The 57313-nt window shown below is 58.6% G+C and carries 53 protein-coding genes and 1 pseudogene (1 of these 54 only partly in view); 24 read left to right on the forward strand and 30 right to left on the reverse strand.

Going from position 1 to position 57313, the window contains the following annotated elements; translation table 11 throughout:
- The 6 genes in view from BM116_RS03035 to BM116_RS03060 are tightly spaced (at most 56 nt apart) and all read right to left on the reverse strand, a layout consistent with a single transcriptional unit that may run on beyond the window.
- Positions 1-1418: the 5' end (the start) of a type I restriction endonuclease subunit R gene (locus BM116_RS03035; protein ID WP_083728501.1), read on the reverse strand. The gene continues 1690 nt to the left of window position 1, outside the view; the window shows 1418 of its 3108 coding nt (coding positions 1-1418); it begins with the start codon at positions 1416-1418; its stop codon lies off the left edge, out of view.
- 28 nt (positions 1419-1446) lie between these two features.
- Positions 1447-2946, reverse strand: a complete 1500-nt coding sequence (locus tag BM116_RS03040) for an AAA family ATPase (RefSeq protein ID WP_083728502.1) — start codon at positions 2944-2946, stop codon at positions 1447-1449.
- A 40-nt stretch (positions 2947-2986) separates the two neighbouring features.
- On the reverse strand, positions 2987-4234 hold the full coding sequence (locus BM116_RS03045; protein ID WP_090474975.1) for a restriction endonuclease subunit S: 1248 nt from the start codon (positions 4232-4234) through the stop codon (positions 2987-2989).
- A complete protein-coding gene (locus tag BM116_RS03050; RefSeq protein ID WP_083728282.1) occupies positions 4231-6630 on the reverse strand; it encodes a type I restriction-modification system subunit M in 2400 nt (799 codons plus the stop codon). The genes BM116_RS03045 and BM116_RS03050 overlap by 4 nt, the downstream gene beginning before the upstream one ends.
- Positions 6631-6686: 56 nt before the next feature.
- A complete protein-coding gene (locus BM116_RS03055) occupies positions 6687-8450 on the reverse strand; it encodes a type I restriction-modification system subunit M/S (protein WP_083728283.1) in 1764 nt (587 codons plus the stop codon).
- Positions 8451-8482: 32 nt separating this feature from the next.
- Entirely contained in the window at positions 8483-8737 is a 255-nt protein-coding gene (locus BM116_RS03060; RefSeq protein WP_083728284.1) for a DUF4258 domain-containing protein, read from the reverse strand.
- A 259-nt stretch (positions 8738-8996) separates the two neighbouring features.
- Between BM116_RS03060 and BM116_RS03065 the strand changes: the two genes are divergently transcribed.
- From BM116_RS03065 to BM116_RS18625, 4 genes are all read left to right on the forward strand, one after another.
- Positions 8997-9398, forward strand: a complete 402-nt coding sequence (locus tag BM116_RS03065) for a DUF6957 family protein (protein WP_083728285.1) — start codon at positions 8997-8999, stop codon at positions 9396-9398.
- An 85-nt stretch (positions 9399-9483) separates the two neighbouring features.
- Complete coding sequence (locus BM116_RS18785; RefSeq protein ID WP_169847292.1) at positions 9484-9627, forward strand: hypothetical protein; 144 nt, start codon at positions 9484-9486, stop codon at positions 9625-9627.
- 49 nt (positions 9628-9676) lie between these two features.
- Positions 9677-10660 carry a tetratricopeptide repeat protein gene (locus BM116_RS03070; RefSeq protein ID WP_083728286.1) on the forward strand — a complete coding sequence of 328 codons (984 nt, stop codon included), beginning with the start codon at positions 9677-9679 and terminating at the stop codon, positions 10658-10660.
- 144 nt (positions 10661-10804) lie between these two features.
- Positions 10805-11059, forward strand: coding sequence for a helix-turn-helix domain-containing protein (locus BM116_RS18625; protein WP_139056994.1), 255 nt, complete (start codon positions 10805-10807; stop codon positions 11057-11059).
- A 62-nt stretch (positions 11060-11121) separates the two neighbouring features.
- Here BM116_RS18625 and istB read toward each other — a convergent pair whose 3' ends face one another.
- The 5 genes from istB to BM116_RS03095 form a co-directional block, all read right to left on the reverse strand.
- Positions 11122-11856, reverse strand: a complete 735-nt coding sequence (gene istB, locus BM116_RS03075; protein ID WP_083728287.1) for an IS21-like element helper ATPase IstB — start codon at positions 11854-11856, stop codon at positions 11122-11124.
- Entirely contained in the window at positions 11850-13145 is a 1296-nt protein-coding gene (gene istA / locus BM116_RS03080; protein ID WP_169847293.1) for an IS21 family transposase, read from the reverse strand. Before istA ends, istB begins: the two co-directional genes overlap by 7 nt.
- Before the next feature lie 78 nt (positions 13146-13223).
- Positions 13224-13439, reverse strand: coding sequence for a rhodanese-like domain-containing protein (locus BM116_RS03085; protein ID WP_235846679.1), 216 nt, complete (start codon positions 13437-13439; stop codon positions 13224-13226).
- A gap of 61 nt (positions 13440-13500) precedes the next feature.
- On the reverse strand, positions 13501-14832 hold the full coding sequence (gene chrA, locus BM116_RS03090; protein WP_235846685.1) for a chromate efflux transporter: 1332 nt from the start codon (positions 14830-14832) through the stop codon (positions 13501-13503).
- A gap of 29 nt (positions 14833-14861) precedes the next feature.
- Positions 14862-15800 (reverse strand): chromate resistance protein ChrB domain-containing protein, encoded by a 939-nt coding sequence (locus BM116_RS03095; RefSeq protein WP_023100535.1) that lies wholly within the window; start codon positions 15798-15800, stop codon positions 14862-14864.
- Between the two features lie 274 nt (positions 15801-16074).
- On the opposite strand from BM116_RS03095, the gene BM116_RS03100 reads away from it, so the two are divergent.
- Entirely contained in the window at positions 16075-17040 is a 966-nt protein-coding gene (locus BM116_RS03100) for a hypothetical protein (protein ID WP_139056995.1), read from the forward strand.
- Positions 17041-17074: 34 nt separating this feature from the next.
- Here BM116_RS03100 and BM116_RS03105 read toward each other — a convergent pair whose 3' ends face one another.
- The gene (locus tag BM116_RS03105; protein WP_083728291.1) at positions 17075-18145 is read right to left on the reverse strand and encodes a hypothetical protein; all 1071 of its coding nucleotides are present in this window, start codon (positions 18143-18145) and stop codon (positions 17075-17077) included.
- Positions 18146-18253: 108 nt separating this feature from the next.
- Between BM116_RS03105 and BM116_RS03110 the strand changes: the two genes are divergently transcribed.
- The 5 genes from BM116_RS03110 (at position 18254) to BM116_RS03130 (ending at position 24879) form a co-directional block, all read left to right on the forward strand.
- Positions 18254-18949: a hypothetical protein gene (locus BM116_RS03110; RefSeq protein WP_139056996.1), complete on the forward strand. Its 696-nt coding sequence runs from the start codon at positions 18254-18256 to the stop codon at positions 18947-18949.
- Positions 18939-20846 (forward strand): TnsB C-terminal domain-containing protein, encoded by a 1908-nt coding sequence (locus BM116_RS03115; RefSeq protein WP_083728293.1) that lies wholly within the window; start codon positions 18939-18941, stop codon positions 20844-20846. Before BM116_RS03110 ends, BM116_RS03115 begins: the two co-directional genes overlap by 11 nt.
- Complete coding sequence (locus tag BM116_RS03120) at positions 20843-21778, forward strand: TniB family NTP-binding protein (protein ID WP_083728294.1); 936 nt, start codon at positions 20843-20845, stop codon at positions 21776-21778. Before BM116_RS03115 ends, BM116_RS03120 begins: the two co-directional genes overlap by 4 nt.
- On the forward strand, positions 21729-23573 hold the full coding sequence (locus BM116_RS03125) for a TniQ family protein (RefSeq protein ID WP_083728295.1): 1845 nt from the start codon (positions 21729-21731) through the stop codon (positions 23571-23573). The genes BM116_RS03120 and BM116_RS03125 overlap by 50 nt, the downstream gene beginning before the upstream one ends.
- A 223-nt stretch (positions 23574-23796) precedes the next feature.
- Positions 23797-24879, forward strand: coding sequence for a hypothetical protein (locus BM116_RS03130; protein ID WP_083728296.1), 1083 nt, complete (start codon positions 23797-23799; stop codon positions 24877-24879).
- 85 nt (positions 24880-24964) lie between these two features.
- On the opposite strand, the gene BM116_RS03135 is transcribed toward BM116_RS03130, so the two are convergent.
- Positions 24965-25891, reverse strand: a complete 927-nt coding sequence (locus tag BM116_RS03135) for a hypothetical protein (protein WP_083728297.1) — start codon at positions 25889-25891, stop codon at positions 24965-24967.
- A 126-nt stretch (positions 25892-26017) separates the two neighbouring features.
- On the opposite strand from BM116_RS03135, the gene BM116_RS03140 reads away from it, so the two are divergent.
- Entirely contained in the window at positions 26018-26881 is an 864-nt protein-coding gene (locus BM116_RS03140; protein WP_139056997.1) for a competence protein CoiA family protein, read from the forward strand.
- Positions 26882-27309: 428 nt separating this feature from the next.
- On the opposite strand, the gene BM116_RS03145 is transcribed toward BM116_RS03140, so the two are convergent.
- The 8 genes and pseudogenes from BM116_RS03145 to BM116_RS03180 all read right to left on the reverse strand — a co-directional run bounded on the left by BM116_RS03145 (position 27310) and on the right by BM116_RS03180 (position 35700).
- The gene (locus BM116_RS03145; RefSeq protein ID WP_083728299.1) at positions 27310-28497 is read right to left on the reverse strand and encodes a PilT/PilU family type 4a pilus ATPase; all 1188 of its coding nucleotides are present in this window, start codon (positions 28495-28497) and stop codon (positions 27310-27312) included.
- 60 nt (positions 28498-28557) lie between these two features.
- On the reverse strand, positions 28558-29292 hold the full coding sequence (locus tag BM116_RS03150) for a lysophospholipid acyltransferase family protein (protein ID WP_083728300.1): 735 nt from the start codon (positions 29290-29292) through the stop codon (positions 28558-28560).
- Between the two features lie 3 nt (positions 29293-29295).
- On the reverse strand, positions 29296-29829 hold the full coding sequence (gene gmhB / locus BM116_RS03155; protein ID WP_083728301.1) for a D-glycero-beta-D-manno-heptose 1,7-bisphosphate 7-phosphatase: 534 nt from the start codon (positions 29827-29829) through the stop codon (positions 29296-29298).
- Positions 29830-29906: 77 nt separating this feature from the next.
- Positions 29907-31961 (reverse strand): glycine--tRNA ligase subunit beta, encoded by a 2055-nt coding sequence (gene glyS, locus BM116_RS03160; protein WP_083728302.1) that lies wholly within the window; start codon positions 31959-31961, stop codon positions 29907-29909.
- Positions 31961-32908, reverse strand: coding sequence for a glycine--tRNA ligase subunit alpha (gene glyQ / locus BM116_RS03165; RefSeq protein ID WP_083728303.1), 948 nt, complete (start codon positions 32906-32908; stop codon positions 31961-31963). Before glyQ ends, glyS begins: the two co-directional genes overlap by 1 nt.
- Positions 32909-33062: 154 nt before the next feature.
- Positions 33063-34022, reverse strand: a pseudogene (gene ilvA, locus BM116_RS03170) (threonine ammonia-lyase, biosynthetic); the annotation flags it as partial.
- A 288-nt stretch (positions 34023-34310) separates the two neighbouring features.
- Positions 34311-35324 (reverse strand): mechanosensitive ion channel family protein, encoded by a 1014-nt coding sequence (locus BM116_RS03175; RefSeq protein WP_083728305.1) that lies wholly within the window; start codon positions 35322-35324, stop codon positions 34311-34313.
- Positions 35325-35358: 34 nt separating this feature from the next.
- Entirely contained in the window at positions 35359-35700 is a 342-nt protein-coding gene (locus BM116_RS03180) for an FKBP-type peptidyl-prolyl cis-trans isomerase (protein WP_083728306.1), read from the reverse strand.
- 79 nt (positions 35701-35779) lie between these two features.
- On the opposite strand from BM116_RS03180, the gene BM116_RS03185 reads away from it, so the two are divergent.
- The 3 genes from BM116_RS03185 (at position 35780) to BM116_RS03195 (ending at position 37672) form a co-directional block, all read left to right on the forward strand.
- Positions 35780-36349 (forward strand): DNA-3-methyladenine glycosylase I, encoded by a 570-nt coding sequence (locus BM116_RS03185; RefSeq protein WP_083728315.1) that lies wholly within the window; start codon positions 35780-35782, stop codon positions 36347-36349.
- A gap of 68 nt (positions 36350-36417) precedes the next feature.
- Positions 36418-37305, forward strand: coding sequence for a lysophospholipid acyltransferase (locus tag BM116_RS03190; RefSeq protein ID WP_083728307.1), 888 nt, complete (start codon positions 36418-36420; stop codon positions 37303-37305).
- Positions 37306-37402: 97 nt separating this feature from the next.
- Positions 37403-37672: a PilZ domain-containing protein gene (locus BM116_RS03195; RefSeq protein ID WP_083728308.1), complete on the forward strand. Its 270-nt coding sequence runs from the start codon at positions 37403-37405 to the stop codon at positions 37670-37672.
- 25 nt (positions 37673-37697) lie between these two features.
- On the opposite strand, the gene BM116_RS03200 is transcribed toward BM116_RS03195, so the two are convergent.
- From BM116_RS03200 to def, 5 genes are read right to left on the reverse strand one after another with little or no spacing between them, the layout of a single operon-like run.
- The gene (locus BM116_RS03200) at positions 37698-39146 is read right to left on the reverse strand and encodes a TrkH family potassium uptake protein (RefSeq protein ID WP_083728309.1); all 1449 of its coding nucleotides are present in this window, start codon (positions 39144-39146) and stop codon (positions 37698-37700) included.
- 11 nt (positions 39147-39157) lie between these two features.
- Positions 39158-40531, reverse strand: a complete 1374-nt coding sequence (gene trkA / locus BM116_RS03205) for a Trk system potassium transporter TrkA (protein WP_083728310.1) — start codon at positions 40529-40531, stop codon at positions 39158-39160.
- Positions 40528-41862: a 16S rRNA (cytosine(967)-C(5))-methyltransferase RsmB gene (rsmB, locus tag BM116_RS03210; RefSeq protein WP_083728311.1), complete on the reverse strand. Its 1335-nt coding sequence runs from the start codon at positions 41860-41862 to the stop codon at positions 40528-40530. Before rsmB ends, trkA begins: the two co-directional genes overlap by 4 nt.
- Entirely contained in the window at positions 41859-42812 is a 954-nt protein-coding gene (gene fmt, locus BM116_RS03215) for a methionyl-tRNA formyltransferase (RefSeq protein ID WP_083728312.1), read from the reverse strand. The genes rsmB and fmt overlap by 4 nt, the downstream gene beginning before the upstream one ends.
- A gap of 54 nt (positions 42813-42866) precedes the next feature.
- Complete coding sequence (gene def, locus BM116_RS03220) at positions 42867-43379, reverse strand: peptide deformylase (RefSeq protein WP_083728313.1); 513 nt, start codon at positions 43377-43379, stop codon at positions 42867-42869.
- A gap of 140 nt (positions 43380-43519) precedes the next feature.
- Between def and BM116_RS03225 the strand changes: the two genes are divergently transcribed.
- From BM116_RS03225 to aroE, 5 genes are all read left to right on the forward strand, one after another.
- On the forward strand, positions 43520-44545 hold the full coding sequence (locus tag BM116_RS03225; RefSeq protein ID WP_083728314.1) for a LysM peptidoglycan-binding domain-containing protein: 1026 nt from the start codon (positions 43520-43522) through the stop codon (positions 44543-44545).
- Positions 44546-44625: 80 nt separating this feature from the next.
- Positions 44626-45738 carry a DNA-processing protein DprA gene (gene dprA / locus BM116_RS03230; protein ID WP_090474979.1) on the forward strand — a complete coding sequence of 371 codons (1113 nt, stop codon included), beginning with the start codon at positions 44626-44628 and terminating at the stop codon, positions 45736-45738.
- A gap of 54 nt (positions 45739-45792) precedes the next feature.
- Positions 45793-46350 (forward strand): L-threonylcarbamoyladenylate synthase type 1 TsaC, encoded by a 558-nt coding sequence (locus BM116_RS03235; RefSeq protein WP_083728804.1) that lies wholly within the window; start codon positions 45793-45795, stop codon positions 46348-46350.
- Between the two features lie 21 nt (positions 46351-46371).
- The gene (hemF, locus tag BM116_RS03240) at positions 46372-47307 is read left to right on the forward strand and encodes an oxygen-dependent coproporphyrinogen oxidase (RefSeq protein WP_268874562.1); all 936 of its coding nucleotides are present in this window, start codon (positions 46372-46374) and stop codon (positions 47305-47307) included.
- Positions 47307-48119, forward strand: coding sequence for a shikimate dehydrogenase (gene aroE / locus BM116_RS03245; RefSeq protein WP_083728802.1), 813 nt, complete (start codon positions 47307-47309; stop codon positions 48117-48119). The genes hemF and aroE overlap by 1 nt, the downstream gene beginning before the upstream one ends.
- Here aroE and trpA read toward each other — a convergent pair.
- A complete protein-coding gene (trpA, locus tag BM116_RS03250; protein WP_083728800.1) occupies positions 48110-48901 on the reverse strand; it encodes a tryptophan synthase subunit alpha in 792 nt (263 codons plus the stop codon). The genes aroE and trpA overlap by 10 nt on opposite strands.
- 151 nt (positions 48902-49052) lie before the next feature.
- A complete protein-coding gene (trpB, locus tag BM116_RS03255) occupies positions 49053-50252 on the reverse strand; it encodes a tryptophan synthase subunit beta (RefSeq protein WP_083728798.1) in 1200 nt (399 codons plus the stop codon).
- A 97-nt stretch (positions 50253-50349) separates the two neighbouring features.
- On the opposite strand from trpB, the gene BM116_RS03260 reads away from it, so the two are divergent.
- Both BM116_RS03260 and BM116_RS03265 read left to right on the forward strand, forming a co-directional pair.
- Positions 50350-51246 (forward strand): LysR family transcriptional regulator, encoded by an 897-nt coding sequence (locus tag BM116_RS03260; protein ID WP_139057025.1) that lies wholly within the window; start codon positions 50350-50352, stop codon positions 51244-51246.
- Positions 51243-52283 (forward strand): aminopeptidase, encoded by a 1041-nt coding sequence (locus tag BM116_RS03265; RefSeq protein WP_083728796.1) that lies wholly within the window; start codon positions 51243-51245, stop codon positions 52281-52283. The genes BM116_RS03260 and BM116_RS03265 overlap by 4 nt, the downstream gene beginning before the upstream one ends.
- A 7-nt stretch (positions 52284-52290) precedes the next feature.
- Here the strand turns inward: BM116_RS03265 and BM116_RS03270 are convergent, their stop codons facing one another.
- The gene (locus BM116_RS03270; protein ID WP_090474981.1) at positions 52291-53187 is read right to left on the reverse strand and encodes a LysR family transcriptional regulator; all 897 of its coding nucleotides are present in this window, start codon (positions 53185-53187) and stop codon (positions 52291-52293) included.
- A gap of 98 nt (positions 53188-53285) precedes the next feature.
- On the opposite strand from BM116_RS03270, the gene BM116_RS03275 reads away from it, so the two are divergent.
- The 3 genes from BM116_RS03275 (at position 53286) to BM116_RS03280 (ending at position 55887) form a co-directional block, all read left to right on the forward strand.
- Complete coding sequence (locus BM116_RS03275) at positions 53286-54296, forward strand: zinc-binding alcohol dehydrogenase family protein (RefSeq protein ID WP_083728794.1); 1011 nt, start codon at positions 53286-53288, stop codon at positions 54294-54296.
- Positions 54297-54801: 505 nt separating this feature from the next.
- The gene (locus tag BM116_RS18790) at positions 54802-54951 is read left to right on the forward strand and encodes a hypothetical protein (RefSeq protein ID WP_160003172.1); all 150 of its coding nucleotides are present in this window, start codon (positions 54802-54804) and stop codon (positions 54949-54951) included.
- A gap of 81 nt (positions 54952-55032) precedes the next feature.
- Entirely contained in the window at positions 55033-55887 is an 855-nt protein-coding gene (locus tag BM116_RS03280) for a DMT family transporter (protein ID WP_083728792.1), read from the forward strand.
- A gap of 1042 nt (positions 55888-56929) precedes the next feature.
- On the opposite strand, the gene BM116_RS18635 is transcribed toward BM116_RS03280, so the two are convergent.
- On the reverse strand, positions 56930-57274 hold the full coding sequence (locus BM116_RS18635; protein ID WP_139057024.1) for a hypothetical protein: 345 nt from the start codon (positions 57272-57274) through the stop codon (positions 56930-56932).
- Positions 57275-57313 lie beyond the last annotated feature (39 nt).

The raw sequence follows: 57313 nt of genomic DNA on the forward strand, positions 1-57313 counted from the left end.
TTCTGCTGCGAGGTGATGTTCTGATCGATGTCGCGGGCTTCGTAGCGCAGGTCGAGTACCACACCATCTGCAACGGCTTCATTGAATTTGTAGGTGTGGATGTAGCGGCCAAACACCTCGATGCTCTTCTGCTTGTCGGCCTTGAGCAGCGGCGTGCCGGTGAAACCGATAAACACGGCATTGGGCAGGATGGCCTTCATCGCCTTGTGAAGCTCGCCGGACTGGGTGCGGTGGCACTCGTCGACGAACACATAGAGATCGCCCTTGGCGCGGAAGTCCGGCGGCAGGCTCTTGCGCAGCTCCTCAACAAAGTCTTCGACATCGGCATCCTCGCGGGCCCCGAATTTGTGGATCAGCGAGCACAGCAACCAGGGCGATGGTTGGTTGAGCTTGTCGATCAAGTCGGCACCGCTGGTGGTGCGCACGATCTGCTCATTGACGCCGGTAAACACCTTCTCGATCTGCTCATCCAACTCGGTACGGTCGGTGATGATCAGCACACGCGAGTCCTGGATGTTTTCCCGAATCCACTTGGTCAGCCAGACCATGGTCAGGGATTTTCCCGAACCCTGAGTGTGCCAGATGATTCCGCCCTCGCGCCGACGCAGATAGCGCTGCGCCTCGCGGATGCCGAAGTATTGATTGTGCCGGCAGAGCTTTTTCACCCCGCTATCGAACACGATGTAGTCGTGAATCAGCTCCAGAAAGCGTGCCTTGTTGCACAGCTGAAGCAGATGCCGATCCAGCAGATTGTCGGCAGCTGCGCTGTCCGCGTTTTCCTCTTTCCAGGTGAGGTAGTACTTCTCGCCGGTCTGGATAGTGCCGTAGCGCAGGCCCTGGGAATCGTTGCCGGCCATCACATACTGCATGGTGGAGAAGAATGGCTGGATAAACTCGGCCTTCTGGTTATCCAAGTTCTGCCGGATGCCTTCGTTCACCGCCACCTTGGAGCGCTTGAGCTCCAACACGCCCAGCGCAATGCCATTTACATAGAGCACGATATCCGGGCGCTTGGTATGGGCCTTGGCATCAGCGCCCTTGATGGTGACTTCCTCGGCAATCGCGAAGTGGTTGCGCTCAAGATGCTTCCAGTCGATCAGCCACACAGTCTGGGTGTTTTCACCGACCTCGGGCTTGATCTTCACCCCGTAGCGCAGCAGCTCGTACACCGCCTTGTTGCGGTCATACAGGCCCTTGCTGGCGTCATTGGCGGCCTTGTTCAGCTCGAAGATGGCCCGGCTTGCCAGATTAGTCTCTACGCCTTGGTCAATCAGCCAGCCACGCAGCAGTTCCGCTTCGATATTGGCGTTGTTAAGGCGCTCAGCCCAATCGCCCAGGTACTCATAGCCCAGTGCCTGCTGAAACAGCTTGGCCACGCGTTGCTGGGTCTTTTTTTCGATCTGGCCGACTGTAGTCATTAACATCGTTCCTTGAAAACTCGTGGCGTTATTTAGCAGCTTCGTGTTCTTGAGTAGCTAGAATTTTTTCTTCCATCCACTCCCGAATATCGGATATGTAGTCATCCCATGCGGCTGACTTTGATGCGAGATCTACTATTTTTGAAAGACCGGTATTTCTCTCTAGGCCAATCCGAAAGATAATATCGTTCAAAAAACCATGATCATTGTCTACTGCAAAAATATCTTTAGCTGCATCAATTATTTCGTTAAAGTCTTCATGCTCGCCATGTGGAATTTTGATAATTAATTGATGAATGAACCTCTCCGGGCTAACTGCATTTGGAAGCCTGAATTGAAAAATCTTAGATAGAGCTTTTGTTCTGTTGCCTTCTGCGACGGGGTCATCCCCAGCAATAACTTTTCTTAACCTGTCTTCTTTTTCTTGAGTTTCGCGATAAACGTCGCCATCCAATAGGAAAGCAGAGTTTTCACAATTATTTCCACAGGTCAGCAGCCCTCCAACAACAGTAAAGCAGTTTATAGCAGCGCCGTATCTCTGTATTGAGACATGTCTCGCCCCTCTATAGCTAGACGCAATTTTCTTAACTATCGCAGATGCCAAATCATCCTCAACGAACACCTCGATAGGCTTTGGCTGAGAGCCGGTAAGCCGATTTATTGCATCAGGTTTCGTTTCATTGAAGCATAATGATTTTTCAGCGACTCGCACTATGTGCCGTATATTAATTACCCCTTCAAGCTCCAGTACACTTTCCCTGTGTGTTGTAAATATTACCTGTAGATTTTTATCTTTTGCACGCTCATTTATGACACTGATAAGTTTTTTCATGGCTGAGTCATGCAAAAGGAGATCTAGCTCATCAATAAGAAGTAGCGAGTTCTTCGGCGCTCTATATAAACGTTCAAGTATGTAAAATATTTTTTGCTCGCCAGCACTCATGCTTATAGCTGAATATCTTAATGCATCTACTTCAACGCCAATAAAGGTTTTCCCAGAAGCCGTGTGTATGTTGTATTTTGAATATTCACGATTGAGAATCGTCGACGCTTTACTCAGTATTGTCTCAATTACTTCCTCGGTAACCGCTTTGGTTGAGTAATTTATTTTTGCGTTCTTTTTCTCGGACTCAATCATTGGTACGCACTTATCTATTCCAATATAGAATACGTCGCGTTTTGGACGATTTGCATATCTAGGAGTCCAGCGTACATTGGTTTTCTTGTAAGCTCTTACCGCACGGTCATGCATAGTCGCGTCGTCGCGATAACTGTGGACTATTTCGAGTTTACTTCCATTCCATAGTGCGTCTGTATTGGGCAGAAAAAAAGAGCTGAACTTATAATCTTCACCTTGTCCGTTCGGCTCAAATGCACATGCTAGCGCATGCAAAATAGTTGATTTCCCATTACCGTTCGGCCCAAGAATCGCAGTGACAGGCGCGCCATCAAATGATATTTCGAGATCATTGAGGTTCTTAAGATTTTGTACAACCAGTTTATGTATTACTTGTTGCGATATGGCCACGTGAATTCTCTTTTATAACTTTACCGATCAATGAGGCTCGCTAAGCAAGTCTTATACGACCTGACAATAGCTCCTGCATCATGCCCTGCTTAAGCTGGCGAGCCTTATCGCGGCGGGATTCGAGGGCAGCGAGTTCGGCGTCCATATCGGAGAGGGTAGAGGCGACGGCGATTTGCTCACCCACATCAGGGATTGTTAACTCCAAGGCTCTCAATTCTTTTGTGTTGATACTGGCTTGGCTCACAGCTTGTTTTGCTAAAGTTCTAGCAATGCGTCTTATAGTTTCGGAGCTGAGCAGAAAGAACAGGAAATCACTATCAATATTTGAATTGGGTCTAAGCAGAATAAGGTTCATTCCGTGATAAAGCGGTTTGCAGTCGGAGTAGCGTGCGACTTTTCCAATATGATCAATGCTATTAATATGGCTATATAAAATGTCGCCGTGCTGAATTTTATACGACTCGATTTCTGGGCTTGGTTTGGCATGGCCAATACGATTCCAGTTAATAGTGCCATCTGAGATAGTTTCAATTCTGGTAATGGGTACGCCGTTTTTTTCGTCAGGCGTATAAACACAACCATTTGCCATGCGCGAAACTAAATCCCCCAGCCGCGCCACCCCCCACCCCCCACTAAACCCCGGCAGGCGGCGTTGGCCGGTGAGGAGTTGTTGCATGGCGGCTTGCTGGATGTCGCGTTTTTTTGCGATGAGCCGATCAATCTCAGTGAGTAGCACATCGACGTCCGAGAGGGCGCTGGCGATGGCGCGTTGTTCCTCCAGCATTGGTAAGGGAAACTTTATCTGGGAAAGTACGTTTCCACTGAGAGATGGAAGAGCTGTGGTACTGACAAGATCGCTGAGGCGAGTATGTATCAGTCGATGATGCACGTAACGATAATCTGCTTTTTTATCGTCCAGCTCAAACGCCGTCATGTTGTTATCCAGACAGCTCGGCTGAGCAAGAATCCGCTTGCGCTCCAAAAATATTGCCGCACCGACTTTCGCGAAAACGATGCTGTTTTCTGCAAAAATGGTAGCTCCAAGCGTCTTTCTGGTGATGTCACTGATGTAGTTATTGGCGACGAACATCCTGGTCTCGTTGCCCTCGTTGTTCATATCGGAAACTTTGAAGAATGGGTAGGTGCCCGTTACCTCCCCTTGGAATTTCAGTGGAAATCCATTCCCCCCACGAAATCGACCAATCTGTCCCGCAGTGACTAGATCCCACTCATCCGGAATCACCCCGACCTCGGTCATCTTGTAACCCGGTTTTATTTCCATGCTCATACCGCAAACCCCATCTTCATCAGATGCGCATTCACCTTGACCGCCAGCGCCTCCACCTCGGCATTTAGCGCCGGTAGTGGCGTGGCATAGCGCTCGGCTAGTTGGCGGATACGACCAGTGAGGGCCTGGGAAACCCGATCCAGTTCGGTTTGCACATCGGCTTGCAGGGTGGCCAGCCATTTGTTGTCCACTACCAGATTTTTCAATTCGGCCTCACTGAGCTGGGCGTAGTGGGCCAGCACTTTGGCATCCAGCATCTTCTGCGCGGCTTTGACCTTTTTGCTGGCTTCGGCCTCGCGCTGGATCAGTTCCAAGCATTGCTCCAGTGCCTGGCGTTCTTCGTCGGCGTCACGCTCGTGCTTGATGGCCTTGAGGCGCGCCTTGACGCTGGCAGCAGTGAGCTTGCCCTTGTCGGTCTTGCCTTCAGCCAGTGGGCCATCTTCACCGCCCTGCTCCTCGTCCAGCTCTTCCAGCTCGCGGCTGATGGCATCACGTTTGGCTTCCAGCTCGGTGATGGCGGCGGCTTCGGCGGCGTAGTAGCGGCGCACAATCAATTCGGGCGGCAGCAGATCGGTATTGGGGTCGCCCTGGCTAGAGCCGCTGGCAATTAGCGGCTTCCATCCATCGATCACCAGTTGGTAGACATCATCCTGCAAGGTGGCATACCAATAGTCCTGAAGGTGCTGGTAGACGTCGTAGGCATTCAGCAGCGGCGCGGCCTCGAAGCGGTGCAGCAAGTCTTCAGCCAGTTGCTTGAGCAGCGCCTTGGGCTGGTCGCCAATGGCGATGCCGGTTAGGTTCGGGCGGTGTTCGTCACGCCAGGCCTCGAACAAACCCGCCACAGTATGGCGGAAGGCGTCGAACTCGGGATGGCCGAAGATGGTTGGCTTGATCTCGCTAATGGAGACCCTCAGGCTGAGGTATCCAGGGCGCAGTGGCTCGAACAGCGCGCCGCGCAGGTTCGGCATTACCCCCCAGTAGGCCTGAAGGGCGTCGATATCTCGCTCGGGAATGCCGCCATGCAGGTGGGCTTCAATGTCCTGAAGATCCTCAGCTTCGCTGGTGTCGATATAGCGCGGGATATTCAGGTTGAAGTCGTTGGCCTCGATCTCGGCCATGGGCACCAGTCGTGCGAATTTCTCCACTTCAAGCTGCTGGGTGAAGGTATCGACGATCTTGTGGATGTCTTGTTCACGCAGGCGGTTTTTGTTGCCGTCCTTGATAAAGCCCTTGCTGGCATCGATCAGGAACAGGCCCTTGCGCCCGGCACTGCCTTCCTTGTCCAGCACGATGATGCAGGCAGGAATTCCGGTGCCGTAGAACAGGTTGGCTGGCAGGCCGATGATGCCCTGGATGTAACCCTGCTGGAGGATGCGCTTGCGGATTGCGGCCTCGGCACCGCCCCGGAAAAGTACACCGTGGGGCAGAATCACCGCCGCCTTGCCGGTGCTCTTCAGCGAGGTGAGCATGTGCAAGAGGAAGGCATAGTCGCCGTTCTTCTCGGGCGGAATTCCGTAGCTGAAACGGTTGTACTCATCCTCCGCCGGGTTGAAGCCATTGCTCCAAGCCTTGGTGGAGAACGGAGGGTTGGCGACGATAAAGTCGAACAGCTTGAGGTAGCCCAGCCGGTCTTTGAAATGGGGTGCGGACAGGGTGTTGTCCTTCCAGATCTCCGCCGTAGGGCAGTCGTGCAGGATCATGTTCATCTTGGCTAGGGCGCTGGTCGCGTTGTCCATTTCCTGCCCGTAGATGGCCAGATCCAGCCCTGTGGCGCTCTTTGCTTCGTCGTGGGCCTTGAGCAGCAGCGATCCTGAACCGCAGGTCGGGTCATAGATGCTCTGCTTGCTGTCGGTAGCGCCTGCCAGGCCGATGACCTGGGCAATGATCCGCGACACTTCTGCGGGGGTGTAGAACTGCCCCTTGCTCTTACCGGACTCAGTGGCGAAGTGGCGCATCAGGTATTCGTAGGCATCGCCAAGGATGTCGTCGCCCTGGGCACGGTTGCCTTTGAAGTTGAGTGCCGGGGTGTTGAAGATGCTGACCAGGTTGGACAGACGGTCTACCATCTCCTTGCCCTTACCGAGTTTCTCCTGGTCGTTGAAGTCGGCTACGTCGATGACGCCGGTGAGGTTGTTCGCCTCGGCTAGACGGGAGATGATCTGGTTGATCTTGTCGCCGATCTCCTTGTCGCCCTTGAGCGCCACCATGTCAGCAAAGCTGCCGCCGGGGGGTACTTCGATCAGGGAATGGGGGTTGCCGGCGTACTTATCCGAAACGTACTTCACGAACAGCAGCACCAGAACGTAGTCCTTGTACTGCGAGGCATCCATCCCGCCACGCAGCTCGTCGCAGGATTTCCAGAGGGAGGAATAGAGTTCGGATTTTTTTATGGCCATGTGTTTCTTAGTGTCCTTTACGTATGCCGCTAGTTTAGTGAGGTTTGATTCGGCTTTTAAAGCGGCCAGAATGCTTTGGTGAGCTCTGCTTGTTGAAAGCGCAAGCTCTCAATTTCCGCTTCGATGCGGGCCTCGTTATCGAATGCCTGAACCATGGCGTGCATGGTCTGCAAAGGAGGCACTGGAATATCAATGTTCTTAAGGGTCGAAAGCTGAATGGAGGGGATGCTTGCCCCCACTGCTGCTTGACTCAGCAGGCCCTGTCCAACGGCGGATCGCAGGAATATCAGCAGCGCTTTGGGAGGGTATTGATCGGGGAATCTGCTGCGCAAGACCACTAATGATTGCCCTGCGATCCAGCGGTTCTGGCCAGGCGGCGGGACGTCGCTAGCTATGCCTGCCTTGCCTACGACACCTTTGAAAGTCATTAGAATGTCGTCAGGCTTGATGAAGTAACTGTCTGCCTTGGGCGATTGCAGGTCGAACAACGCTTCTTTGCTGGCACTGCGGATATAGCCGAACGATGGAATGTCTTGGGCCAGTACCTCGTTGACCTCTGCACCCTCTGAGGCAGTGTTGTGTTGCCTGGGACGAAGGATTTCAAAGAAGTCCCCCAGCTTGCGCAGTGGGTAGCGCTTCAGGGCGTTGCTAAGCTTCTGTGCAGACTCATCCTGGACGTAGCGACTCGCCTCAAGGCTGTAGTCGCTTGCTTCAATCTCTTTAGCCGCCACATTCCTGGCAAATGGGGAGGCATCTTCGCTCGCTACTAGTTGAAGCAGTGCATCGATGTCCTTCAGATCCACACGCCGTTTGCCAGATGTCTCCTTGAACGCTTCATGGTTGGCATTTACAAAACGGATCGACTGGCTGCGACTCTTGCCGTCCAAGACCAGGATACTTACAGGGATTGATGTACCGCTGCACAGCCCACCTGGTAGCGCGATCACTGCGCGGACATGGCCAAGACTGACCAGATCTTCGCGCAGCTGCCGCTCGACCCCCTTTCCGAATAGCACAGAGCCTTGAACTGTCATAACAACTAGGCCTTGTGTTTGGGCGAGCAGGTGACGGATTTGCAGCACGTTGCCGACCTGGGTCTTTTCGGTGAAACGCTCCCAAAGATCGTCATTGCAGATTTCGTTTGGGTACTTCACGCCCATCGGCGGGAAGCACATGGCCGTATCGAACTGAACCAGTTTGCCTTGTTTGATAGCTCTTGGAGACTTCACCGGGTCGGTTACATGCAGCTCCCAGTTCGTCCCCCCCACCAGGTTGAGCATCTGAGCGCAGGTATGTGGCACTTGCGACTCAACCCAGAGGTTTGCTCCGGTGCGAGCAACGCGGGCAGCCAATTGGCCAGAGGTTTCCCATGGTATGTAGATTTTTTGGGTTTGGTCGACATGGGCAAGAGACACCATCAGCTCACAAAGGCTAGGTGAGTAGCTGACGGACTCACCGCGCGACTCGATACTCCAATGCGCTGCGTCGTCTAGCAGCAGCGTGTCGATTAAGCCTTGAGTGCCTAGCAAGCGGATTTTCTGGATTAAAGCAGAAAGGTCGCTGGCCCCGTGAAGCCCTTGCCATGCACCTTCATCTAAGAATGGGTGGCGAGTGTATTGCTGTGCGCTCCGGAGAGCCTCCAGCTGTGCTGAGGTGCTCTGCTCGCACAGCGCCTCGAAATGCAGATGTTCTGGTAGAACCAGCTCTTTGGAGAGCTTCCACCAACACAGCAGTTGTAGGACTAGGGACAGAGCATTGGAGGGGGCTGCGCCAGTTCCTCGAATGGTGTCGAGCAGTTGCCAGAGGACTTTATCGTTCATGGTTTTTCCGTGTTGTCCGAGGGCGTATTCGTTCAGTGACGCTGGGAGCAGTTGTAGGTTGTGATCAGAGCATCACCGTCGGCGACTACTACCACTCCACCTTTATCGCTAATTTTCATCAGCAAACGGCGCTCGTTATCCAGAGCCGCTATGCGCTGTTTCGCTTCCTTCTTGCCGAACACGACTTTGTCCTTCTCCTGAGAGCCATGTGCCAGAACGTATTCGACCATATCGAGTGAGATCCCGCGCTGGGATTGGCGTGCCTTGCAGTGATGTGTGGTGTGCATGGCGTTCTGCTCCATGGAGTGATGAACATGGGGCTACATTAGGCGAAAGCTTTTCATGCGTCAAGTAAGTAATTAATGCTTAAAATACGCATGAGCTCTGTTTTTGGTTGGGTCGACTGCTTGAGGCGCTTGCAGGCCGGGTGCATGCGCAGCTCCGTTAACAGCTACTCAGAATTTGACTACTCCAGGAACGCCATCTATAACAATTTCCTAGCCTAATCTCGGATTAGGCAAAAACTCTAGCTAATGGAGCATGACGATGGATGAACTGAACAAGTTGGGAGAGCTGCTGTACGGCCCTGGAGAAGCAATGCAGGGAACGGAAATGAGCGTCGAAGACGCGATTGAGTTTGTGCAGGAGCGATATCCCTCGCGACCTTTTTGCTTAGTGCGGGATTGGATATGGATCGACCTGGAGCTACCAGACAGGTTGATTCAGGAGGTGCAGAATGATCAACAACAGCCGGTTCTGCTTTATGCACACAATGTCGTACATGACTATGCTGAGCGTTTTCCAGCACCAGGAAGCTATGTTCGCACGACTCTGCTTGTGTCATTTTCGGAGGGGTTTATCTTTCAGACGCGTAACACTGTGTATGTGTTGCTTGGAACCGGTAAGCGCAAGCGAGCCAAGCCTGAGGTGTTGAGGGGGCTGTTTTGATACAGGGAGGTGCTTTCACGAAAGTGCTTTTCTGCACCCAGTGCATTTTTATGCTGGTATCTCCAACCAATGAAGGAGCTATACCATGAGCAATCGCAACCATCACGCAAACCAATCCAACCCGAACAACCCTGCGCACCAAGCAGCGCGGGACAACCGGAGTAACCAACTCAACCCGAATAACCCCGCCTATCGCAGCAGCCGTCAAGGCGGAAAACAAGGACGTTGATACGCTAGTGTGGCTGGGGCTACGCACCCCGGCCACTAAGGAGATTTGAATGGCCAGAAAAGCTCTGCCTGATGGCGTGATTGGGACGCTGCAGCGTCTGTTCGGGCATGACGATGACAGGAGCTTGCTTACTAAGCTGGCCGGCACGCTTCCCCTTAAACGCCATGTTCTCGAGCCTGGATCCAACGTTTCTAAGCGCTCCATGCACTGTGACAACCTGATCAAGAACATGCTTGCGCTAGACACCGTTTTTAACAGCCAGGAGTTTGTCTGCAAGCTTGCGAATGGAGAGGCCAAGCCAGCTGAGATCAGTGAAAAAATTCAGGCGGCCAAGGCGAGATTAGAGAAAAAGATGCAAGCCTATGCCTATTGGGTAGACCGCATTGACTCGCTGGAAGAAGTCCTTACAAGCGCCACTGGCTTCGAAGAGTTTGCTTTGGAGGATCGTCTAAGCATAGACGTTCGAGGTCGTTCGCTTGATACCGGAAGCCCCTACGCCTTGAGGGCTGTCCGCTTGCTAGAGCAGGTGGAGGAGCGTGGCCGCAATTCGTTGCTGAATGCCGATCAGCTAAACGAAAAGGCATGGGCGCTCTACCGTTTGGGTGTGCATGAGCAGGCCGTTGAGCTAGTTCAGCAAGCCGTTGAGATAGAACCTGCGCACGCTGAGGCTTGGCTTTTACAAGCTCTACATAGTCTCACGCAGAAGCGCTCTGCGCAGAGAGAGAGGGCGCTATACGAGTTTGAGAAAGAGCAAGCAGAACCGCTATCAGGTCATGAGTATTGGGCCGATGAAATGCGTGATGCGGCTGAAGATCGTATGGGGGCAGCGCTAGAACGGCACCGTCATGTTGTCTTTCATGCACTAAAAAACTGGCCGATGACACAAGATAGTGGCACCAAGCGATATCGGTATCGCGATCAGTACGAGGAGGTTCGGGCTTCTTGTATTGACTGGCTGTTTGCACTGACCGCGCCGAATACGCGCTGTTTATCCACAGTGCCTGACTGGATGTGTGGGCGCTTGCGGTTCTGACACTTTATTCCAGTGGATCTGATCCGCTCGCGCTGGAGGTTCTGATCCACCCATTCCAGTGATTGTGATCCATCATGCTGATGATTCTGACCCACCCCTCAAGCGCTAAACTATCCACTCCCCCTTTCTCGTAGGTCGCCGCAATTGATTGAAGAAGGCAGCCAGAATATTTATACCGATCTCGGCTGCGCCGATGCTGACGCAATGCAACGCAAAGCCAAGCTCGTCGTGCGTATCGGTGATGCTATTTCTGCCAGGGCTCTGGGACTGGATCAGGCGTCGGTAGTGACGGGCACTGAGGTATATTGCCTGGAGGCCTGGCTAAAGGGGAATTTCAGACATGCCGATGAGGCCGTACTGCATGCCTGCTTACGCCACCTTGATATGCATCCTCACTGACTCGGTGTTTTTCGCGTGCGCGAAAATAACGAAGAGGGCATCGCCCCCTTCGTTGTTGATCATCACGCCTTGGCAGCCTGCTTACGCAAGGACTCGCCTTTGAGCCCGATACGGTGCGAGCGGTGGACGATGCGATCCAGGATGGCCTCGGCCAGCGTGGCGTCGTTGAACATGCTGTGCCAGTGCTCCGTGGGGAACTGGCTGGTGATGATCAGCGAGCCGGTCTGCATGCGCTGATCGACAATATCCAGCAAGGTATACCCCACCGTGGGCTCCACCGGAGCCAGCCCGAAGTCATCGAGGATCAACAAGTGGACTTTGCTCAAGGCCGTTCGGTACTTGGGCAGGGAGCCGTCGCCAATGGCGATTTGCATCTCTTCATAGAGTTTTGAGGCGCTTTTGTAGATCACCGAGTAGCCCTGTCGGCACGCCTGGCTGCCAAATGCGCAGGCGAGCCAACTCTTGCCTGTGCCGGTGGCTCCGGTCAGCAGCAGGTTCTGTTGCTGACCAATCCAGGAGCATCCTGTCAGACCTGCGATCACTTGCTTATCCAGACCGCGACTGCTGCGGTAATCCACATCCTCCAGGTGCGCGGCATAGCGCAGCTTCGCCTGCTTCAGTAGGCGAGACAGCTTGCGGTTCTCGCGTTCGCTGAGTTCACGATCCACCATCAGGCCCAAGCGGTCATCAAAAGGCAATTCCTGCATGCGTGGTTGTTCAAGCTGGTCGCGGTAGGCCTTGGCCATACCGGACAGTTGCAGTTGCTGGAGCTTGCTTTGGGTCTGCTGGTTCAGCATGTCGAATGATCCTTTTCATCGGCAAAGTAATGGGCACCGCGCAGGTTTTCGTGAGCGGCTGTCGAGCTGGGTAGGGATTTCAGGCCAGGACGTTTGTCGGGCAGCTCGCGCAAGATGGATTGCAGGCTTTTCAGGGCGAAGGTCTTGATGGTCAGCGCATAGGCACAGGCCTCCTCCAGTCGTGCATCGCCATGTATACGGGCTTCCTTGCGCAAGGCGTTGGCGGCCTTATGTCCATTGGCCACATCGGTTCGCTCGGTCAGGTGATAGTGCAGATGGCGCAGTAGTGCAGGCCCGACCCGCTCACCCCAGGCGAGCAATGCGGCGGGCTCACTGTCAGCGTAATACTGGTGGTTCGGCGGCCTGTGCTCCGGCTGCACGCTGATGCCGGAAACATACTGCCGGGCATGACTGCTGACGCGCAGATGATTGTGAAAGACCTCCACGATCTCGCCCGTAGCGCGTACATCCACTTGCTGCTGTATCAATCGGCTCGGCACGGAATAGTGGTGGTTGTCGTACTCCACCAGGTAGTCGCTGCGCACTCGCACCTTGAAGCGCCAATCGGCATGCTCGTAGGCGTGGATCGGCAGCGGCTGGAGCGCGGGCTGCTCCACCTCGACGAATAGGCTATGCCGACTGCTGCCAGGCTGGCGTTTGAACGGGCGTTGATTGAATGCCGGCAGCAACTCCAGGATGGCCTGATTGAGTTCTGCCAAGCTGAAGAAACGGCGGTGGCGTAGGGCTGCCAGCAGCCAGCGTTGAACCAGCTTCACCCCGGCCTCCACTTTGCCTTTGTCTTTGGGTCTACGCGGGCGGGCCGGCAGGATAATGGCCTGGTAATGGTGGGCCAGTTGCTGATAGATCAGGTTGAGCTGGACTTCATCCTTGCCGTGCTTGATCACCGCTGCCTTGAGGTTGTCGGGAACCAGTAGGCGGGGCACCCCCGCGAAGAAGTTGAAGGCCTGCACGTGGCAGTGCATCCAGTCTTCAATCCGCTGACTCCACACGGCACAGGCGAAGGTGTAGCTGGAGTAGCCCAGCACGCCGACAAAGATTTGTGCCAGACGAGGTTCCGATTGGCCGTCCAGATAGATCGGCATGGTCTTGCCGGAGAAGTCCAAGAACAGCTTGTCGCCAGGTTGATGCAGCTGACGCATTGCCAATGGTTGCTGCTGCACAAAGCTGCGATAGCTGGCCGTGAACTGTGAATAGGCGATGCCGTCTGGCTCGGTAGTCCGCCACTCACGCCATACCGGTCGATCTTCGGGCGTTCGCGGGTGATCCACTTCATGCAGCACCTCCTGCCTATCGGGATAGGCTCCGGGTGGGCTGGCGAGCGCTGTGCCAGCCAGAAAAACCATCGATCAAGTAGCGCGCATCCAGACCCATGGCCTCCAGTGTGGCGGCGTGCCCTGGCTGATTTCATGCCCCTTGGCGCAATAGAGAATCACTGGCCTGTCCCGTGGAACCTGATCCTTCCAGGTGAATACTTCCTCGGGATCGCGCCAGTGTGCACCGGGGATTTCTGTGGCATCGGCAAGTCGCACGCTGGTGCGACGCACATCCAACAGAGTGAACATCCGATCTGCTGCCTGCCATTCCGCCAGTTCGCATATCGAGATTCGGCTCATTTCCCACCTCTCAGTTTTGCAGCAGGTGCACAGCCAGACCTACCAGCGCACAGGCCGCCAGCACCTGGATGACGCCGCGCTTGAAGCGGAACAAAGCGATGGCCGCTGCCAACGCGATCAGCGCCGATGGCCAATCGAAATGACCGTTGAAGCCTTGCGGCCAGAGCACGTGGTAACCGAAGAACAGTGCCAGGTTGAGGATCACCCCGACCACGGCGGCGGTGATGGCCGTCAGCGGTGCGGTGAACTTAAGTTCGTTGTGAGTCGACTCCACCAACGGGCCGCCTGCGAGAATGAAAAGGAAGGACGGTAAGAAGGTGAACCAAGTGACCAGGCTGGCCGCCACGGCTCCAGCCAGGAAGGCCTGATCGGCACCGAATACCTGTTGCACATACCCACCGACGAAACCGACAAAGGCCACCACCATGATCAGCGGCCCCGGCGTGGTCTCGCCCAAGGCCAAGCCATCGATCATCTGCGTCGGGCTCAGCCAGCCGTAGTGGCCGACTGCACCTTGGTAGACATAGGGCAGCACTGCATAGGCACCGCCAAAGGTCAGCAACGCGGCCTTGGTGAAGAACCAGCCCATCTGGGTCAACGTGCCTTCCCAACCGAACAGGGCGGTCAACAAGCCCATGGGCAAGGCCCACAGTGCCGCACCAATGACGGCCAGCACGAGCAGGCGCGGCCAGCGAAAGCGCGCATGTTCCGGTGTCGGGGTGTCGTCATCGATCAGCGCAGAGCCGAAGGATTGCTTGGCCGCACCGTGGCCGCCACCGACACTGAATTTCTGCGGGGCAAATCGCCCGCCGAAATAGCCGATCACGGCGGCACCCAACACGATCAGCGGGAACGGTAGGTTCAACGCGAAAATGGCGACGAAGGAGGCGGCGGCAATCGCCCACAACCAGTTGTTCTTCAATGCACGGGAGCCGATGCGGTGGGCGGCCTGCACCACGATGGCGGTCACTGCGGGTTTGATCCCGTAGAACAACCCAGCCACCACCGGCACTTCGCCGAAGGCGATATAGACCCACGACAGCGCGATCAGGATGAATAGCGAGGGCAGTACGAACACTACCCCGGCAATCACCCCGCCCCAGGTACGGTGCATCAGCCAGCCGATATAGGTGGCCAACTGCTGTGCCTCCGGGCCGGGCAACAGCATGCAGTAGTTCAGGGCATGCAGAAAACGCCGTTCGGAGATCCAGCGCCGGCGCTCTACCAGCTCCTGGTGCATGATCGAAATCTGCCCGGCCGGGCCACCGAAACTGATGAAGCCAAGCTTCAGCCAGAAAGCGAAGGCCTGCCAGAAGCTGACCGGCTGCGGTGCGTGCGTCAGTGTTTCCGCGTTCTGCGCGGCTGTTTGCGTCACGTCGAGGGTACTCCTTTGTCGAAACTGGCCAGCAATCCGTCAAAAATGGCGGAAGCGGCGGTCAGCAATTGATCGTCTTGAGTCAGGGTTTCGCGCAGTCCGGCTAGCACGCTCTCGATACCGGCGGCCTCGGGCGGCTGCACGCCGCCCACGTCGAGGTAATGCACAAGTAAACCCAGCCGTGCGATAGCGGGCTGCTCCAGGCCGAAGCTTGCCGCCAACACCTCGAAGGTGACGCGACTGCCGACATGACTGAAGGTCGCGCCGTCGAAGTCGAAACCCAGCGCATCGGCCGGACAATCCCCGGGACTGGCCAGCCACAGAATCCTGGCCTGTGGGTCGATAAAACGGCGGATTAGCCAGGCACTGGCCAAGCGATCCACCCATGGCCGCTGGCGGGTCGCCCAGGTGCGCTCCTGGTAGTCGGATGAATGCAGCCGCGCGATGACACCGGCCATGGCGTGCGGCTCATCCGGGGACAGGGCCCGGGCGCAGGCTAGCTCCAGCTCCTGCAAGGCTTTATCCGTTTGCTGTTGTGCCTCATCAGGGAAAAAGTCGATTTCGACCAGGCTGGCGAAAGCTTTGCGGAGCTTGCGTACCTGCTTGAGCGTGTCCTGCACGGTATCGGCAGTCAGCACATTCCGCACTTGTACGACTTCACCCAGCACGGCCGCATAGTCTTCGCCGCGATCAAACAGGTCGGTAAAGTTCGCTCCCTCAGGCTCTTCGACGCGCAGCACATGGGCTGCCCCACCAGCGTCCCGTACATCTGAGGCCAAACCATCCAGGGTGGCGCGACAGTCCTCGCGCTCAGGCATCAGATAGACACCATCACGCAGCACTGCCGCCCCGGAGGCTTTCAGCGAGCGCCAAGCCCGTTGCCGAGCAGTAGCATTCTCGGTGGGCAAGGAAAGGATGAGTGCTAGCAGCTTCATATTGTAGAGATATATTCATTTATGAATGAGTCTCTACATATTAATCTGAGACGAAAGAGACCGCAAGCGTTTGCGGCGCACCTACCGGCTTTCGGGGCGGGTCAGAATCATCAGCGGTGTGGATCACAACCACTGGAATGGGTGGGATAGAACCTCCAGCATGGACGGGTCACAATCGCTGGAACTGGGTGTCAGCATCACTGGAATACACAGGATGCGGGCAAACGAAGACTCAGGCAGGTCGCCCATACCATCATGGCGAGACGATTCTGAGGTGCACTACGTTAGATGGATGGGAGAGCGAGGCAGCCCATCGGGCCTATCGGATCTGGAGATCGAAGTAGCGAAAGCCATTGCTGCAGAGTGGGATGCAGTAGCCCATAAACATCCGTTCTCCCCGGAAATCTATTTTTACTCCATGGGAAATTGGCTCTCGCCTTCACGAGACTACCAGCTGTTGAAATTGCTGCATGTTTGCTCTGTGCTGAAGCTGCAGGGCTACGGGGCAATGCGCGAGCACGTTCTCCGGTGTATTAGTGAGTCTATTTCAGATGAACGCCCGTCAACCATGATCCATCAGCCGTGGCTGCTTCAGGCTCTAATACTTCATGGTTCTGCGGATGGGGTTGCCAGCCTGGAGCAACTGCTCATCTCCATGACGCAAAAGGTTGTAGATAAAGAAAAGGCGCACTTGGTCTGGCTGAAAGCAAACGTATTCAGGAAGCTCTATCACCTTGCATTTGCTAAAGCAGATTTTACGTGCTGCCTACGTGTCGCACGCGATGGGCATAGACTGGTAGACGATGTTAGCGGCGCGGCGCCTAACGAAGTCGGATTAGGTGAGATGCAGAGTAACCTGCTGACTTGTAAGCACTGGAAGTATTTGGAGCTCAGAGCCGCAATAGAGATTGCTAGTGAGTCGGATTCTGCACGCCAGTCGCTGTTGTCCGTCGAGGCCCCCGCGACCTACTTTTCCGACGAACACGATTACTGCATCCGAGAGGTAATTGACTTCGATTTTGGGGACGAATGCTACGTGACGCCATACGGTCACTCGATTATCAAGGGTGGGGATTGGATGAAGACGCTATCGGCTATTCTCGAGGCTGAAGGAGGATTTTCGAGCCAACAGGAGATTGAGGTCGCGCAACGGATAATTGCGGAGCTGGTGCCCCTAATGGAAGACCTCTCTGATCAAGAAAACGCCTTTGCAGCGTGGTCTTTGTCTGATTTCGAATAATCGGGCAGTGCCGGGCGTTGCCGTGCTCGTAGGCTCAAATTGAAAAGTCGTGAGCGATCCGAAATTTTTTGTCCCAAGCAGTGGCAGTACCTTCGTTAACGCGGTTTTGAATTTGCTCGATGATGAGGTCGTCAAAAGCACGTGCTTTCTTCAGAGACGGTTTCACAGGGCTAAACCGAAGCGGTAAAGGCAGTTGGTACGACCCGCCAGATCGCTTTGACTTCAGCTTCGGAGATAGGTGTTCTTTGGTAACCCGCCCCTGCCCTTGGACGATTCTGTTATATACCTCTAAATATTCACGCTCAAACAATGTGTGGAGCCGCAGCCCTGCTGAATCTTTGGCCAAGTAGCCAAGGTACAGCCAGTCTTGTCCGAAAACACAGGCCTGATCCTGAACTGCTATCTCTGCCAAGAGTGCCATTACCTCGGAGAGCGCCGGGAGAATGATCCATACTTTGGCCTCAATCGCGTCCGCACGGCGGGCTTTTGCGAGGTCGTATAAATCCATAGCCATCCTGAGAGGGTCTTTGGATTGACCAGCTCGTTTGCATAGAATCTGGGCATAGACCTTGCGGCCTTTGTCTAAGATCACATATCTGGGGGCTTCGTAAAGCGCTGGGTTCTGGAGTGGGAGGACGACTCCATCGTGGATGCCAAACATGTCTGAGGGATTGGAAAGCAAGCACCTATCGAGATCACCGTAAAAGCTTAGAGCCTCACGGCGGTTCTGAGCTCTGGCAATCTGCAGAGGCGAAGCGCTAGGGTTTTCTTGGCGAAGCGATTCGAGAGTTTTTGTTAAATCAGCAATCGATACGGTGTTGCTGAGAGCTTTTTCGGCTAACGAACTCGCGACGTCTGGCGATATGCGTGAAATCTTCTCAAGCGTCTCGAAGTGCACATAGCTGCAGCGTACTTGCGCTGCTGTGGCGTTTGGCAACGTCCTTCTGAGAAACCTCCCTGCCGCGACCATCCTGCCGAGTAGCTTGGGCTTCACTCCAAGCTCTGCGCCAATGCTCGTTGTGGTGGAGTCGGAACCCCGCGCGCTAAAAAGCTGTTCTGCTTTGAGGTACGTGCTGAACCAGGATGTGCTTATCGGGCGTGCCATAACTGAACCGTCGAGATGTTTAGAGTGATGCTACACTGTGAAAGCTTGACAGCGCACTAGTGATTTCCACTAATAACATAGCTGATTCTTGGAAATGGTGTCGTGGTTATGAAAACAGACAAACACAGCCCGATTTTTGCCCGAAATGTGGCGCGGCGAACCAGGAGAGCCGGTCGCGCGTATGTGATGTGCTCGCCTTTAAACGGCTCAACAGACGTGCGTTTTGAGTCGCGTCTGGAGCTGGCAGTCGCTCAGCTATTGGAGCTCGATCCACGAGTGAATGGGTACCGAGCTCAGCCCTACACGCTCTCCTTTGAGATGGAGCTGGATGGCGTTGTGAAGCGTCGATTGTATACACCTGACTTCGAGCTAGAGGTTGGTGGAATAACGGTCGTGATTGAGGTCAAGCCACAACGTTGGGTTGATGAGCATGCTGCGCTTTTTGCTAGGGCTCAGAGCGAGCTTTTGAAGTCAGGGAAGCGTTTCCTCGTTGTCACCGAGCAGAGCTTTACAGGCCACGTGCAACGCAATGTTGAGGTACTTCTGGGGTTTTATACCCAAGCAAGGGCGTGCTTGCAGGACTGGGCTGCACCGCTGCTGCTGAAAGGTGCTGATGAGCTAAGCGGACACGTGTCTCGTGTCACTCACTGCGACCTGCCAAGCAACTATGTTGCCGCTGCAGGTGTGTTGCTGGGCATCTTGCGATTTGACATGACCAATGACCTGTTCGAAACCATGGACTTTGATGTCTGGCCGACGCAAGGAGCCCTGTGCGGCTTCGAGGTGCTCTCCTATGAACAATGAGCTGAAGGTCGGTACCACTCTGTCGTGGGAAGAAGTCACTTACCGGATTAGTGCTATCAAATTGGATCTGGGTGACATCCGATTAGAGGCAAAAGGCGGGCTCGAGAAAACGCTGGATCGGCACGACTTTTTTAACAAGATTGCCTCAGGTGAAATTCAGATAGATGGATATAGACCAGTCGCTATCGAGCGGCAGTGGTCTGATCGAGAGCGCGCAGAGGCCGATATCCGTCAGGAGCTGGTGACCTATTTCAATGGCTTGCCTCGTGACAAGCCGTGGCCAGAAAAAGAGGTGTTGCTACAACGTTTTTGCGAGGCGCGTGGGCACCGATGCCCGAGCAGGAGAACGTTAAATGGCTACGTCGCTCGTTATGCGCAGCAAGGGTTTGCTGGACTAGTACCCTCGTTTAGTAGGCGTGGTGGTAGCGGTTGGAGCTCAAAGGTTGAAGCTAAAGAAGCTGCACGCGAAGCGCTGACAGAGCTTTATATGCGTGATGACAAGATCAACCTAACTCAGGCCTCGTACGCGGTTGCTGATCAACTCAAGGAGAAAGGCATCACTGATGGTAGTCGCTGCATAGGCAGAAGCACGGTGCGACGGGTGTTGCTCTCGATGCCGAAAGACCTGGTAAAGGGAGCCCGTTTAGACTCGCGGACATACAATTTGTGGAGCCGCCAAGCAGTCAAGAGCTATGAGGTAAAGCAACCTTTTGAGCGTATGGAAATCGATGCAAAAACGCTGGATTTGTATTACCTAGATGCGGAGGGAAACCGATGCACTGGCGCGACGCTTTACGCGATGGTTTGTGCACGTACCTCTTATCCTGTCGCGATTTATGTGACGCCAGGCAAGCCGAGCGAATACGGATTGCTCCAACTGCTGCAGTTTTTCTTCAGGCCAAAAGGCGAAGATTTTAAACAAGAGTTCGGCATTAAGACGGAATGGGTTCCTCCCTGTGCCGTGCGCACGATTGTGCTTGATAACGCCACTGAAAACGCGTCGGATTTGGCGCTGAACGTGGTACGTCAGCTTGGCATTCAGATTGAGTATGCGCGTATAGCCAGAGGCGATGACAAACCGCATGTTGAGTCGTTTTTTGGCGCATTGGATAAGCGCCTCATCAACCTGATGCCGGGCGCGACGCGCAGCCAGGACGCCAGAGTTGCTAACCGGCATAGTAAAGCTGAGTCAGAGGCCCGCTATACCATTGAGGACATTTATCGGTACGTCGTGCAGTACGTTGCCGACACTTATATTCATGAGCCTCGAGTGAAGCAGGGGTTTCTGTACGGTGAGCCAATGTCGATCAAAGCGGCCATGGACAGGTCGCTTGCTGCGTTCATGCCGCCTCCGCCGCCTGCCAAAGACTTGCTAGAACGGTTGGCTCTAGTACCGGGCGGCGTGCAACGGAAAGTCCAACACTACGGTATCGATTTCAAAGGCTTTCAGTTCCACAGCCATGACTTGGCGGTTCTGCTGAGAGAGCGAAGCATCAGCGAGCTGTGTATTTTGCATAACCCCGAGGATTGCCGAGAAGTCTTTGCCGTTGATCCGGACGATAAGACGTTGATCAGATTAAAAAATAAAACCGTGAACATGCCCGCCATATCGTTCGACGAGGCGGCTCGCTTGAAAGCGTCCTACAGCAGGCCCGTCGTCGATATGACCGGCCACGATTACCAAGCGGCGTACGCGAAGATGAGAGCCGCGTTTGCCTCTGATAGCCGAAAGCGTTCAATCGCAGCCAATAACCGCGCGCAGCGTCGGAAAGAAAAGGACTCGCGCCATGCTGAGCTAGCAGGGCGGGTTAGGCCAGCGAGAGTGGATGCGCTAGTTGAGGGCTTTGATGATGATGTCCCGATCAAGCCCTCCCCGCGACGGGGGAAAAAGACATGACGGGCATCGATAAACTAGACATCGAGCATGCTCGGTTTGTTGAAGCTCGGGACGCACTTCACGAAGCGCTGCTGCAATCGCAAGCGGGCAGCCCCTGGATCGTGTCTGTTTGTGGGCCGTCGCGGGTCGGGAAAACCCGAGTTATTGATTCGTGTGTTGAAGTCTATGGTGAGTGTGGAGGGCTCTCGGGGAAAGAGATTCTGCGAGTCGTTAGTCCAAAATATTTGACTGGGAGAGCACTCCCTGACGCGTGTTTGGAGAGCCTTGGCCTCAGAGCGGCTTTCTATAAAAATCAACTCCAAGCGACTCAGGCACTGGTTAAAGCCCTAGCCAGGGCTGAAACGAAGTTGATCATCTTCGACGAAACGCAGCACATGATTGAGCGAAGTGGGAGCACTTCAGTCAGGGCTGCGGGGGATTTTTTGAAGACGCTTTTCGACGAGGCACGTACAAGCATTGCTTTGGTTGGCCTCCCTGAGCTGCTACGGCTATTCGATGTCAACGAGCAGCTGCGGAACCGAGCCAGGACGCCACTCCGCTACTACCCATACAGCTATCAAGGTAAGGAGTACGTTGAGTTCCGTAGGGCCTTGGCCGGGGCGATGAGCTATTTCCTCGACATGGGCTGGGACACGTATGAGGTTGATGATCCGTGCTTTGCAAAGCGCATGTATGTGGCTTCTGCAGGCAGGTTTGGCATGGTTATCAAGATTCTTGCAGAGGTTGAACGTACCTGTTCCACAACCAAGAAGGCAACGCAGAAGCATTTTGCAAAGGCGTTCGCAGATACAGCTGGATTCGACCGACAACCTGGCAATCCATTTTCTGCAGTGGAGCCTATATCGGTTGAGCAGTTGGCCAAGGTCTACTCCTCAGTAATGCATGAAGCCGGACTGGCCGTGGGAGGTGCGAGCTTTGCTGATTTTGCCTAAACAAAACTACTCGGATGAGAGCTTGCTGGGTTATCTGGCTAGGGCCGCAGATGAGAATTATTTGGCCAGTGTCGGAGCGTTGTTAGCTCCCGTAAAACTTCGAGTAAAAGGGCACTACTCGTCCGAAGAACTCCTAGAGATGAGTCAGGGCCTAGGTCTGTCGTTGGAGCACTTACAACAGTTGGCCAAGCCTGGCTGCGTTGAGAGCACCGGGGCTGATTGGAGTCGCCTTCGCAAACAGACAGTAGCGGTATGCCCTCATTGCCTAAACGAAGAGCCCTACGTACGGAAACTTTGGCACCATGAGCTCGTGACGGCGTGTCCTGTGCATTCATCGCTGCTGGTGCACTGCTGTCCTGAGTGCGACCAGCCGATACCTATCGGAAGCGCCGGCATGATGGTCTGTCGTTGTGGCTTTGACTATAGGACGGCTGAGGTTCGCGATGCGGGTAAAGGGGATCTAGCTGTAGCAACCTTGCTTCAGGCGAATGACGAAAAAAGAAAACAGCTTCTTGGCCTTGATGCGGGCAAAAGCGTCTTGGCTGACTTTGACGGTTTTTTGATTTATCTGGGGCTTCTAGATTCTGGGATTGTGCAGAGACGTAACGCTTCGATTAGCTTCGCGATGGCACAACAGCTGAATGCCGCTGCTTACCCGTTTATTAGCGACCTTGTGGGGCATTTTGAAAAATTTGTCACTAGGAGAGTTGAGCAGGCAAATCAGCAGCAGACTACCCGCTTCATCAGCGCGTTGGGGGCTTGGTACAAACAGCTTGCCGTTCAGTTTGGGGGAGATGCTTACGCCCCGTTTCGAAAGGTCGCCTACCGAGTCGTGGTGCTAAATGCGCAAGCACCAATTAATCGAAAGTTAAAGCAGATATCCGCTGAACTGTGGGGTTTGAAGTCTGTGTATACCGTGGCCGAAGCGGCCCGCGTGCTGAACTCATGTACAGATCGCATCGTGCCTTTTGTGAAAAGTGGGTTACTGGAAGGACGCGTCGTATCTGGAGGAGCAAACGAGTTTTGTATTGTAAGCCGCGTGCAGGTTGAGCAAGAGCGGCATGCAGCTCAAGCGTTCACAGACGGCAAGGCAATCATGTCGTTGCTAGGGATATCACGGCGTGTTCTTGATCGGTTGATAGAGGCTGGCGTTATTCGTCAACTGAGCCGCGATGATAGACCTCTTTTTGCCAAAGGCGGCTATCGGATTGACGAGGTGAAGAGGTCGGTGGCCCTGGCGCTGGAAACTAACGAGCCCGCACCACCTGATGCAGAAATGTTGAGTCTAGAGGACATCAATGAGCGGCGTTACTTAAAAAAACAGGTGATAGAGCTGTATCAGCTGATCTTCCGTGGAGATCTGAAACCTGCTGCTTTGGTGACGGGCGAGCCTGGATTGCAGGCTTATCGTTTCAACAAAGCGCAGTTGGACGCCTTAGCAAAGGTCTCTCCCAGACAATTTGAGTTTTCCATTGCTGACCTTACTCGCTTGACGCCGTGGAAGCATGAAACCATCAACTCCTGGATCAAGCATGGGCACCTGAAGTGTCAGAAGCACAATGGTGGGGGTAGGCAGAGCGTATCCGTCTCTTTGTCTGATCTAATCGAATTTCTGTCGACGCATGTGGTGGTGGCCGACGCAGCCAGGCGGAAAGGTACGAAAAGCGTGTGGCTCTCGAAGTCACTAGCTGCGCGACAGGTATCGGCTATCTCTGTGCACCAAACAGCGGGCGGAGCCCAGAGGGGAGTGCTGTTCTGCACTGATGCATTGATTGATCAAGCGCTAGGTGACTAGGATGCCATCAAATTTGAAGTGCGGGCGGAATAGCTGAATTTGGACTGTCGACTTTATGGCTGCGGTCTTGGTAGCATTAGCCGAGGCGCCCGCCTAACTTGCACACGAGTTAAAAAAGGCTGATTTACCCTCCTTCGTGTATTTGAAACCTTCTAAGGCCTGGTTGTATGGGGCTTAAACGTGTGCCATCTGCTCCGTTCGGTCAGGCATCGAGGATGGTTTCATGTCTATTAAAGAAATTGCTTACGCCGCAAAGCAGCAGCTTGAACTAGAGACGCTGCAATCGTTCAGCCACAGCCATGTTCACGAGCTCTTAGCTGCTTGTTTCGGTTATAAGTCCAAAGCAGCGTTGCATTCTAGTTGCGTATTCGTGGTGATGTCCGAGCCGATGACGATATCTACGGAACACGCTCTGGTACTGAGGCGTCGCTTAGTAGAGCTTGGTTACAAGAGTGTCGATGAAAGAGCGGGGGCCGCTCTGCTGCAGATAGTTGAGATGCATAGGCTTGGGGTGATTGAGGTCGACGCTATTCTATCTGTGTTTGATCCGCTTCGGGACGAGGATACGGAATGGGAGGCTGAGAGCTGGGATGCTGAAGACTTGAGTGACGACAGCAACCAAGCATGGGCTGCTGGTGAGCATGGTCTAGATCTTAGCTCAATGGGGTTGCTGATCTCTGAGCTAGAAGATGTGGCAAGAAAGAATCACCTGAAAGCGCACCAAGCACTCGTCTTTATCTATAGAAGCATGATGCATGAAGTCGGGAGTGGTTCGGAGCACTGGTATTCTGCGCTTCTGCAGGGAGCTAGCCTGACTGGTGTTCAACTCGAATGGGCACATGCATACGGGCAAAGTCAGCTTTTTGCTGAGCGAGAGGCGTATCACTTGCAAGAGGCGGCGCGCCTTGGCTGTTCGCACTGCCGCTTGGAGCTTGTCCATGCCGCTGCGTTGGAAGCGGAAGAAAAAATGGATTTTGAGGGCGCCAAGCGTTGTTATTTGGACGCCGCAACCTTGGGTGATACACAGGCTATGCGTGTTTTAATTCATAACTATGACTCAGAAAATGTCTTTCAGAACTGGGTTTGGATTCACCTTTCTCGCCTACTGGGCGACGATTTACGGCAGAGCTCACTAAGAGCCTATCACGACGGCGGGCTGTACCATGGACAGGAATATGATGACGACCAAGGTGGCCCTCTTTATGTGGCGGGAGATGAGGGGGTCGAGCTTCCTGACATGAGTGCGGACAAGCAGCTAGAGGCTAGTCGCATTGCTGAAGAGATGTTTAAGAAGCTTGTGTCGTAACCCAGAATGAATAGCCCCGGCAGGTGATGGCCGGGGCGATTCATTCTAGCACTCAGCCTACCAGGGCTTATAAACGGATGGTTAGTTAGGGGCCGATGTACTTGCCTCTTAGGGTCATGCGATCAAAGCTGTAAACATGGGCATGAGGGCTTTCAATACATCGCCCGACCAGTGGTAATGTGTGATCTGGCTTGCCCTGCCTTAGCTCAATATTGCTGCCGCATAGGGGGCAGTCAGCACTGAATCTGACCAAGCGTGTCCAGCGAGAGCGCTCATGTCGGAACATTTCTATCTCGCAACTATCTTCGAAAATTGCTGTTACGCCAAGAGGTGCTTTGACGACACAGTCATCAATCACTTTGAACCATGGCGCCAGCGATTGCCTCCAAATAAACAGGAAGCCAATTACCGCGATTAACAGGTGAAGCAGACTTCCCATGTTTATCGATTCGTCACGTAATACAAGGCTCAGAATGACTAGGCTGAGCATCGCAATCCAAGTGAGGCTTGCCAGCATGATCGAGGTTAGAAATGCCGTGCCAACGACGCTACGATTTTTAATCTCCCCTTTCTTGAAGAAAAAACGTGCCGTTATAGATGGCTTAATCGAGCCTGGGGCGGATCTCCGGTAAGTGACTTCATCAGGTTGTACTTCTCTACCAGACTGGTTCTCGGCTTCTTCTGGTGCGAGCTCAAGCCAATAGAGACTGACATTGCCTCTTCCACCTCCCGGAGAGTACCCAAATCTAAGGCGCCTCGCCTCTGAGGTTTGGGTTAGATTCAGTGCTCTTTGCAAGACAGAGATGCTAGGCATCCACTTCTGAGGATCCATCTCCCGCTCGGCGGCGGTACCACAGCAATGCAGTAGGGTCGCCGCCTCAAAAGTTAGCTTTTCATAGACATCGTCACGCTGGAGGCATTCGTCAACTATGTACGAGATGATCTCGTAGGATCGTCCCCGCGTAGGTTTGGCCTCTAGGTTCGATTTCAGCTGCTGCAGGGCATCGATCATGCATTTCCCTATGCTTTTGATTAATAAGAATATTTAACCACAAAAACCGGAAGATGCGGGTTAGTGGAGGTTTTTTCCATTTGAGATTTTCAGTCTTGGGGCTTCTTAACTCCAGAGGGAATTCTCATGAGCATGACCATAGCTGAAGACTTTCAAGGGCATGTGGTTACGGTCGGCGAAGTAGTAAGCGGCTTGGGGTGTAACTGCCGATGCCTCGAGTGTGGCGAGACGCTCATCGCGCGCAAGGGTCGACAGAGAACGCACCATTTCTCACACGCATCGTCCAAAAGAGCATGTCGAATCAGTCTAGAAAGCTTTGTGCATAAATACGCCAAGCAGCTAGTGAAGGAAAGTCTAGGTCTGCAATTGCCAGTGATGCCGGGCCACCATTCTGAGGCGGCTGATAGCAGTGCTTGGTGGGATTTCGTGTCTGTTGAAGAAGAGGTTTGGATGGGCGACTTCAGGCCTGATCTGGTAGCGGAGCTGCCTGATGGGCCGCTAGCTGTGGAGTTTGCTTATACGTCTTTTGTGGATGACGAAAAGCAAAGCAAGATCACAAAAAGGGGGCTGCGCGCGATCGAGGTGAACCTCAGTGGGTTAGTTGTAGCGCCGACCATTGACGGCCTGATAGAGCTCAGGCGGGTGATATTGCATGATCCGTCTTTGAAGGTCTGGCTTCATCCGCGTGAGGAGTTAGTGGCAGAGGATGAGGGTAACGACGAAGTGATCGAGAGCGACGTGAACTGCACTGCAGTATTGCCTCTTGCAGTGCGCTATACGATTCAGGGCTTGTGGGTAGACGTTCGAGTTCTGCCGTTTGGTGAAATTGTTGTTCGTTCGGTTTCATATAGTCCGGTCGTCGTCGACCTTCTCAGACAGCTAGCGAGACGTTATGGCGGCAGTTATATAAAAAAATATAGAAACTGGCGATTTGCTAGCTGGACACACGCATTGCTTCTGAATGAGCTGGAAGCGTTAGCTGGCGGTTAAGCTCTCCCAAACAGCTCTCATGAGGCTTGGGTCGAAAGTATGAACTTATGAAGTTGTATATGCGGAAGCCATACGGTGGTGTTAATTCGTATAAATTGACAAGTCGTCAATTTTTCTGATAGATTTTTACCATCTAGCTTCTGGCCAAGTTGTGTGGTTTGTTAACTTTTTCCGATGTTGGGTCTTTGCAGATTAACTTTGGCCGGTAGTGAAAATAACTTTTCTCGTTCTGTCGTGTATAACTGATGTTTCGGATACGTCAATGACGAGTAACTTTGAACGCCTACATCTGCCCAGGCCTGGACAACAAAAACCCCTTTAACTGTATGGTTAAAGGGGTTTTTGTTTGGCTGCCGGGAGACCGGACGTCAGGTAAGGGACTTAATTGTTAATGCGGGTGTCCTTACCCCAGATAGCCCGGCTACCTCTCAACGAAAATCGTCGGTCAGGTCGGACTCAGAAAAGCCACCGCCGGAGGATTTGAAGGACAGCTCCGTTTCCTGCTGCGCTGCGTTGTCGGCTTTTTGCTGCGGCATGGTCAGCGGCGACTCGCTGCGCGTATCGCTGAACTTGGCCTTGAGCTTCAAATCGGTTGGCGAATCAGCGTACCGCAGGGCCATATCCAGGGTGATGCTGCCCTTGCCCACCAGCTCATACAGGTGCTGATCAAAGCTCTGCAGGCCCGGCTCCTGGCCCCGGTTCATTGAATCCTTGATCTCGTGTAGCTCGTCGCGGGCGATCAGGTTGCGGATGTAGGGCGTGCGCAGCAATACCTCGACCGCAGCCACTCGCTTTTGCTCCACCGCAGGTACCAGGCGCTGGGCGATGATGCCGGCCAGGTTCATCGAGATGTCGCCCAAGGTCTGCTTACGCTCCCCTTCCGGGAACAGGTTGACGATGCGCTCAATCGCCTGGACGCTGTTGGTCGCGTGCAAGGTAGCGACGACCAGATGGCCGGTTTCGCTGTAGTGCAGGGCGTGCTGCATGGTGGCCTTGTCGCGGATCTCACCGATCATGATCACGTCCGGCGACTCGCGCAGCACGTTGCGCAGGGCGTGAGCAAAGCTCTGGGTATCCAGGCCGACTTCACGCTGATCGACGATGGATTTCTTGTGCTTGTGCAGAAACTCGATCGGGTCTTCGATACAAACGATATGGCCGGCGCGGTTGGTGTTGCGGTAGTCGAGCATGGCCGCCAGTGTGGTCGACTTGCCGGAGCCGGTGGCGCCTACCACCAGAATCAGCCCGCGATCCTTGAGTGCGAGCTTTTCCAGCTGGACTGGCAGGCCCAGTTCGGCAAAGGCGGGGATCTTATGGCTGATATGGCGCACGACCATACCCACTTCGCCGCGCTGGTAGTACACGTTGATGCGGAAGCGACCACAATTGGGCAGCCCGACCGCCAGGTTCATCTCCTGCTCGCGCTCAAACTCCTCGATCTGCTTTTCGGTCATAACCTGCCAGGCGAGTTCTTTTACCGCGCCGGAGGCCAGGGGCTGATTGCCGAAGGCAAAGAAGTCGCCCTCGCGCTTTAGCGTGACGGGGGCGCCGACGCTGAAAAACAAGTCTGATCCTTCCTTCTCGACCAGGGCTTTGAGATAGCGATTAATATCCATATCAAGACACCGAGCAGACAGTTGTTGTGGGGCGAACCCTCATTATGGACCAGACCGCGCTCAGGCGTCGCGCAGGCTCTGTAACTGCGCGTTGATCCAGCTTTCGGCCTGCTTGTTAGCGGCGACAATGGAGCGCGGATCAGCGCCGGCCGGGTAGATCGCCGGGCCAATCATGACCTTGATGGTGCCGGGCTTCTTGCCCCAGCCGTGACGCGGCCAGTATTCGCCGGCATTGTGCGCAACGGGGATGATGGGGGCATTGTTGGCGCAGGCCAGTGCCGCGCCACCACGGGAGAATTTGACCGTCTCACCGGGGGCAATGCGCGTACCCTCGGGGAAGACCAGAATCCACATGCCGTCCTTCAGGCGTTCACCACCGGTGCGGGTGAGTTGTTGCAGCGAGTCGCGCGCTTTGCTGCGGTCGATGGCGATGGGCTTGGCCAGCGCAAAGGCCCAGCCAAAGAAGGGCACCAGCAGCAGCTCGCGCTTGATCAGCTGGGTCTGCGGTCGAAACAGCCGCGGCAGGAAAAAGGTTTCCCATGTGCTCTGGTGGTTGGCCAGAATCACACCGGGCTGATTCGGAATGTTCTCCCGGCCGATGACCTCGTAGTTGATGCCGACAATGTGCTTGGTCAGCCACACGGCGACGCGTGTCCACCACTCGATGATCACCTTGACCCGCCAGCGAACATTGAGAAACAGCGCAACCGGAATGATCAGGACGCACCAGATCGCGGCGCTGGTCGACAGCAGCAGGTAGAACAGCGCGATGCGCAGGGACATCAACAGGGCCATGGCTCAGGGTTCCAAAAGGTGATCGACAACGGCGGACAGGTCATCAAAGACCCGGGTGCCGGTGGGCAGCGTCTTGTGCTCGCTGCGAGCGCCCTTGCCGGTGCGTACCAGATAGGGTGTACAACCGACGGCGCAGCCGGCTTCGAGGTCACGCGGACTGTCGCCCACGGTGGGCACGCCCTGCAGTGGCTGGTTAAAGTGCTCGGCTATCTGAATGAACAGGCCCGGCAGCGGCTTGCGGCAGTCGCAGCCGGCCTCCGGGGCATGCGGACAGTAGCGGATCAGATCCACCTGACCACCCTGCTCCGCCACCAGTTGGCAGAGGCGCTCGTGCATGCTCTGCAGAGTGGCTTCGCTGTAATAGCCGCGGCCGATGCCGGACTGGTTGGTCGCCACGGCGACCGTCCAGCCCGCCTTGCTCAGCCGCGCAATGGCAGCAATCGAGCCGGGCAGCGGAATCCATTCCTCAAGCGATTTGATGTAAGCGTCGGAGTCGTAATTAATAACCCCGTCGCGGTCGAGAATAATCAGCTTCATAGCGGCAAGCTCCAAGCGGCAAGCTACAAGTCAACGCGGACGGCTTGCCGCTTACAGCTTGTAGCTTGCGGCTGCTTTTAACCCAGCAACGAAATATCCGCTACACCGAGGAACAGGCCGCGCAGGCGCGCCAGCAGCGCGTAGCGGTTGGCTTTTACGGCGGGGTCGTCGGCGTTGACCAGTACCTGCTCGAAGAAGGCGTCAACCGGCTCGCGCAGGGCGGCCAGACGCTCCAGAGTGGGTTGGTACTGGCGCTGGGCTGCCAGCGGCGCTACGCCCTGCTCTGCGGCCGCTACGGCGCTGGCCAGGGCCTGCTCGGCGCTTTCTTGCAGCAGCGCGCTGTTGATCTCGGTTGCGACCACACCTTCCGCCTTGGACAGGATATTGGACACCCGCTTGTTGGCGGCGGCCAGCGTCTCTGCCTCGGGCAGGCGACGGAACGCTTGCACGGCCTGTACGCGCTGATCAAAGTCCAGCGGCGAGGTCGGGCTGACGGCGCGGACCGACTGGTACACGGCAACGTCGATGCCTTCGTCTTCGTAGCGCGCGCGCAGCCGGTCGAAGATAAAGTCCTGCACCTGGGCGACCAGACCATCGGCCTTCACGCGGCTGCCGTACTGCTCGACAGCGGCTTGCAGCGCGGTGTTCAGGTCCAGTTCCAGCTGCTTCTCGATCAGAATCCGCAGTACGCCAAGGGCGGCGCGTCGCAGGGCGTACGGGTCCTTGGAGCCGGTGGGCAGCATGCCGATACCGAAGATACCGACCAGCGTGTCGATCTTGTCGGCCAGCGCAACGGCGGCGCCGGTCAGCGTGCTCGGCAGTTCGGCACCAGCACCGCGCGGCATGTACTGCTCGTTCAGCGCCAGGGCCACGTCGTCAGCTTCGCCGTCGTGCTTGGCGTAGTAGTAACCGGCGATGCCCTGCAGCTCCGGGAACTCGCCGACCATTTCGGTCGCCAGGTCGCACTTGGACAGCAGGCCTGCGCGAGCGGCGCGCTCGGCGTCGCCGCCGATCTTCGCAGCGATCACGCCGGCCAGACTGGATACGCGCTGGGCTTTCTCAAACACGCTGCCCAGGTCAGCCTGGAACACCACATTGGCCAGGCGCTCGTTACGGGTTTCCAGCGGCTGCTTCTTGTCCTGCTTGAAGAAGAACTCGGCGTCGGTCAGGCGTGGGCGAACGACTTTCTCGTTGCCCTCGACGATCTGCGCCGGGTCCTTGCTTTCCAGGTTGGAGACGGTGATAAAGCGCGGCAGCAGTCTGCCATTGGCATCCAGCAGGCAGAAGTACTTCTGGTTGTCCTGCATGGTCGAGATCAGGGCTTCCTGCGGTACTTCGAGGAAACGCTCCTCGAAGCTGCAGACCAGCGGTACCGGCCACTCGACCAGTGCGGTCACTTCGTCCAGCAGGTCGGCCGGGACAATAGCCGTACCCTGCTGCTCTGCTGCCAGCGCGTCGACGCGGGTCTTGATGATTTCGCGGCGCTCGGCAAAGTCCGCAATCACGTGGGCGCTGCGCAGGGTCTCGGCGTAGCTGGCAGGACTGGCGATGGTGACCTGATCCGGGTGATGGAAGCGGTGACCGCGGGACAGGTTGCCGGCCTGCTGGGAGAGAATCTCGCAGGGCACGACCTGATCACCCAGCAGCATCACCAGCCATTGGGTCGGACGCACGAATTCGGTCTTGCGGGCACCCCAGCGCATGCGCTTGGGAATCGGCAGTGCGGCCAGTGCGGCATCGACGATGCCGGGCAGCAGGTCGGTCGCGGGCTGACCCGGAATGTTCTGCACAAAGCGCAGTTTCGGGCCGCTCTGGTCGATCTCGGCCAGGCTCACGCCGCACTTGCGGGCAAAGCCTTCGGCGGCCTTGGTCGGGTTGCCGTCGGCGTCGAATGCGGCCTGCAGTGGCGGGCCATCCAGCTGGGTGGTGCGGTCAGGCTGCTGGGTTGCCAGCGCCTCGACCAGCACAGCCAGACGGCGCGGTGCGGCGTAGTAACGGGCCTTGGCGTAGCCCAGACCAGCGTCTTTCAGGCCGCTCTCAACCCCGGCCAGAAAGGCCTCAGCCAGTTTCTTCAGGGCCTTGGGAGGCAGCTCTTCGGTGCCCAGTTCAACGAGAAAATCCTGCGCCTGCATTATTCGGCCTCCTTCAGCTTGGCCAGTACTTCGTCACGCAATTCGGGGGTGGCCATCGGGAAGCCGAGGCGGGCGCGGGCCAGCAGGTAGCTCTGGGCAATCGCGCGGGACAGGGTGCGAACACGGAGAATGTAACGCTGACGCTCGGTTACCGAGATGGCGCGGCGGGCGTCCAGCAGGTTGAAGGTGTGCGATGCCTTGATGACCATCTCGTAGGCTGGCAGCGGCAGCTCCAGTTCCATCAGACGGTTGGCTTCACCTTCGTAGAAGTCGAACAGTTCGAACAGCTTGTCGACGTTGGCGTGCTCGAAGTTGTAGGTCGACTGCTCCACCTCGTTCTGGTGGAACACGTCGCCGTAGCTGACCTTGCCGAACGGGCCGTCGGAGTAGACCAGGTCGTAGACCGAGTCGACGCCCTGCAGGTACATCGCCAGACGCTCCAGACCGTAGGTGATCTCACCGGTGACCGGATAGCACTCGACGCCACCAACCTGCTGGAAGTAGGTGAACTGGGTGACTTCCATGCCGTTGAGCCAAACTTCCCAGCCCAGACCCCAGGCGCCCAGGGTCGGCGATTCCCAGTTGTCTTCAACAAAGCGAATGTCGTGCACCAGCGGGTCGATACCGATGTGGCGCAGCGAATCCAGGTACAGCTCCTGGATGTTGTCCGGGTTCGGCTTGAGTACTACCTGAAACTGGTAGTAATGCTGCAGGCGGTTCGGGTTTTCGCCGTAGCGGCCGTCCGCCGGGCGGCGGCTGGGCTGTACGTAGGCGGCGTTCCAGGTTTCCGGGCCAATGGCGCGCAGGAAGGTAGCAGTGTGGAAGGTGCCGGCACCCATTTCCATGTCGTAGGGCTGCAAAACCACACAACCCCGCTCTGCCCAGTAGCTTTGCAGGGCAAGGATCAGTCCTTGAAAGGTGTGGACGGCTGGATTGGTCTGAGTCACGTGTTTCACCAGGTCGGGCTGTGAAATTGAGAAAGCCCGAAGTATACAGTCAGAACGCCTGTGACATACAGGAAAGCGGCGGATTTACTGGTCTGCGCCGCTGCACAGGGCGTACCTGGTCAATGCGTGCGCGTGCTCAGGGATTCTCCCTGCCCGCCCGTTCGATGACCTGTCCGAGCCGGTCGAAATCGATGTTGGCGCCGGAGTTGATGGCAATCAGGGTCTTGTCGCAGATGCCCTCGCGGCGCACATACTCGCGCAGCCCGGCGACGGCCAGGGCGCCAGAGGGCTCGGTGATGGAGCGGGTAGCGTTATAGATATCGCGCACGGCGGTGCAGATGTCGTCGTTGCCGACGGTGACCACAGCATCCACGTAGTGACGACAGAACTCGAAATTGAGTTTGCCGATCTGCGCCACCGCTACACCATCGGCAAAGCCCCCGACTTCGGGCAGCACCACGCGGCTGTTGGCTGCCAGTGCCGCCTGCAGGCAGGCGGACTCCTTCGACTCAACGCCGATCACCTTCACCTCCGGGCGCAGGTACTTGATGTAGGCCGCGACCCCGGCGATCAGCCCGCCACCTCCGACCGGCACAAATACCGCGTGCAGTGCGCCCTGGTGCTGACGCAGCAGTTCAACCGCGACGGTACCCTGTCCGGCGATCACGTCTGGGTCGTCAAAGGGGGGCACGAAGGTATAGCCGTGCCGGTCGGCCAACTGCAGCGCGTGCGCCAGCGCCTCGGGAAAGCTAGCCCCGTGTAGCAACGCGGTGGCACCGCGGGCGCAGACGCCTTCTACCTTGAGCCGGGGCGTGGTGGTGGGCATGACGATCAAGGCGCGAACGCCGAGCTTTTGAGCGGCCAGCGCCAGGCCCTGGGCGTGGTTGCCGGCCGAGGCGGTGATCACCCCACGCGCCCGCTCGCTCGGTGACAGGCGGGCTACGCGGGTGTACGCGCCGCGGATCTTGAATGAATAAACCGGCTGCAGGTCTTCGCGTTTGAGCAGCACCTGATTGCCCAGTTGAGCCGAGAGACGCTGTGCCGGTTGCAGCGGGGTTTCGATGGCGACGTCGTAAACCGGTGCCGACAGGATGCTGGCAACCTGCTGTTTCAGTCGGGCTTGTCGGTCGGCGGGGCAATAAGCCGAGGTGTCGCGCTCGGATGGCTGGTTGCCGTCTGCGCCTTGGGCGCTGTCGAGAGTGGATGCTGCGGTGGTCATACTGTCTCCTGATGCCTTTTTTGCCTCGGAGACAGAACAAAAAACCCGCCTCAGAGGCGGGTTTGGGTGCGCACGATGCTAGCCCGCCGTTATGGGAATGGCGGTAATAATCATTCGAGTGGTCAGTGCGCGTGTGCTGTTCATGCCGTCGAATCTAGCGGCTGTGCTGGTGACGGTCAACCACTATTCTTTTGGCGCCCTGGGGTCGAGCAGGTCTTCGCTGGCCCGCGTGCGCTGGTCTGCCGCAATCTGTTCATCCAGATCGGCCTGAACGCGGGTGTCTATTGCGCTGGTTGGCGTCTCACCCTTGGGCGCCTTTGGCGCTGCGTTGGCTGGGCTGGCAGCGGCGCTGCGCTCGCTAAGCTGAACCCGATAGATGGGCTCGGGCATGTCCATCTCGGCGGCTTCCAGAGCGAGTTTGACCAGCCGGATACCCTCACTCTTGACGCTGGCAAAGTCGTGACTGCGCTGGTCTACCCAGGCTTGATAGCGGATCTGTACGTTGGAGTCACCCAGCGCGGTAATGTAGGCGCGCGGTGGTGGCGTGTCCTGTACGCCGTCCAGGGTACGGAGTACATCGACGCCAATCTGCTGGGCTCTTACCAGATCCTCGCTGACACCAATGCCGACATCGAAGTCAAAGCGGCGACTGGGGTTGCGGGTGTAGTTGAGCATGACGCTGCTGAACACCAGGGCGTTGGGGAGACGCAGGTGGTTACCGTCGAGGGTCATGAGGATGGTTGCCCGCGAGGTCAGCGCGACAACAATGCCTTCATTGCCGTCAATGGTCACATGGTCCTTGGGCGAAAAAGGCTGGCGCAGGCTCATCAGAATGCCAGCGAGATAGTTTTCCATGGTGCTCTTGAAGGCGAACCCGAGCGCCACCCCCAGCACCCCGGCGGTGCCGAGCACGGCGCCTACGAGGGCCGTCGCGTCCATGATCTCCAGGGCAATCAGGACGCCGATCAGGCTGACCACCCAGCGCACGGTAGTACGTGTGAGTTCACGCAGGAAAGGATTGCGCTGGGCGACCAGGTCGAGCAGTTGGCGGCGCGCCAGCCAGCTGCCGATAAGCCAGAACACGGCAATCACGGCGAGCGCGAGCACAAGCAGCGGCAGCGCCGCGATCAGGCTGTAGCACTCCTCCAGCAGGCGTTGCAGCACGGCGTCCATGTTGAATGTCAGGCTGTCTGGCATGATCCCTTCCTCTGCGGTGTATGGCCAGCGCTGATCAGTCGTCGCGGGTCAGCACTTCCAGCAACTCGATCCCGAAACGCAGGTTGCTGCCAGGTTTGATGTGCTCGCCGACGCTTCGTTCACCGTAGGCCAGTTCTGCCGGCACAAACAGCTGACGGCGGCCGCCAACGCGCATGCCCATCAGGCCCTGATCCCAGCCCTTGATGACCCGGCCGGTGCCGATCACGCACTGGAACGGGCGACCGCGCTGGTGGGAAGAATCAAACACGGTGCCGTCTTCCAGGGTGCCGGTGTAATGGGTGGTGATCAGCGCGCCTTTGACGCACTCCTTGCCCTCGCCCAGGGTCAGGTCGGTAATTTGTAGCTGGTCGCTCATGTCGGTCTCCTTGGGCGGATGTAAGATGCATAGCAGCGGGCGAGTATAACCTTCAGATCGGAGCAACGGCATGAACCAGATGGACCCGGTACGCTGCGCATGGTGCAGTGATGATCCCTTGTATCAGCGTTACCACGATGAAGAGTGGGGCGTGCCCTGTCGCGACGCCGACAGCCTGTTCGAGATGCTGATGCTGGAGGGCTTTCAGGCGGGCTTGTCGTGGATTACCGTGCTGCGCAAGCGTGAGCACTACCGTCAGGTGTACCGGGGCTTTGATATTGCCTTTATGGCCAATCAGAGCGATGAGGAGCTGCAGGCGCTGTTGCAGGATGCGGGCATCATTCGCAACCGGCTCAAGGTGTATGGCGCGCGGCGTAACGCCCGTGCCTGGCAGCGCCTGTGCGCCGAGCATGATCCGGTCGAATGGCTCTGGCAGTTTGTTGGCGGGCAGCCGTTGATTCGTCATGCCGCCACCCTGGGCGAGATTCCGGCGCAGACGGCAGAGGCCAAGGCCATGAGTAGGGCGCTGCAAAAGGCGGACTTTACCTTTGTCGGGCCAACCATTTGCTACGCCTTCATGCAGGCCACCGGCATGGCGATGGATCACACCACCGACTGCCATTGTTACCCGGCCCTGGCTGGCGGCTGATCCGGGTTCTCGCCCTGCCCGTCCGGGCGGCTTACAATGGCTGCTGATTTCTTGTTCGGAGCATTACCGTGGAGCGGTTGAAAGGCGCCATCATCGTTGGATTTCTCAAGCTGTTTTCCATGCTGCCTTTCAGCGTGGCGCAGCGCCTCGGTGCGCTGGTTGGCTGGTTGATGTGGAAGCTGCCCAACCGTTCACGTGACGTGGTGCGGATCAATCTCAGTCACTGCATGCCGGAGCTGACCGAGGCCGAGCTGAACGATCTGGTGCGCCGCACCCTGCTCGATACCGGCCGCAGCTTTGCCGAGAGCGCCTGTGCCTGGATGTGGTCGCCGCAAAAGACGGTTGGCCTGATCAAGGAAGTAGAAGGTGAAGAGGTGCTGGCCAAGGCGCTTGAGGCCGGCAAGGGCGTGGTCGGCATCACCAGCCACCTGGGCAACTGGGAGGTGCTGAATCACTGGTATTGCCTGCGCGCCAAGCCGATCATCTTCTATCGTCCGCCCAAGCAAAAAGCGGTGGACGAGCTGCTGCAACGCCAGCGCACCCAGCTGGGCAACAAGGTGGCTGCGTCCACCCGCGAGGGCATTATCAGCGTGATGCGCGAAGTGCGCCGTGGCGGTGCGGTCGGTATTCCAGCCGACCCGGAGCCGGCGCTCAAGAGCGGCCTGTTTGTGCCCTTCTTTGCCACCCAGGCGCTGACCAGCAAGTTTGTACCCAACCTGCTCAAGGGTGGGCAGGCCCAGGCTATCTTCTTTCATTGCGTGCGGCTGCCGGACAACAGCGGCTTCAAGGTGATCCTGGAGGCGGCGCCCGAGGCGCTGTACAGCGAGGACGAATACGAGGCAGTGGCTTGCATGAGCTCGGTGATCGAGAGCTACGTGCGGCGTTGGCCGAGCCAGTACATGTGGAGCATGAAGCGCTTCAAGAAGCGGCCTGAGGGCGAGAAGCGCTGGTATTAAAGTTGTGAAGCCGAGCTGTGGTAGTGTTCGCAGACCGGCGGCAAGAAAGCGCTCAGACTTGGGGCTCTGAGTGCACAGACAAGGTGGGGGGAACGGATTGGCCAACCAACGACAGCATCCGCGCACGCCGATGAAGGCACAGATCAAGATTGCGCATCCGAGTTTTGGCGAAGTGATCGGCCACACCCGTGACCTGTCCGACGGTGGCGTTTTTGTCGAGCACCCCACCCTGGGTACCTTGCAGGTCGGTGACGAGGTCACCGGTCAGGTACAAGGCATGCCGTTTGAGGCGCCCGTTTTGCGCATGGTGGTGCAGCGGGTGATTCCCGGCGACGGTGCCGGTCTGGCGTTTCTCGGCGAAGCCTGAGCGCCCCGCAGGGCGCATACAGTGATTAGCGCCGCCAGAACATCGGTGACAGCAGCACCAGCAGGGTAAACACCTCAAGACGGCCTAGCAGCATGGCAAAGCTGAGTACCCATTTAACCCCCGCATCCAGATTGCCGTAGTGCACGGCCACCTCGCCCAGACCCGGGCCGAGGTTGTTGATGCAGGCGGTCAGCGCCGAAAAGGCGGTGACAAAGTCCAGCCCGGTGCCCAGCAGAATCAAAAACAGCATCGCGAAGGTAAACACGTAGACCGCGCAGAAGCCCCAGACGGTCTCGACTACCCGGTCCGGTACCGGGCTGTTGCCCAGCTTGACTGGAAACACCCCGCGTGGATGCAACAAGCGCTTGATCTCCCGCTCGCCCTGCTTGTACAGCAGCAGCACGCGAATCACCTTCATGCCGCCGCCAGTCGAGCCGGCGCAGGCGCCGATGAAGCTGGCATACAGCAGCAGATAGGGCAGCAGGGTCGGCCAGGTTGAAAAGTCGGTGACGCCGAAACCGGTGGTGGTGGCGATGGAGACGGTCTCGAAGGCGGCATAGCGCACCGAGGTCCAGACGTCGTGATGCTGGTAGTGCACCAGCACCGCAAAGCAGATGATGAACAGCGCCAGAATCACCAGCACGTAGGCGCGGCACTCCGGGTCTTGCCAGTAGTTTTTCAGCGAGCGAAAGCGCCAGGCCAGAAAGTGCAGCGCAAAGTTGATGCCCGATATCAGCATGAACAGGATGCAGATCGCCTCAATCAGCGGACTGTTGTAGTAGCCGATACTGGCGTCGTGGGTCGAGAAGCCGCCAATGGCAACGGTGGAGAAGCTGTGGCCGATAGCGTTGAACAGATCCATGCCGGCGGCCCAGTAGGCCAGCGCGCAGGCGACGGTCAGGCCGGCGTAGATGTACCAGAGCACCTTGGCGGTTTCGGCGATACGTGGGGTGAGCTTATTTTCCTTCAGCGGGCCCGGCATCTCGGCGCGGTACAGCTGCATGCCGCCCACGCCCAGCATCGGCAGAATGGCTACCGCCAGTACGATGATCCCCATGCCGCCAAACCACTGCAGCTGCTGGCGGTAATACAGCAGCGCGCGTGGCAGGGTATCCAGCCCGGTGATCACCGTGGCGCCGGTGGTGGTCAGCCCGGAAAAGGACTCGAACACCGCGTCGGCCACGCTCAGGTCAGGCATCTCCAGCAGCCACAGCGGCACGGCACCGAACAGACCGAGAACCAGCCAGAACAGGACGGTAATCAGGTAGCCGTCGCGGGTGCGCAGCTCCGCCCGTTGGCCGCGCACCGGCAGCCAGATGCAGGCGCCGGCGATCATGGTGATGACAAAGGCGCTGAGGAAGGCGTTCATCGCCTCCTCGTGGTAGAACAGGCCTACCGCTGCGGCCGGCAGCATGCTGGTGGAAAAAAGCATCAGCAAGATGCCGATGATGCGCTGTATCTGCGGATACTGCATTCCGGGGCGCCTTAGAGAAAGGTCAGTCCGACCTGGAACAGACGCTCCACATCGCGAACATGTTTTTTGTCGATGACGAAGAGGATGACGTGGTCATCCGATTCGATCACGGTGGAATCGTGGGCAATCAGTACCTCGTCATCACGCACGATGGCGCCGATGGTGGTGCCCGGCGGCAGATCAATCTGGCCGACCGACTTGCCGACCACCTTGGACGAGCGCCCGTCGCCGTGGGCCACTACCTCGATGGCCTCGGCGGCGCCACGGCGCAGGGAGTAGACGTTGACGATATCGCCACGGCGCACGTGGGTCAGCAGGGTGCCGATGGTGGCCTGCGACGGGGAAATCGCGATATCGATCTCGCCGCCCTGCACCAGATCGACGTAGGCCGGGTTGTTGATCAGCGTCATCACCTTGCGCGCGCCAAGACGCTTGGCCAGCATCGAGGACATGATGTTGGCTTCGTCGTCGTTGGTCACGGCGCAGAAAATGTCGACGTCCTCGATATTCTCCTCGATCAGCAGTTCGCGATCCGAGGCGCTGCCGTGCAGCACCACCGAGCGGTCGAGGTTTTTGGACAGGTAGTCGGCGCGGGCCTTGCTGGCCTCGATGATCTTGACCTGGTAGCGGCTCTCGATGGCCTCGGCCAGACGCTCGCCGATATTGCCGCCGCCGGCGATGACCACGCGCTTGTGGGTCTTCTCGACGCGGCGCAGCTCGCTCATCACCGCACGAATGTCGCGGGTCGCGGCGATGAAGAACACCTCGTCATCGGCTTCGATGATGGTGTCACCCTTGGGAATGATCGGCCGGTCCTTGCGGAAAATGGCCGCCACCCGGGTATCGACGCCCGGCATGTGCTGGCGCAGAAAGCGCAGCTCCTGACCCACCAGTGGGCCGCCGTAATAGGCGCGTACCGCCACCAGCTGGGCCTTGCCCTCGGCAAAGTCCAGCACCTGCAGGGCGCCGGGGTTCTCGATCAGGCGTTTGACGTAATTGGTGACCACCTGCTCGGGGCTGATCAGCACGTCGATCGGCACCGCCTCGTTGTGGAACAGGCCGCCGCGGGTGAGATAGGCCGACTCGCGCACGCGAGCGATCTTGGTCGGGGTGCGGAACAGGGTGTAGGCCACCTGGCAGGCGATCATGTTGGTTTCGTCGCTGCTGGTGACAGCGATCAGCATGTCGGCATCGTCGGCACCGGCCTGGCGCAGAATGGTCGGGAAGGACCCTTTGCCCTGAACGGTACGAATATCCAGCCGGTCGCCCAGCTCGCGCAGGCGCACGCTGTCGGTGTCGATCACGGTGATGTCGTTGGCTTCGCTGGCCAGCTGCGCTGCCAGGCTGCCGCCGACCTGACCGGCACCGAGAATGATGATCTTCATGCCGCAGACTCCCTGTTCTTCTGTTGCGGGCTGGCACTGAGCTTGATCAGGCGGGCCAGGTAAAAACCATCATGCCCGTCTGCCTGCGGCAGCAATTGGCGACCACAGGGCTGAACGATACCGTAGTCACCATTAATATCCAGCGCGCGGGCGCCGGGCTGGCGGGCAAGAAAGGCCTCGATCACCTCGGTATTTTCCTGCGGCAGCACCGAGCAGGTGGCATATACCAGTACCCCGCCTACCTCCAGCGTAGGCCATAGGGCATCCAGCAGCTCGCCCTGCAGTACCGCCAGGGCTGCGATATCGGCGGCCTTGCGGGTCAGTTTGATATCCGGATGGCGGCGAATCACGCCGGTGGCCGAGCAAGGCGCATCCAGCAGAATACGCTGGAAGGGCGTGCCATCCCACCAGTGGGCGACATCACGGCCGTCGGCGGCGACCAGACGGGCGTCGAGTTGCAGGCGCTTGAGGTTCTCCTCAACCCGCTTGAGCCGCGCCGGCTCCAGATCCAGGCCAACCACCTCGGTCAGATCCGGCTGCTGCTCCAGAATCTGGCAGGTCTTGCCGCCCGGCGCGCAGCAGGCATCCAGCACGCGCAGGCCGGGTTTGAGATCGAGCAGCGGCGCTGCCAGCTGGGCGGCTTCATCCTGCACGCTGACCAGACCGTCGGCAAACCCGGGCAGCAGCTGGACGTCGCACGGGCTGGCCAGCTGAATGCCGACCGGGCTGAAGGGGCAGGCGGTAGCCGTGATGTCGGCATCTGCCAGTTGCTGCAGGTAGGCATCACGGCTCAGGCGGCGCTGATTGACCCGCAGGGTCATCGGCGGATGCAGGTTGTTGCAGCTGGTGATGGCGCCTAGCTGCTCGGGCCAGGCGCGCTGCAGGCGTTTGTACAGCCAGCCGGGGTGAGCGCATTGCTGAGATGGGGACTGGTCGACCACGGCCAGCAACGCCTCGCTGTCACGCTGCACGCGGCGCAATACCGCGTTGAGCAGGCCCTTGGCCCAGGCCTTGTCGAGGCTGACGGCGGCGTTGACGGTTTCGCCGATGGCGGCGTGCGCCGGCACGCGCAGGTACAGCAGCTGGTACAGACCGACCAGCAGCAACGCGTGCAGATCCTGGTCGCCCGGCTTCATGGGCTTGTTGAGCAGCTCGCGGGCCAGCGCTTCGAGCCGGTTGTACCAGCGCGCTGTGCCAAAGGCCAGTTCCTGCACCAGCGCCTGATCGCGCGGGGCGACGTTTTTCAGTTGCGCCGGCAGGCTGCCGCCGAGTGAGGCCTTGCCAGCCAGCACGGCAGCCAGGGCGCGGGCCGCCGCCGCGCGCGGATTCACTGGCCGTTGCCCAGCAGCAGGCCGGGCGCAAACTGCTCGCGGCGGGCGTTGTAGAGATCGACAAAGGCCAGTGGCTTGCCGCCAGGCAGTTGCAGGCGGGTCAGGCGCAGCGCGCCCTCACCGCAGGCGACCAGCAGGCCATCGCGTTCACAGGCCAATACCTGGCCGGGTGCGCCCTGCCCTTCGGCGGGCACCGCGCTCCAGACCTTGAGCGGCTTGCCGTCCAACTGGGCGTGGGCCAGGGGCCAGGGATTGAAAGCACGGATCAGGCAGTCCAACTCGCGCGCCGGGCGCTGCCAGTCGATTGCCGAGACCTGCTTGTTCAGTTTGTGCGCGTAGGTCGCCAGCGCATCGTCCTGCACCTCGCCCTGCAGGGTGCCGGCAGCCAGGCCGTTGATGGCCTGCAGCACGGCTGGCGGGCCCAGCTCGGCCAAGCGGTCATGCAGACTGCCGCCGGTGTCTTCGCTGCTGATGGGCGTGCTGACCTTCAGCAGCATGGGGCCGGTGTCCAGCCCGGCTTCCATCTGCATGACGGTAACGCCGGTTTCGCTGTCGCCCGCCTCGATGGCTCGCTGGATGGGCGCTGCGCCGCGCCAGCGCGGCAGCAGGGAGGCGTGGCTGTTTATACAGCCCAGGCGCGGGATGTCCAGCACCGCCTGCGGCAGGATCAGCCCGTAGGCCACCACCACCAGCAGGTCCGGCTTTAGGGCCGCCAGCGCATCCTGGTCTTCTGCGGCGCGCAGGCGCTCTGGCTGCATCACCGGCAGATCATGGGCCAGCGCCAGTTGCTTGACCGCGCTCATGGCCAGCTTCTGGCCGCGGCCGGCAGGCCGGTCGGGCTGGGTGTAGACGGCCACGATGTTGAGTTTGGCGTCAATCAGCGCCTGCAGGTGGGCGGCGGCAAACTCGGGCGTACCGGCAAAGACGATGCGTAGATCGGATGCGTTCATTGAAATCCGTAAAGAAAAGGCTTGCCGAAGCAAGCCTTGATACCCGGTGACAGATCAGGCTTGGGCCTGGCTGCGGTGGATTTTCTCCAGCTTCTTGCGAATGCGGTCACGCTTGAGGTTGGACAGGTAATCCACGAAAAGCTTACCGTTGAGGTGATCACACTCGTGCTGGATGCAGACTGCCAGCAGGCCGTCGTAGACTTCGTCGAAGGCGTTGCCGTCGCGGTCCAGTGCCTTGACGCGGACACGCTCCGGGCGCTCGACGTTCTCGTAGAAGCCGGGTACCGAGAGGCAGCCTTCCTGCATCTGCTCCACATCCTCGGTCAGCGGCTCCAGTTCGGGGTTGATGAACACCCGTGGTTCGGACTTGTCCTCGGAGATGTCGATCACGACGACACGCTCATGGACGTTGACCTGGGTCGCCGCCAGCCCGATGCCGGGGGCGTCGTACATGGTCTCGAACATGTCGTCGACAAGTTGCTGGATTCGCGTATCCACTGCTGCCACCGGCTTGGCGATGGTACGCAGCCGTGGGTCGGGAAACTCCAGTATGTTCAATATCGCCATGGGGTTTGTACCGCTTTGTCTGGAACAAATCTAAATTGTGCTGCTAAGATGATGAGCAGCTTGGAAATAAAGCGGGTCTAGCGTGTGGGAGCACGTCGCCAGGCCTGGATGCTGGCCTCTATAATAAAGGGATTCGTGTCATGAGGAAAACACTACTCGGCCTCGTGTTGCTCGCGGCGAGCGTATGGGTGCAGGCGCAAGAGCCTGTTTTCAAGGAAGATCATCCGGATACTTACACGGTGGTCAAGGGTGATACCCTGTGGGATATCTCAGGGCGCTTTCTTCGTCTGCCCTGGAAGTGGCCGGAAATCTGGCACGCCAACCCGCAGATATCCAACCCCCATCTTATCTACCCCGGTGATGTGATCTCCCTGGTCTACATCGACGGTCAGCCTCGTCTGATGGTCAACCGCGGTAACGGCGGCACCATCAAGCTGTCGCCGCAGGCGCGCGTGAAGCCGATTGCTGAAGCCATTCCGACCATCCCGCTGGAGGCGATCAACTCCTTCCTGCGTGCTGGCCGTATCATCGAAGATGAAGCCATCATCAACAACGCACCTTACGTCATCGGCGGTGAAGCCGAGAGCGTGGTGCTGGGTGCCGGCAACAAGGTTTACGCCCGCGGTAACTTCTCCGACAACGTACCGGCCTACGAGTTCTATCGTCGCGGCAAGACCTACGTGAACCCGGAAACCGGCGAGCTTCTGGGTATCCACCTGCAGGAAATCGGTAATGGTAACGTTGCCGCCGTTGAGGGTGACATTGCTACCCTGAACGTCACCCGCAGCCGCCAGGAAGTCCTGGTTGATGACCGCCTGCTGGAATCCGAAGAGCGCGCCGTGGCGTCCACCTTCTTCCCCAGCGAGCCGAGCCAGCAGATCGACGGCCTGATCATGGACGTGCCGAACGGCGTCACCCAGATCGGTCAGTACGATGTGGTGCTGATCGACAAGGGCGAGCGCGACGGTCTGACCGTTGGCAACGTGCTGGCGATCTACAAGACCGGTGAAGTGGTACGTGACCGCGTCATGAACGAGCGCGTGCAGCTGCCTGCCGAGCGCGCCGGTCTGCTGATGGTGTTCCGCGCCTACGACAAGATGAGCTACGGCATTGTGCTGCAAGCCAGCCGCCAGATGGCAATTCTTGATCAGGTTCGCAACCCCTGAGCTAAAACGCAGTAACCAGGCCGCCTTCGGGCGGCCTTGTTGTTTAAGCTCTGTCGTTTCCTTCTGATCAGGGACGACCCATGCCCCACGACCTGTCCGCCGAGCGGCAGGCCTGGTTGGCGCTGATGCTGCTAGACGGCGTTGGCCCCCGTTTTTTCCAGCGCTTGCGCTCCTTCGCCTTATCCCCCACCGACTTTCTGATTGCTCGCCCCGAGACGCTGGCGCCACTGCAAATGACCGCATCGACCCTCGCCGACCTGCGCCGCTGGCAGCGGGGGGATGCCGAGCTGCACCAGCGTCTGCAGATGGCGCTGCAGTGGCAGAGCCATGAGGGCCGCCAGTTGCTGTTTCTGGATGACGCCGAGTATCCGCCGTTGCTGGCGGCCATCAGCGACCCGCCGCCGGTGCTCTTTGTGCGCGGCAACGCAAGCGCCCTGCACGACCCGCAAATCGCCATGGTCGGCACGCGTCACCCCAGCCCGCTGGGTGCAGAAACAGCCCGGCGCTTTGCCCGCAGCTTTACCGCCAGCGGGCTCACGGTGACCAGCGGCATGGCCATGGGCGTTGATGGCGCCTGTCATCAGGGCGCGCTGGACGCCGCCGGGCAAACGGTGGCGGTCTGGGGTACCGGGTTGGATAATTGCTATCCGCGCCGCCACCGTAAACTGGCTGAAGCGATTGTGGATAGCGGTGGTGCTCTGGTGTCCGAGCTGTGGCCGGATGCCGGCCCGCACCCGGCGCAGTTCCCGCGCCGTAACCGCATCATCAGTGGCCTGAGTCTGGGCACGCTGGTGGTCGAGGCCAGCCTTAACAGCGGCTCGTTGATTACTGCCCGGCTGGCGCTGGAGCACAACCGCGAAGTGTTCGCCATGCCCGGCTCGATTCATAACGTGCAGGCCCGTGGCTGCCATCTCCTGCTGCGCGAGGGGGCGTGTCTGGTCGAGCAGGTGCAGGACGTACTGGATGCCCTGCGGCTGCCGCTGACGGCGGCGCTGGAGGAGCCAGAAGCCAGCGCACAGAGCGCCCCGGATACCCCGCTCTGGCGCTGGCTGGGCACTGATCCGGTCAGTCCTGATTGGCTGGCGCAGCAGTCTGGCCTGGGCGTGCCCGAGGTGCTGCAGCAACTGCTTGATCTGGAGCTGGACGGTCGGGTGCTGGCCGCGCCCGCCGGTTATTGTCGCCGTCAGCCTTGAGCGCCGGGCCATGCTCGGCTACTGTCGCAGGCAATCAATCGAGGTGGAGTTCACATGCTGGCAAACTGGCGCATTACCCGTCTGAACCGCTTGCTGCAGGCAGGTGGTGTGATTGCCTATCCGACCGAAGGTGTCTGGGGGCTGGGCTGTAATCCGTGGAATGGCTCGGCGGTAGAGCGCTTGCTCGACCTCAAGCAGCGCCCGGTGCACAAGGGGCTGATTCTGATTGCTGGCGAGATCGAGCAGTTTGATTTTCTGCTCTGGGACTTGCCTGATGCCCAACTGGCCAAGCTGCGCCTCTCCTGGCCTGGCCCGAACACCTGGCTGGTGCCGCATCAGGGCCGCCTGCCCGAATGGATTACCGGTGCCCACGACACTGTCGCGCTGCGGGTGACCACCCATCCCGTTGTCCGTCAGTTGTGTGCGGCAGCCGGGCCGCTGGTATCGACCTCGGCCAACCCGGCTGGTCGTCCGTCGGCGCGTTCCCGGCTGCGGGTCGAGCAGTATTTTCACGGTGAACTGGATGCCATTGTGCCTGGTGCGTTGGGTGGCGCGCGTAATCCCAGTATCATTCGCGATCTGCAAACCGACCAAGTCATACGCGGCGCCTGAGCCGCTCGGGGGAGATTCCACGTGAAACAGGACCAGCCCAGCGCCGCCGATGTTGCCGCGGTAAAAGCCTATCTGATGGATCTGCAGGATCGCATCTGCAGCGCACTGGCGGCCGCTGACGGCCGCGAGCAATTCAGCGAGGATGCCTGGGAACGCCCCGGCGGCGGCGGTGGCCGCTCGCGCATCATCACCGACGGCGCGCTGCTGGAAAAGGGCGGTGTCGGCTTCTCCCACGTTTTTGGTGACGGCATGCCGCCCTCGGCTACCGCGCACCGCCCCGAGCTGGCGGGTCGTCACTTCCAGGCCATGGGCGTGTCGCTGGTAATGCACCCGGAAAACCCCTTCGTGCCGACCTCGCACGCCAACGTGCGGTTCTTTATCGCCGAGAAAGACGGCGCTGATCCGGTCTGGTGGTTTGGCGGCGGCTTCGATCTGACGCCCTACTACGCCAATGAAGAAGACTGCGTGCACTGGCACCGGGTTGCCCGTGACGCCTGCGCGCCCTTCGGAGACGACGTCTATCCGCGCTACAAAAAATGGTGCGACGAGTACTTCTACCTCAAGCACCGTGGCGAGGCCCGGGGCATCGGTGGCCTGTTCTTCGATGACCTGAACGAATGGGGTTTTGAGCGCAGCTTCGCCTTCCTGCGCGCCATCGGCGACGCCTATCTTGAGGCCTATCTACCGATTCTCGAACGCCGCCGTAACAGCGCCTGGACGCCCGAACAAAAGCAGTTCCAGGAATTCCGTCGTGGCCGCTACGTCGAGTTCAACCTGGTCTACGACCGCGGCACCCTGTTCGGTCTGCAGACCGGCGGGCGCACCGAGTCGATTCTGATGTCGCTGCCACCGACCGTGCGCTGGGGCTACAACTGGCAGCCCGAGCCGGGCAGCCCGGAAGCCGAGCTGACCGAGCGCTACCTCGCCCCGCGTGACTGGCTGGCAGGAGACGCCTGATGGACCGTTACGCCGTTGTCGGCAACCCGATTGAGCACAGCAAGTCGCCGCTGATCCATGCCATGTTCGCCGAGCAGACCGGTCAGCAGCTGGAGTACGGCAAGCTGCTGGCGCCGCTCGACAACTTCATCGGCAGCGTGCGCGACTTTCTGCGCGAAGGCCGAGGTGTCAATGTCACCGTACCGTTCAAGGAGCAAGCCTGGGCGCTGGTGGATGAACACACCCCGGCGGCCGAGCGCGCCGGCGCGGTCAACACCATCATGCGCCGTGAAGATGGCAGCCTGCTCGGTGACAACACCGACGGTAAGGGCCTAGTGCGCGACATCCAGGTCAACGCCGGGCGGTCGCTGAAAGGTTTGAGTGTGCTGCTGGTCGGTGCCGGCGGTGCCGCTCGCGGGGTAATTCAGCCGCTGCTGGCGGCAGGTCCGCAGCATCTGTGCGTGATCAACCGCACGGTCAGCAAGGCAGAAGAGCTGGCGGCGCTGTTTGTCGATCAGGGGCCGATTGCCGCCGCGGGTCTGCAATGGCTGGTAGAGCCGGTCGATCTGATCATCAATGCGACGTCAGCGAGTCTGGCCGGTGAATTGCCGCCTATTCCGGACAGCCTGATCAAGCCCGGCCACACCTGGTGCTACGACATGATGTACGGCGCTGAAGAAACGCCGTTCAACCGTTGGGCCAGCGAGCGCGGCGCGGCGCGCTGCATCGATGGCTTCGGCATGCTGGTGGAGCAGGCCGCCGAAGCCTTTGCCCTGTGGCGCGGCGTCCGTCCGGACACCGCGCCGGTACTGGCCGCGTTGCGTCAGGCCTGACGCGGCATCGCAGCGGCCAGCTCGGCAGTCAGCTCGAGCGCCGCTGCCACGCCGCCCTGCTGCAGCGCCTCAATCAGCGCTGACCCCACCACTACCCCATCGGCGACCTGTGCCAGCGGCGCGGCTTGCTCGGCCCGGCGTACGCCGAAACCAACGCAGATCGGCACTGTGCTCTGCGCGCGAATGCCGTCCAGTGCCTGCGCCACGGCGGTGTGATCCGCTGCACCCACCCCGGTTACGCCGTTGTGTGACACGTAGTAGAGAAAGCCGCTGGCGCGATCCAGCACCTTGGGCAGGCGCTGGGCGTCGGTGGTGGGTGTCGCCAGGCGGATCATCTGCACGCCGTAGTCGCGGGCCATCGGCCCCAGTTCGTTGTCGTGCTCCGGCGGCAAATCAACCACCAGTAGCGCGTCGACACCGGCTGCAGCTGCATCACGCACAAAGGCTTCGCCACCATAGCGGTGAATCGGGTTGTAGTAGCCCATCAGCACCAGCGGCGTGCTCTGGTCCTGCGCGCGGAAGGCGCGCACCAACTCCAGCGTGCGCTGCTGGTTTTGTCCGCCTTGCAGGGCGCGCAGGGCGGCAGCCTGAATGGTCGGGCCGTCGGCGGTCGGGTCACTGAACGGCATGCCCAGTTCGATGATGTCGGCGCCTGCGGCAGGCAGCCCTTTCAGAAGTTCCAGACTGGTGTCGAAGTCCGGGTCACCGGCGCAGATATAGGTCACCAGCGCGGCGCGGTTGTCGCGGGCGCAGTCGGCAAAGCGTTGTTCGAGACGGCTCATTGTGCTTCCTCCATCAAACCCGGCAGGCTATGAGAAACTATCTGCGTTGCACCTGCTGCGTTAAAAACAGGCTCAAAATGCTCATTTATCAGGCATAAACTGCGCTTTTTCGCCTGTTTTTGCCTTGCATGTCCTGCCTCGAATACGTTTCTCACAAGCCTGCCTCCAGAATCGTCGGCATATCCTTGTCACCACGGCCAGACAGGCAGACCACCATCAGGTGATCTTTTGGCAGCGTCGGTGCGCGGCGGGCGACTTCGGCCAGCGCGTGTGAGGTTTCCAGCGCCGGGATGATGCCTTCGGTGCGGCAGCAGTTGTGGAAGGCGTCCAGCGCCTGCTGGTCGGTTACCGCAACGTATTCGACGCGGCCCTGCTCGTGCAGCCAGGCGTGTTCGGGGCCAATGCCGGGGTAGTCCAGACCGGCGGAGATCGAGTGGGCGTCGGCGATCTGACCGTCACCGTCTTGCAGCAGGTAGGTGCGGTTGCCGTGCAGCACGCCGGGCGTGCCGCCCTTCAGGCTGGCGGCGTGCTTGCCGGTGTCGATGCCGTGACCGGCCGCTTCCACGCCGACCATCTGCACCTCGGGGTAATCGAGGAACGGGTGGAACAGGCCCATGGCGTTGGAGCCACCGCCGATACAGGCGACCAGGCTGTCGGGCAGACGGCCTTCGCGTTCCAGCATCTGCTGGTGCGCCTCGCGGCCGATGATCGCCTGAAAGTCGCGTACCAGCGTCGGGTAGGGGTGCGGACCGGCCACGGTGCCGATCATGTAGAAGGTGTTGTCGACGTTGGTTACCCAGTCGCGCAGCGCCTCGTTCATGGCGTCTTTCAGGGTGCCGGTGCCGGAGGTGACAGGCACGATCTCGGCGCCCAGCAGGCGCATGCGGGCGACGTTGTCGCGCTGACGGTGAATGTCGGTCGCGCCCATGTAGACCACGCATTGCAGGCCGAAGCGCGCGCACACGGTAGCTGTGGCCACGCCGTGCATGCCGGCACCGGTCTCGGCGATGATCCGCTGCTTGCCCATGCGGCGGGCCAGCAGAGCCTGACCGATGCAGTTGTTGATCTTGTGCGCGCCGGTGTGATTCAACTCTTCGCGCTTGAAGAAGATCTTCGCGCCGCCGTACTGCTCGGTCAGCCGCTCGGCGAAATACAGCGGGCTGGGGCGGCCGACGAACTCGGCGTTGAACTGATCCAGCTCGGCGATGAACGTGGGCTCGGCACGGGCCTCGTTGTAGGCCTGTTCCAGCTGCAGCACCAGCGGCATCAGCGACTCGGCCACAAAGCGGCCGCCAAACTGGCCGAACTGACCGAGCGCGTCGGCCTCACGGCGATAATTTTGATCGGGCATGGCATACCTCCTGAAGAATGCAGGCAGGTTAGGGCAGACAGCGTGCGGAAAAAATCGATAAGATGGCCGCAACCTGTGAGAAAAAGTGACAAGTTAAATGGCCCGACATCTCCCCTCATTGAATGCCTTGCGTGCCTTTGAAGCCGCCGCCCGGCTGGAAAGCGTGAGTCAGGCGGCGAGTGAGCTGCACGTCACCCACGGCGCGGTCAGTCGGCAGATTCGTCAGCTTGAGGACGAACTGGGCGTCGCGTTGTTCAGCAAGGCCGGGCGTGGCATCAGCCTGACTCCGGCTGGCCGTCAGCTGCGCGATGCCTGCCGCGATGCCTTTGGCGGCCTGCGCGAGGCGTGCTCCGCGCTGCGGCAAAATCAGCAGCAAGCGCCCTTTCTACTTGCCTGCCCCGGCAGCCTGCTGGCGCGCTGGTTTATCCCACGACTGGACCGCCTGAACGCCGAGTTGCCGGAGCTGAACCTGCACCTGTCTGCCTCTGAAGGCGAACTGGACCCGCGCCGCCCCGGCGTCAGCGCCACCCTGCTCTATGCCGCGCCACCGTGGCCGGCCGACATGCGGGTGTATCCATTACGCCAGGAGCGCATCGGCCCGGTACTCAGCCCGCGCTACGCCGGAGCCGCCCGGCTGCTGAACCAACCCGCCGAGATACTGTTGGGAGAAGCCCTGCTGCACACTCGCTCGCGCCCCGGTGCCTGGACCGACTGGGCCGATCTGCAGGGCTTGGACGCTAGCCAGTTGCGCGCCGGTCAGGGCTTTGAACATCTGTACTACCTGCTGGAAGCGGCGCTCTCCGGTCTTGGCGTGGCCATCGCGCCGCAGTTGTTGGTCGCCGACGACATCGCCGCTGGCCGCCTGCTTGCGCCCTGGGGCTTTGTCGAGACTCGCCACCAGCTCGGTCTCTGGGTGCCTGAGCGCCAGCCGCAGGGCCCGGCGCAGCAATTGGCCGATTGGCTCGGCAACGGCCTGCAGCAGGCCGACGCATGAAGCGCCTCGCGATTCTTGGTCTTGGCGCCTGCCTGCTTTGGCTGTCGGGCTGCAGCTCGGTCGGCTACCTGTATCAGAGCTGGCAGGGCCAGCGCGCGTTGATGGCGCGTGCCGAACCTATCGAGCAGGTGATTGCCGACCCGCAGACCGATCCGCAGCTGGCCGAACGCCTGCGCACCGCCAGCCAGATTCGCCAGTATGCGGTAGCGGCGCTGGCGCTGCCGGATAACACCACCTACACCCGCTACGCCGCGTTGCCCGGCGCCTATCCGTTGTGGAATCTGTTCGTCACCGACGAGCTGTCACTGCAAGCTGTGCCGCACTGCTACCCGTTCTTCGGCTGCATCGCCTACAAGGGCTACTTCGACAAGACCCGCGCCGAGCAGGCCGCCGCGGACTGGCATGAGCGTGGCAAGGATGTTTATGTCGCCGGCATCCCCGCCTACTCCACCCTCGGCTGGTATGACGACCCGCTGTTCAGCTCCATGCTGCACTGGAGCGACGACTATCTGGCCGAGATGCTGTTTCACGAGCTGGCGCACCAGCGGTTTTATGCGAAGGACGACACCGCCTTCAACGAGTCCTACGCCAGCTTCGTCGGCCAGCAGGGCCAGCGTGAATGGCTCAAGAGTGCGGGGCGCGCAGCCCACGATCCGGCCGGGCGCGAGCGAGAGCGGGCGTTTGTTGAGCTGGTACTGGCGGCGCGCAGCGAGTTGGAGACGCTCTATCAGAGCGATCAGTCAGACGCCGCCAAGCGCCCCCGCAAGGCCGCGATCCTCGCCCAGCTGCGCAGCGACTACGCCAGCCTGCGTGACAGCGAATGGGGCGGCGACAAACGCTTTGATCACTGGTTTGCCGCAGACCTGAACAATGCTCGCCTGTTGCCGTTCGGCCTTTACGACCAGTGGGTTCCGGCGTTTGAGTGTCTTTATCAGCGCAGCAATGGCTGGGCTGACTTTCACCAGCGGGTGGAGGCATTAGGCGCGTTGGCGCCCGAGGCGCGCACCGCCGCGCTAGGGCAGCAGTGCGGCGAGTAGCAGCGCATCACAGCTGCTGACAGAAACGCGCCATCGCCTGCGCCAGCTCGCGCAACGCCGGGTTCAGGCGTTGGCGATGAATCAGCAACAGGTGCACGGGCGCCAGTTCGCCCGGCAGCTCCGGCAACAGTTGCACCAGCTCGCCCGAGGCGAGTTCGCGGGATACATCCAGATAAGACTTGTACGCCACGCCCAGCCCGCGCAGCGCCCACAGCCGCACCACATCGCCGTCGTCGCTGATGCGCGTACCACGCACCTTGATCTGAGGCTCGCCCGGCAGGTCGAAGCGCCAACGGTCGTGCACCGCGTCGCCCAGTCGATAGAGCAGACAGGCGTGCTGTTGCAGCTCGGTCAGCGAGCCGGGTTTGCCGTGACGGGCCAGATAATCCGGTGAGGCGACCAATACCCGGCGGTTGTCCGGGGCCAGCGGCAGGGCGATAAAGCGCGAGTCTTCCGGCTGACCATAGCGCACCGCCAGATCAATCGGCTGCTGGTACAGATCCGCCACCCGGTCACTCACCTGCATCTCCAGCCGCACCGCCGGGCGCTCGGCCAGATAGTCCTCCAACCAGTCGAGCAGATGGCTGCGCGCCAGGTTGGATGGCAGGGTCAGGCGCAGGGTGCCGGTCAGCGCGTGGGCGTCGGCGTCCAGCGCCTGTTCGGCGTCACGCAGGTGCTGCCAGGCTTGGCGGGCGTCGGGCAAAAAGCGCTCACCCGCTTCGCTCAGGCGCAGGCGGCGGGTGGTGCGCTCGAACAGCCGCACGCCCAGCTGCGCTTCCAGCCGCTTGATTGCCGCACTGGCAACCGCCGGCGCCACGTCCAGCTGGCGCGCCGCGGCAGAAAAGCTGCCGGCGTCTACCGTAGTGAGGAACAGCGCCAAGTCGTCGAGTCGTTGGATTTTCATCGTAATCAATAAAGTGATTTGCTTTTGCGCATCTTTTTCTTCGCATCCGCGCAAGTCAAGCTGTACGCAACTGACCGAACAGCCCCGGAGGCACCCGAATGAAAGCGATTGGATACTTTGAAGCTGGCGCGTTGGACCGCGCCGATGCCCTGATTGACCTGGAACTGCCCATGCCCGCCCCCGGCCCGCAGGACTTGCTGGTCAAGGTTGCCGCCGTGTCGGTTAACCCGGTTGACACCAAGATTCGTTCGCGCCGCTCTGCCACTGGCGATACCCCGGAAGTCATCGGCTGGGACGCAGTCGGTGAAGTAGTCAGCTGCGGCGCGTCCGTATCCGGTTTTGCCGCTGGCGATCGGGTCTACTACGCCGGTGCGCTGGAGCGGCCCGGCAGCAACGCCGAGTATCAACTGGTCGACGCCCGCATCGCTGCCCACGCGCCGCTGTCGCTGTCCGCCGCAGAAGCCGCTGCGCTGCCGTTGACCGCAATCACCGCCTGGGAGCTGCTGTTTGATCGCCTGGGTGTGAGTGAGGGCGGCGGTGAGGGCCAGACCCTGCTGGTGGTTGGCGCCGCTGGTGGCGTCGGCTCGATTCTGGTCCAGCTCGCCCGCCAGTTGACCAAACTCACCGTGGTCGGCACCGCCGCCCGCGCCGAGAGCGTCAAGTGGGTGCAGGGCCTGGGTGCACATCACCTCATCGACCACAGCCAGCCGTTGCTGCCGCAGTTGCAGGCGCTGGGTATCAAGGAGGTCGAACTGATCGCCTCGTTGACCCACACCGATCAGCACTACCCGCAATACGGCGACTGCATCGCCCCGCAGGGCCGCCTCGGCGTGATCGATGACTTCGGCCCGCTCGACATGAGCGTGCTCAAGCGCAAGTGCGCGTCTTTCCATTGGGAGTTCATGTTTACCCGCAGCATGTTCGAAACCGCCGACATGGCCGAGCAGGGTAAGTTGCTGCAACGGGTCGCCGAACTGGTCGATGCCGGCACCCTGCGCAGCACCCTGGGTGAGCACTACGGCGCGATCAACGCGGCCAATCTCAAGCGTGCGCATGCGTTGCTGGAGAGTGGCAAGGCGCGGGGGAAATTGGTGTTGGAGGGGTTTTGAGCGCCTGTGCGCCTGCTATCCAGACTGGCGTTATGCACTAGGCATGCCCCCCCCACACGTCATCCTCGCGTAGGCGAGGTTCCATGCGGCTCAGCGGTCACTTCGGCGCTGTCTGATCATCCGCTTTTCGCCTTCACGGCGAGCCAAAGGGGGCCGCTTGCCCGGCCCCCCTTGGCGATCCCCCCGGGCACCCGACTACGCGGCCCTTCGGGTTCGCTGCGTTGCTCTATTTATCGGGGAGTCATAAAACTCGTCGCTGCGCTCCTCAGACATCCTATGACTCTTTTTCCCGATAAATCTGCGCTACTCGCCCGCGTAAACGGGGATTGGGTCCGTGCATGCTTCACGTCGGACTGACTCGCCTCTCCACGGCATGCCGTGGCCGTGGGGCCTGTGACGTTCTGCGCAGACCATCCCTCCCAGGTTGCCCGCGCACCATCACGGTGCTAGTCTCACCAAACCGTCAAACGGCAACCTTTCGTTTTTACCTGTCCAGAGTGACCGCATGTCCACTGCCCAGACCACCGCTGTTGTAAACCGCCCCGCGCTTGCCGGTGTGGTTGCGCGTGTGCAGGCTGCCGTGGCCTGCCTGCCGGTCACCCCTCCTGGCGTAGCCATCGTGGCTGCAGTGGCTTCACCGCCACCGGCGCACTGATCTCACTACCCCTTTTCTGATTTCTGTTCTCCCTGACTGGCGTGATGCCGTGGGGCGAACCTGTGTCCTGACAGGTGACATATGTTTATTCAACGTTTGAACTGGGCCGCCATTGGCCCGACTGCGCTGTTCGTGCTGCTCTGGAGCGCCGGCGCGATCTTCTCCAAATGGGGGCTGGAACACGCCTCCGCCTTTGCCTTTCTGCTGCTGCGCTTTGTACTCGCCTGCGCCGCCCTCGGGTTGCTGGCGCTCACCCGGCGCCGCTGGTTGCCGGCGCGCGGTACCCGCAAGCAAGTAGCGCTGGTCGGGGTGCTGCTGACCGGCGGCTACACCATCTTCTACCTGCTCTCGCTGGACGCCGGGCTCACGCCCGGGGTGCTGGCAACGGTGCTGGGCGTGCAGCCGATCCTTACCCTGATGCTGGTCGAACGCCGCGCCAACCTGTTGCGGGTATTGGGTTTGCTGCTGGCGCTCGGAGGCCTGACGCTGGTGGTGCTCGACAGCTTGCTGGCGGCGCGTTTTTCGCTGCTGGGCATCGCCCTGTCGCTGGCGGCTTTGCTGTGCATCACCCTGGGTTCTATCTTCCAGAAGGGGATTCAACAATCACCCATGGACGTACTACCGCTGCAATACGCCATCGGCCTGCTGATGTGCGCGGTGGTTGCGCCCTTTCAGCCGTTTGAGGTGGAGTGGAGCGTCGGTTTTATCGTGCCGCTGTTGTACATGGGCGTATTGATCTCGGTCGGCGCGACCCTGTTGCTGTACCGGCTGATCCGCATGGGCAATCTGGTCAACGTCACTAGCCTGTTCTACTTGATGCCCGGCTGCACCGCGCTGCTGGATTTCCTGTTCCTGGGGAATCGCATGGCGGCGTTGAGTCTGTTGGGGATGGGGGCGATTGTGGTGGGGTTGGTGTTGGTGTTCAGGCGGAAGTGACGTTTCAGCACAGCTGACACATCGCTTCCGTAGGGGCATGGCATGCCGTGCCCGTGCTGTCGGCAACCCCGTGCTGCAGTTAGAAATCTGCATTGCTCTTTAACCCGTCTTTCGCCTTCACGGCGAGCCAAGGGGGGCCGCTTGCCCGGCCCCCCTTGGCGATCCCCCCGGGCACCCGACTACGCGGCCCTTCGGGTTCGCTGCGTTGCTCGGTCTGGCGGGGAGCCGTAAAACTCGGCGCTTCGCGCCTCAAACATCCTACGGCTCTTTTTCCCGCCAGCCCTGCGCTACTCGCCCGCGTAAACGGGGATTGGGCCCGTGCATTCTGCTTTTCATATGTAACTCTTATAACTGATAGCTCTTTGCAAGCCCTAAATACCGACAGTGGACCAAGGTTGGCAGCGAAAAAAAGAAATTGGAAAGCTGGGGCAGTTGAACATTAACGTCGCAAATATTAATCTGACCCCGTTTCTTATAACTCGATCCATGTTTTCGGTAACTTATAGGGCTCTAGATAGGGTCTAGTTTGTGCGCAAATAATTTGGTTCGGATGAAAATTAATTGCGCAGAAATTTTCAGCCGTCCCGGCTTATTTCCGAAAAAATTTTACTGAACTAATTATCTTCATCGCTTCTGGGTGGAGCCCATCCTGCGGCATAAAGTATGGATCTTTCGTTAATCAACTTGTTGCTTGTTTTTTCGTCGACTAAAACCTCATTTCGACTTACTCTATGGGGTTTGTAGCCACTCTTAAGGCCCATGCCAATTCTTGGTGTGTCACGATAGGGGTTTTCCAGCTTATCCACATTTAATTGCTCGATAAGGCGAGTCATTCGCTCCTTTTCTGTCTCGACTCTGAATCGCTTTTTTTTAATGGTTTCAAAGGGGCGTGTCTTTGGCTTCAAAAAAGGATAAATTTCGCGGACCTTATTGCAGTCTCGCTTGATGGCTCGTTCAATTGTTTTGTTTCTAGCGAATCCAGACTTCAACGAGTTGTGTATTTTTATGCTTTCGATCAAAAAACAAAGTCTGTTTAAGTGATCTAAACTCTCAGCCTCGCTATCTTTAAACTTTCTAAAACTTGCCCATGCTTTGCGCAACTTTCCGGCGCGCCAATTGCAGGTGTCAATATATGATTTTTTCTCAGTTCGCTTAAGCTCTTAGATTTTTTTATGGTAAGTACATGTAGGCGAGGGTCAATCTCTTCAATAATATCTTGGTTTCGAAATCTGGCCAGATAGTTTAGAAATTGAGCCAGCTCATACAGTCTGTCGTTGCCCTCAGCTCGCACAAGTCCGGCATAATAGCTTTCTTCGCCCGGAGCTAAGGGCGGAATGTTTATATCTCTGCAGAACTCTTTGCTATCGTCTGGAATTGCTGTTTTCATGTGGAATTTCCATTTTTCAAATTCTAGCTAACTAGACGT

This window comes from Halopseudomonas pachastrellae (assembly GCF_900114765.1).
GTDB lineage: Bacteria > Pseudomonadota > Gammaproteobacteria > Pseudomonadales > Pseudomonadaceae > Halopseudomonas > Halopseudomonas pachastrellae.

Excerpts from the sequence above, each read along its gene's own strand:
- BM116_RS03125 (WP_083728295.1), top strand. The coding sequence starts at position 21,729 with ATGAAGCCGGACTGGCCGTGGGAGGTGCGAGCTTTGCTGATTTTGCCT.
- BM116_RS03180 (WP_083728306.1), bottom strand. The coding sequence starts at position 35,700 with ATGAGCGACCAGCTACAAATTACCGACCTGACCCTGGGCGAGGGCAAG.
- BM116_RS03260 (WP_139057025.1), top strand. The coding sequence starts at position 50,350 with ATGGCCCGACATCTCCCCTCATTGAATGCCTTGCGTGCCTTTGAAGCC.
- BM116_RS03280 (WP_083728792.1), top strand. The coding sequence starts at position 55,033 with ATGTTTATTCAACGTTTGAACTGGGCCGCCATTGGCCCGACTGCGCTG.
- glyS (WP_083728302.1), bottom strand. The coding sequence starts at position 31,961 with ATGCAGGCGCAGGATTTTCTCGTTGAACTGGGCACCGAAGAGCTGCCT.
- BM116_RS03105 (WP_083728291.1), bottom strand. The coding sequence starts at position 18,145 with ATGGCACGCCCGATAAGCACATCCTGGTTCAGCACGTACCTCAAAGCA.
- BM116_RS03265 (WP_083728796.1), top strand. The coding sequence starts at position 51,243 with ATGAAGCGCCTCGCGATTCTTGGTCTTGGCGCCTGCCTGCTTTGGCTG.
- BM116_RS03200 (WP_083728309.1), bottom strand. The coding sequence starts at position 39,146 with ATGCAGTATCCGCAGATACAGCGCATCATCGGCATCTTGCTGATGCTT.
- BM116_RS03140 (WP_139056997.1), top strand. The coding sequence starts at position 26,018 with ATGAGCATGACCATAGCTGAAGACTTTCAAGGGCATGTGGTTACGGTC.
- BM116_RS03045 (WP_090474975.1), bottom strand. The coding sequence starts at position 4,234 with ATGAGCATGGAAATAAAACCGGGTTACAAGATGACCGAGGTCGGGGTG.
- BM116_RS03070 (WP_083728286.1), top strand. The coding sequence starts at position 9,677 with ATGGCCAGAAAAGCTCTGCCTGATGGCGTGATTGGGACGCTGCAGCGT.
- fmt (WP_083728312.1), bottom strand. The coding sequence starts at position 42,812 with ATGAACGCATCCGATCTACGCATCGTCTTTGCCGGTACGCCCGAGTTT.
- BM116_RS03275 (WP_083728794.1), top strand. The coding sequence starts at position 53,286 with ATGAAAGCGATTGGATACTTTGAAGCTGGCGCGTTGGACCGCGCCGAT.
- BM116_RS03150 (WP_083728300.1), bottom strand. The coding sequence starts at position 29,292 with ATGGCCCTGTTGATGTCCCTGCGCATCGCGCTGTTCTACCTGCTGCTG.
- trkA (WP_083728310.1), bottom strand. The coding sequence starts at position 40,531 with ATGAAGATCATCATTCTCGGTGCCGGTCAGGTCGGCGGCAGCCTGGCA.
- BM116_RS03095 (WP_023100535.1), bottom strand. The coding sequence starts at position 15,800 with ATGAAGCTGCTAGCACTCATCCTTTCCTTGCCCACCGAGAATGCTACT.
- BM116_RS03120 (WP_083728294.1), top strand. The coding sequence starts at position 20,843 with ATGACGGGCATCGATAAACTAGACATCGAGCATGCTCGGTTTGTTGAA.
- BM116_RS03185 (WP_083728315.1), top strand. The coding sequence starts at position 35,780 with ATGGACCCGGTACGCTGCGCATGGTGCAGTGATGATCCCTTGTATCAG.
- BM116_RS03130 (WP_083728296.1), top strand. The coding sequence starts at position 23,797 with ATGTCTATTAAAGAAATTGCTTACGCCGCAAAGCAGCAGCTTGAACTA.
- BM116_RS18785 (WP_169847292.1), top strand. The coding sequence starts at position 9,484 with ATGAGCAATCGCAACCATCACGCAAACCAATCCAACCCGAACAACCCT.
- BM116_RS03235 (WP_083728804.1), top strand. The coding sequence starts at position 45,793 with ATGCTGGCAAACTGGCGCATTACCCGTCTGAACCGCTTGCTGCAGGCA.
- BM116_RS18790 (WP_160003172.1), top strand. The coding sequence starts at position 54,802 with ATGTCCACTGCCCAGACCACCGCTGTTGTAAACCGCCCCGCGCTTGCC.
- gmhB (WP_083728301.1), bottom strand. The coding sequence starts at position 29,829 with ATGAAGCTGATTATTCTCGACCGCGACGGGGTTATTAATTACGACTCC.
- BM116_RS18635 (WP_139057024.1), bottom strand. The coding sequence starts at position 57,274 with ATGAAAACAGCAATTCCAGACGATAGCAAAGAGTTCTGCAGAGATATA.
- BM116_RS03270 (WP_090474981.1), bottom strand. The coding sequence starts at position 53,187 with ATGAAAATCCAACGACTCGACGACTTGGCGCTGTTCCTCACTACGGTA.
- def (WP_083728313.1), bottom strand. The coding sequence starts at position 43,379 with ATGGCGATATTGAACATACTGGAGTTTCCCGACCCACGGCTGCGTACC.
- BM116_RS03110 (WP_139056996.1), top strand. The coding sequence starts at position 18,254 with ATGAAAACAGACAAACACAGCCCGATTTTTGCCCGAAATGTGGCGCGG.
- BM116_RS03145 (WP_083728299.1), bottom strand. The coding sequence starts at position 28,497 with ATGGATATTAATCGCTATCTCAAAGCCCTGGTCGAGAAGGAAGGATCA.
- BM116_RS03060 (WP_083728284.1), bottom strand. The coding sequence starts at position 8,737 with ATGCACACCACACATCACTGCAAGGCACGCCAATCCCAGCGCGGGATC.
- BM116_RS03115 (WP_083728293.1), top strand. The coding sequence starts at position 18,939 with ATGAACAATGAGCTGAAGGTCGGTACCACTCTGTCGTGGGAAGAAGTC.
- BM116_RS03050 (WP_083728282.1), bottom strand. The coding sequence starts at position 6,630 with ATGGCCATAAAAAAATCCGAACTCTATTCCTCCCTCTGGAAATCCTGC.
- BM116_RS03175 (WP_083728305.1), bottom strand. The coding sequence starts at position 35,324 with ATGCCAGACAGCCTGACATTCAACATGGACGCCGTGCTGCAACGCCTG.
- dprA (WP_090474979.1), top strand. The coding sequence starts at position 44,626 with ATGCCCCACGACCTGTCCGCCGAGCGGCAGGCCTGGTTGGCGCTGATG.
- trpB (WP_083728798.1), bottom strand. The coding sequence starts at position 50,252 with ATGCCCGATCAAAATTATCGCCGTGAGGCCGACGCGCTCGGTCAGTTC.
- istB (WP_083728287.1), bottom strand. The coding sequence starts at position 11,856 with ATGCTGAACCAGCAGACCCAAAGCAAGCTCCAGCAACTGCAACTGTCC.
- aroE (WP_083728802.1), top strand. The coding sequence starts at position 47,307 with ATGGACCGTTACGCCGTTGTCGGCAACCCGATTGAGCACAGCAAGTCG.
- BM116_RS03055 (WP_083728283.1), bottom strand. The coding sequence starts at position 8,450 with ATGAACGATAAAGTCCTCTGGCAACTGCTCGACACCATTCGAGGAACT.
- trpA (WP_083728800.1), bottom strand. The coding sequence starts at position 48,901 with ATGAGCCGTCTCGAACAACGCTTTGCCGACTGCGCCCGCGACAACCGC.
- BM116_RS03065 (WP_083728285.1), top strand. The coding sequence starts at position 8,997 with ATGGATGAACTGAACAAGTTGGGAGAGCTGCTGTACGGCCCTGGAGAA.
- BM116_RS03135 (WP_083728297.1), bottom strand. The coding sequence starts at position 25,891 with ATGATCGATGCCCTGCAGCAGCTGAAATCGAACCTAGAGGCCAAACCT.
- BM116_RS03225 (WP_083728314.1), top strand. The coding sequence starts at position 43,520 with ATGAGGAAAACACTACTCGGCCTCGTGTTGCTCGCGGCGAGCGTATGG.
- BM116_RS03085 (WP_235846679.1), bottom strand. The coding sequence starts at position 13,439 with ATGTTCACTCTGTTGGATGTGCGTCGCACCAGCGTGCGACTTGCCGAT.